Source organism: Bacillus sp. N6 (assembly GCF_052805735.1).
Map to the genome: position 1 here is coordinate 4704629 of NZ_CM127843.1, position 57671 is coordinate 4762299.

Annotated in this window: 42 protein-coding genes, 22 tRNA genes and 3 rRNA genes (2 of these 67 running past the window's edge); 16 read left to right on the forward strand and 51 right to left on the reverse strand. The window is 38.5% G+C overall.

Annotated features, from left to right (window positions below; translation table 11 throughout):
* The 5 genes from ACUXVC_RS24315 to ACUXVC_RS24335 form a co-directional block, all read left to right on the forward strand.
* Positions 1-858, forward strand: the 3' portion of a protein-coding gene (locus ACUXVC_RS24315; protein WP_000765342.1) for a sensor histidine kinase. Its footprint begins 165 nt before the window's first position; 858 of the gene's 1023 nt are visible here — the last part of the coding sequence; the start codon falls outside the window, past its left edge; it ends in the stop codon at positions 856-858.
* A 94-nt stretch (positions 859-952) separates the two neighbouring features.
* On the forward strand, positions 953-2932 hold the full coding sequence (locus tag ACUXVC_RS24320) for an FtsX-like permease family protein (RefSeq protein WP_446025858.1): 1980 nt from the start codon (positions 953-955) through the stop codon (positions 2930-2932).
* 68 nt (positions 2933-3000) lie between these two features.
* Positions 3001-4956 (forward strand): ABC transporter permease, encoded by a 1956-nt coding sequence (locus ACUXVC_RS24325; RefSeq protein WP_144465152.1) that lies wholly within the window; start codon positions 3001-3003, stop codon positions 4954-4956.
* A 19-nt stretch (positions 4957-4975) separates the two neighbouring features.
* Positions 4976-5728 carry an ABC transporter ATP-binding protein gene (locus tag ACUXVC_RS24330; protein WP_000393250.1) on the forward strand — a complete coding sequence of 251 codons (753 nt, stop codon included), beginning with the start codon at positions 4976-4978 and terminating at the stop codon, positions 5726-5728.
* Positions 5725-7701 carry an FtsX-like permease family protein gene (locus tag ACUXVC_RS24335; protein ID WP_098125844.1) on the forward strand — a complete coding sequence of 659 codons (1977 nt, stop codon included), beginning with the start codon at positions 5725-5727 and terminating at the stop codon, positions 7699-7701. The genes ACUXVC_RS24330 and ACUXVC_RS24335 overlap by 4 nt, the downstream gene beginning before the upstream one ends.
* A gap of 53 nt (positions 7702-7754) precedes the next feature.
* Here ACUXVC_RS24335 and ACUXVC_RS24340 read toward each other — a convergent pair whose 3' ends face one another.
* On the reverse strand, positions 7755-7937 hold the full coding sequence (locus tag ACUXVC_RS24340) for a YjcZ family sporulation protein (RefSeq protein WP_446025859.1): 183 nt from the start codon (positions 7935-7937) through the stop codon (positions 7755-7757).
* A 277-nt stretch (positions 7938-8214) separates the two neighbouring features.
* Between ACUXVC_RS24340 and ACUXVC_RS24345 the strand changes: the two genes are divergently transcribed.
* Both ACUXVC_RS24345 and ACUXVC_RS24350 read left to right on the forward strand, forming a co-directional pair.
* Positions 8215-8808: a TetR/AcrR family transcriptional regulator gene (locus tag ACUXVC_RS24345; RefSeq protein WP_000132257.1), complete on the forward strand. Its 594-nt coding sequence runs from the start codon at positions 8215-8217 to the stop codon at positions 8806-8808.
* Between the two features lie 44 nt (positions 8809-8852).
* Entirely contained in the window at positions 8853-9524 is a 672-nt protein-coding gene (locus tag ACUXVC_RS24350) for a YqeB family protein (RefSeq protein ID WP_098125845.1), read from the forward strand.
* 84 nt (positions 9525-9608) lie between these two features.
* Here ACUXVC_RS24350 and ACUXVC_RS24355 read toward each other — a convergent pair whose 3' ends face one another.
* The 16 genes from ACUXVC_RS24355 to ACUXVC_RS24430 form a co-directional block, all read right to left on the reverse strand.
* Positions 9609-10361 carry a GntT/GntP/DsdX family permease gene (locus ACUXVC_RS24355; RefSeq protein ID WP_276568060.1) on the reverse strand — a complete coding sequence of 251 codons (753 nt, stop codon included), beginning with the start codon at positions 10359-10361 and terminating at the stop codon, positions 9609-9611.
* A 106-nt stretch (positions 10362-10467) separates the two neighbouring features.
* Positions 10468-11598, reverse strand: a complete 1131-nt coding sequence (locus tag ACUXVC_RS24360) for an RNA-guided endonuclease InsQ/TnpB family protein (protein WP_000599321.1) — start codon at positions 11596-11598, stop codon at positions 10468-10470.
* A 672-nt stretch (positions 11599-12270) separates the two neighbouring features.
* The gene (locus tag ACUXVC_RS24365; RefSeq protein WP_000539259.1) at positions 12271-12996 is read right to left on the reverse strand and encodes a GntR family transcriptional regulator; all 726 of its coding nucleotides are present in this window, start codon (positions 12994-12996) and stop codon (positions 12271-12273) included.
* Positions 12996-14012 (reverse strand): sugar kinase, encoded by a 1017-nt coding sequence (locus ACUXVC_RS24370; RefSeq protein ID WP_098127548.1) that lies wholly within the window; start codon positions 14010-14012, stop codon positions 12996-12998. Before ACUXVC_RS24370 ends, ACUXVC_RS24365 begins: the two co-directional genes overlap by 1 nt.
* Positions 14005-14760: a 2-dehydro-3-deoxy-phosphogluconate aldolase gene (gene dagF / locus ACUXVC_RS24375; protein ID WP_098127549.1), complete on the reverse strand. Its 756-nt coding sequence runs from the start codon at positions 14758-14760 to the stop codon at positions 14005-14007. The genes ACUXVC_RS24370 and dagF overlap by 8 nt, the downstream gene beginning before the upstream one ends.
* A gap of 1 nt (position 14761) precedes the next feature.
* Entirely contained in the window at positions 14762-15865 is a 1104-nt protein-coding gene (locus ACUXVC_RS24380) for a DgaE family pyridoxal phosphate-dependent ammonia lyase (RefSeq protein ID WP_060632690.1), read from the reverse strand.
* Entirely contained in the window at positions 15843-16943 is a 1101-nt protein-coding gene (locus tag ACUXVC_RS24385; protein ID WP_095690077.1) for an amidohydrolase/deacetylase family metallohydrolase, read from the reverse strand. The genes ACUXVC_RS24380 and ACUXVC_RS24385 overlap by 23 nt, the downstream gene beginning before the upstream one ends.
* A 357-nt stretch (positions 16944-17300) precedes the next feature.
* On the reverse strand, positions 17301-18161 hold the full coding sequence (locus ACUXVC_RS24390; protein WP_144465153.1) for a M15 family metallopeptidase: 861 nt from the start codon (positions 18159-18161) through the stop codon (positions 17301-17303).
* 82 nt (positions 18162-18243) lie between these two features.
* On the reverse strand, positions 18244-19350 hold the full coding sequence (locus tag ACUXVC_RS24395) for a sensor histidine kinase (RefSeq protein ID WP_144465154.1): 1107 nt from the start codon (positions 19348-19350) through the stop codon (positions 18244-18246).
* Positions 19343-20041, reverse strand: coding sequence for a response regulator transcription factor (locus ACUXVC_RS24400; RefSeq protein ID WP_048564352.1), 699 nt, complete (start codon positions 20039-20041; stop codon positions 19343-19345). The genes ACUXVC_RS24395 and ACUXVC_RS24400 overlap by 8 nt, the downstream gene beginning before the upstream one ends.
* A 240-nt stretch (positions 20042-20281) precedes the next feature.
* A complete protein-coding gene (gene menC / locus ACUXVC_RS24405; RefSeq protein WP_144465155.1) occupies positions 20282-21388 on the reverse strand; it encodes an o-succinylbenzoate synthase in 1107 nt (368 codons plus the stop codon).
* On the reverse strand, positions 21389-22834 hold the full coding sequence (locus ACUXVC_RS24410) for an o-succinylbenzoate--CoA ligase (protein ID WP_141558522.1): 1446 nt from the start codon (positions 22832-22834) through the stop codon (positions 21389-21391).
* 199 nt (positions 22835-23033) lie between these two features.
* Positions 23034-23852: a 1,4-dihydroxy-2-naphthoyl-CoA synthase gene (menB, locus tag ACUXVC_RS24415; RefSeq protein WP_000963881.1), complete on the reverse strand. Its 819-nt coding sequence runs from the start codon at positions 23850-23852 to the stop codon at positions 23034-23036.
* A 68-nt stretch (positions 23853-23920) separates the two neighbouring features.
* Positions 23921-24733 (reverse strand): 2-succinyl-6-hydroxy-2,4-cyclohexadiene-1-carboxylate synthase, encoded by an 813-nt coding sequence (gene menH / locus ACUXVC_RS24420; protein WP_144465156.1) that lies wholly within the window; start codon positions 24731-24733, stop codon positions 23921-23923.
* On the reverse strand, positions 24730-26484 hold the full coding sequence (gene menD / locus ACUXVC_RS24425; RefSeq protein WP_144465157.1) for a 2-succinyl-5-enolpyruvyl-6-hydroxy-3-cyclohexene-1-carboxylic-acid synthase: 1755 nt from the start codon (positions 26482-26484) through the stop codon (positions 24730-24732). The genes menH and menD overlap by 4 nt, the downstream gene beginning before the upstream one ends.
* Positions 26481-27875 (reverse strand): isochorismate synthase, encoded by a 1395-nt coding sequence (locus tag ACUXVC_RS24430; RefSeq protein ID WP_446025860.1) that lies wholly within the window; start codon positions 27873-27875, stop codon positions 26481-26483. Before ACUXVC_RS24430 ends, menD begins: the two co-directional genes overlap by 4 nt.
* A 194-nt stretch (positions 27876-28069) precedes the next feature.
* Between ACUXVC_RS24430 and ACUXVC_RS24435 the strand changes: the two genes are divergently transcribed.
* Positions 28070-29023, forward strand: coding sequence for a 1,4-dihydroxy-2-naphthoate polyprenyltransferase (locus ACUXVC_RS24435; RefSeq protein ID WP_446025861.1), 954 nt, complete (start codon positions 28070-28072; stop codon positions 29021-29023).
* 109 nt (positions 29024-29132) lie between these two features.
* Positions 29133-29864, forward strand: a complete 732-nt coding sequence (locus tag ACUXVC_RS24440) for a yteA family sporulation protein (RefSeq protein WP_000957398.1) — start codon at positions 29133-29135, stop codon at positions 29862-29864.
* A 44-nt stretch (positions 29865-29908) separates the two neighbouring features.
* Here ACUXVC_RS24440 and cspD read toward each other — a convergent pair whose 3' ends face one another.
* Complete coding sequence (gene cspD, locus ACUXVC_RS24445; RefSeq protein WP_001193052.1) at positions 29909-30109, reverse strand: cold-shock protein CspD; 201 nt, start codon at positions 30107-30109, stop codon at positions 29909-29911.
* 322 nt (positions 30110-30431) lie between these two features.
* Between cspD and ACUXVC_RS24450 the strand changes: the two genes are divergently transcribed.
* Both ACUXVC_RS24450 and ACUXVC_RS24455 read left to right on the forward strand, forming a co-directional pair.
* Complete coding sequence (locus ACUXVC_RS24450; protein ID WP_001147841.1) at positions 30432-31214, forward strand: TIGR00266 family protein; 783 nt, start codon at positions 30432-30434, stop codon at positions 31212-31214.
* A 213-nt stretch (positions 31215-31427) separates the two neighbouring features.
* Positions 31428-31577 carry a hypothetical protein gene (locus ACUXVC_RS24455; RefSeq protein ID WP_000521637.1) on the forward strand — a complete coding sequence of 50 codons (150 nt, stop codon included), beginning with the start codon at positions 31428-31430 and terminating at the stop codon, positions 31575-31577.
* A gap of 247 nt (positions 31578-31824) precedes the next feature.
* Here ACUXVC_RS24455 and ACUXVC_RS24460 read toward each other — a convergent pair whose 3' ends face one another.
* Positions 31825-32598 carry a MerR family transcriptional regulator gene (locus tag ACUXVC_RS24460; protein ID WP_446025862.1) on the reverse strand — a complete coding sequence of 258 codons (774 nt, stop codon included), beginning with the start codon at positions 32596-32598 and terminating at the stop codon, positions 31825-31827.
* Positions 32599-32739: 141 nt separating this feature from the next.
* Here ACUXVC_RS24460 and ACUXVC_RS24465 point away from each other — a divergent pair, with 141 nt between their 5' ends.
* A complete protein-coding gene (locus tag ACUXVC_RS24465; protein WP_001260112.1) occupies positions 32740-33462 on the forward strand; it encodes a lipase family protein in 723 nt (240 codons plus the stop codon).
* A 76-nt stretch (positions 33463-33538) separates the two neighbouring features.
* Positions 33539-33673, forward strand: coding sequence for a hypothetical protein (locus tag ACUXVC_RS24470; RefSeq protein WP_016079902.1), 135 nt, complete (start codon positions 33539-33541; stop codon positions 33671-33673).
* 103 nt (positions 33674-33776) lie between these two features.
* Here ACUXVC_RS24470 and glgP read toward each other — a convergent pair whose 3' ends face one another.
* The 5 genes from glgP to glgB all read right to left on the reverse strand — a co-directional run bounded on the left by glgP (position 33777) and on the right by glgB (position 41816).
* Positions 33777-36185 (reverse strand): glycogen phosphorylase, encoded by a 2409-nt coding sequence (glgP, locus tag ACUXVC_RS24475; RefSeq protein ID WP_446025863.1) that lies wholly within the window; start codon positions 36183-36185, stop codon positions 33777-33779.
* Between the two features lie 18 nt (positions 36186-36203).
* A complete protein-coding gene (gene glgA / locus ACUXVC_RS24480; protein WP_069356662.1) occupies positions 36204-37634 on the reverse strand; it encodes a glycogen synthase GlgA in 1431 nt (476 codons plus the stop codon).
* 113 nt (positions 37635-37747) lie between these two features.
* Positions 37748-38782, reverse strand: coding sequence for a glucose-1-phosphate adenylyltransferase subunit GlgD (gene glgD / locus ACUXVC_RS24485; protein WP_069356391.1), 1035 nt, complete (start codon positions 38780-38782; stop codon positions 37748-37750).
* Positions 38783-38800: 18 nt separating this feature from the next.
* Positions 38801-39931: a glucose-1-phosphate adenylyltransferase gene (glgC, locus tag ACUXVC_RS24490; RefSeq protein ID WP_000057619.1), complete on the reverse strand. Its 1131-nt coding sequence runs from the start codon at positions 39929-39931 to the stop codon at positions 38801-38803.
* Positions 39879-41816: a 1,4-alpha-glucan branching protein GlgB gene (gene glgB, locus ACUXVC_RS24495; RefSeq protein WP_098127162.1), complete on the reverse strand. Its 1938-nt coding sequence runs from the start codon at positions 41814-41816 to the stop codon at positions 39879-39881. Before glgB ends, glgC begins: the two co-directional genes overlap by 53 nt.
* A 470-nt stretch (positions 41817-42286) precedes the next feature.
* Here glgB and ACUXVC_RS24500 point away from each other — a divergent pair, with 470 nt between their 5' ends.
* Positions 42287-42892, forward strand: coding sequence for a CalY family protein (locus ACUXVC_RS24500; RefSeq protein ID WP_098975994.1), 606 nt, complete (start codon positions 42287-42289; stop codon positions 42890-42892).
* A 33-nt stretch (positions 42893-42925) separates the two neighbouring features.
* Positions 42926-47149, forward strand: coding sequence for a S8 family serine peptidase (locus tag ACUXVC_RS24505; RefSeq protein ID WP_098975995.1), 4224 nt, complete (start codon positions 42926-42928; stop codon positions 47147-47149).
* Between the two features lie 322 nt (positions 47150-47471).
* Here ACUXVC_RS24505 and ACUXVC_RS24510 read toward each other — a convergent pair whose 3' ends face one another.
* Both ACUXVC_RS24510 and ACUXVC_RS24515 read right to left on the reverse strand, forming a co-directional pair.
* Entirely contained in the window at positions 47472-48416 is a 945-nt protein-coding gene (locus tag ACUXVC_RS24510) for an L-lactate dehydrogenase (protein WP_000715346.1), read from the reverse strand.
* A 420-nt stretch (positions 48417-48836) separates the two neighbouring features.
* On the reverse strand, positions 48837-49436 hold the full coding sequence (locus tag ACUXVC_RS24515; protein ID WP_088025484.1) for a TetR/AcrR family transcriptional regulator: 600 nt from the start codon (positions 49434-49436) through the stop codon (positions 48837-48839).
* A 323-nt stretch (positions 49437-49759) separates the two neighbouring features.
* Between ACUXVC_RS24515 and ACUXVC_RS24520 the strand changes: the two genes are divergently transcribed.
* The gene (locus ACUXVC_RS24520; RefSeq protein WP_098127165.1) at positions 49760-50983 is read left to right on the forward strand and encodes an MFS transporter; all 1224 of its coding nucleotides are present in this window, start codon (positions 49760-49762) and stop codon (positions 50981-50983) included.
* A gap of 146 nt (positions 50984-51129) precedes the next feature.
* On the opposite strand, the gene ACUXVC_RS24525 is transcribed toward ACUXVC_RS24520, so the two are convergent.
* The 25 genes from ACUXVC_RS24525 to ACUXVC_RS24645 form a co-directional block, all read right to left on the reverse strand.
* Positions 51130-51201 (reverse strand) — tRNA-Glu (locus ACUXVC_RS24525).
* A 6-nt stretch (positions 51202-51207) separates the two neighbouring features.
* Positions 51208-51298 (reverse strand) — tRNA-Ser (locus ACUXVC_RS24530).
* Positions 51299-51305: 7 nt separating this feature from the next.
* A tRNA-Asn gene (locus ACUXVC_RS24535) sits at positions 51306-51380 on the reverse strand.
* Positions 51381-51387: 7 nt separating this feature from the next.
* Positions 51388-51464, reverse strand: a tRNA-Ile gene (locus ACUXVC_RS24540).
* A 10-nt stretch (positions 51465-51474) separates the two neighbouring features.
* Positions 51475-51545, reverse strand: a tRNA-Gly gene (locus ACUXVC_RS24545).
* Between the two features lie 13 nt (positions 51546-51558).
* Positions 51559-51634: transfer RNA gene (locus tag ACUXVC_RS24550), tRNA-Lys, on the reverse strand.
* Positions 51635-51644: 10 nt separating this feature from the next.
* A tRNA-Thr gene (locus ACUXVC_RS24555) sits at positions 51645-51720 on the reverse strand.
* Positions 51721-51734: 14 nt separating this feature from the next.
* Positions 51735-51810: transfer RNA gene (locus ACUXVC_RS24560), tRNA-Phe, on the reverse strand.
* A 9-nt stretch (positions 51811-51819) separates the two neighbouring features.
* Positions 51820-51895: transfer RNA gene (locus tag ACUXVC_RS24565), tRNA-Asp, on the reverse strand.
* A gap of 3 nt (positions 51896-51898) precedes the next feature.
* Positions 51899-51975: transfer RNA gene (locus ACUXVC_RS24570), tRNA-Met, on the reverse strand.
* Positions 51976-52003: 28 nt separating this feature from the next.
* Positions 52004-52096, reverse strand: a tRNA-Ser gene (locus ACUXVC_RS24575).
* A 17-nt stretch (positions 52097-52113) separates the two neighbouring features.
* Positions 52114-52190 (reverse strand) — tRNA-Ile (locus tag ACUXVC_RS24580).
* Between the two features lie 4 nt (positions 52191-52194).
* A tRNA-Met gene (locus ACUXVC_RS24585) sits at positions 52195-52271 on the reverse strand.
* A 20-nt stretch (positions 52272-52291) separates the two neighbouring features.
* Positions 52292-52364, reverse strand: a tRNA-Ala gene (locus ACUXVC_RS24590).
* 15 nt (positions 52365-52379) lie between these two features.
* Positions 52380-52453 (reverse strand) — tRNA-Pro (locus tag ACUXVC_RS24595).
* Between the two features lie 10 nt (positions 52454-52463).
* A tRNA-Arg gene (locus tag ACUXVC_RS24600) sits at positions 52464-52537 on the reverse strand.
* A 3-nt stretch (positions 52538-52540) separates the two neighbouring features.
* Positions 52541-52629, reverse strand: a tRNA-Leu gene (locus ACUXVC_RS24605).
* A gap of 16 nt (positions 52630-52645) precedes the next feature.
* A tRNA-Gly gene (locus ACUXVC_RS24610) sits at positions 52646-52720 on the reverse strand.
* 29 nt (positions 52721-52749) lie between these two features.
* Positions 52750-52830 (reverse strand) — tRNA-Leu (locus ACUXVC_RS24615).
* A 14-nt stretch (positions 52831-52844) separates the two neighbouring features.
* A tRNA-Lys gene (locus ACUXVC_RS24620) sits at positions 52845-52920 on the reverse strand.
* 13 nt (positions 52921-52933) lie between these two features.
* Positions 52934-53009 (reverse strand) — tRNA-Thr (locus tag ACUXVC_RS24625).
* A gap of 4 nt (positions 53010-53013) precedes the next feature.
* Positions 53014-53089: transfer RNA gene (locus ACUXVC_RS24630), tRNA-Val, on the reverse strand.
* A 4-nt stretch (positions 53090-53093) separates the two neighbouring features.
* Positions 53094-53209, reverse strand: a 5S ribosomal RNA gene (rrf, locus tag ACUXVC_RS24635).
* Between the two features lie 101 nt (positions 53210-53310).
* Positions 53311-56232: ribosomal RNA gene (locus ACUXVC_RS24640) — 23S ribosomal RNA — on the reverse strand.
* A 146-nt stretch (positions 56233-56378) separates the two neighbouring features.
* A 16S ribosomal RNA gene (locus ACUXVC_RS24645) occupies positions 56379-57671 on the reverse strand; it runs 259 nt beyond the window's last position.
* The 16S, 23S and 5S rRNA genes sit together here with 22 tRNA genes alongside, the layout of an rRNA operon.

Here is a 57671-nt window from a genome sequence, read left to right on the forward strand (position 1 = left end):
GTTCGCAATCGTAGAATGTACCATAGATTAAGTGAGCAACCAGAAAAAATGGAAGATGCGTTTATTGAAAGAGCGACTGCTCCGATGCCTCACGGTGTCAATGAACTCGTGCGTACGCAGTACCGCCTCTTCCAAAAAGAACTGCAATCGTATGAAGTAAAACAACAAGAACATCAATTATTCATTAACCATTGGGTACATCAAATGAAAACACCTGTTTCTGTTATGCAGCTTATGGTGCTAGAAATGGAAGACGAGCATTTAATTCCAAAGTTTAAAAAAGAATTAGAGCGTCTAAACCAAGGACTTGATATGGCTTTATACATGGCTAGGTTAAATAACTTCCATGAAGATTTCCATGTCGAGACGATTTCATTAAAAGATACGGTAACAAAAAATATTAACGGATTAAAAGAATTATTCATTCGTAATGGTGTCTTCCCTGTTTTAGAAGTCCATTCTGATTTAAAAGTTGCTTCTGATGCGAAATGGCTAAAATTTATCATCTATCAGTTAATGACAAATGCTGTTCGTTACTCTGGTGAGCGCGGAAAGAAAGTTTTCTTATCTGCTTACCGAAACGGAAAAGATATTATTTTAGAAGTTCGTGATGAAGGTGTTGGTATTCCGCAAGAAGATATTCGAAGAGTATTTGAACCGTTTTACACTGGGAAAAACGGTCGCGCATTCGGAGAATCTACTGGTATGGGCCTTTATATTGTAAGTAAAATTTGTGATTATTTAGGTCACTCGGTCAAACTAGATTCTGAAGTTGGTAAAGGAACGACGATTAAAATCATCTTCCACAACGCTGCAAATAATCAGGCAGAACATACGGAGAAGGTGACCGAAGTATGATCGTAACATATGCAAGCAAAATGTATGAGAACTCACTCTCATACATTTTTTGCAATACAACTACTTCTATATCTTCTAGCCGGAGGTATAATCTATGAAATTTTGGCAATTTGCATTTAAAAACGTCACGCGCAACTCGAGAGCTTATTTTGCTTACTTTGTAAGTAGTTCCTTTTCCATTGCTGTGTTCTTTTCGTTTGCTGTTTACTTATTCCATCCGAAATTACAAAACTTTGACATGACCTCTGAAATTTCAGGATTAATGATATTTTCAGAAGTAGTAATTGTATTTTTCTCTTTCTTCTTTTTACTATATTCCATTGGTACTTTTTTAAAAGTTAGAAAAAAACAATTTGGTATTTTGACCATTTTAGGAATATCGAGAAAACAATTACATCGTCTTGTTTTTATGGAGAATATGTTAATCGGGATTTTATCTATCTTTTTCGGCATGCAGTTTGGAGTTGTTTTTTCTCAATTTTTCTTATTAGTAACAGCCAAACTTACGCATGTTCCAGGAATATATTTATACGGTCCGACTAACGCGTTTATTTTAACAACCATTGTTTTCCTTAGTCTTTTTATCATTGTATCCGCATTCACACCAATGCTTATTCGTACAAAAAAAGCAGTACACCTTTTAAAAACAAATGGTGGAAAACAAAAAGAAAGAAAACCATCCATACTTGTTTCATTATTTGGTGCGATTTGTTTATTTGGTGGTTATGCGTTAGCTGGAAATCCTAAATATTTCGTATCAGTAAGCCCGCAAATCGGTGTTATATATATGGTCTCAAGTATTTTCGTTATCCCAACGCTTGTTACAATCGGAACATATTTTTTCTTTTCTCAAATTAGCTTCTTACTCATTTATATTCTAAAGAAAAGAAGAAAATTTTATATGAAACGGATTAATATGCTTTGGGTTTCGGATTTAGCAAGCCGTATTCGAACGAATATTAATATGCTTTTTATTGTAGCGATGCTATCTACTATCGCTTTCACAATGATTACGTTTCTATATGGATTCGGGAAATTTATTAAGCTAGAAGTTAATAGAACTTCTCCTTTCCCAATTTCTTATTTTTCTTATGATGCGAACCCTTTTGTTACAGAGCATTTAAATTGGCTTGAGCAACAATTACAAAAAGAGCATTTCTCTTATCAAAAAATAAAAGCTGATATATATGAAACACCACTAAAAGAAGATAAAGATGTAGCCATTTTTAATGATGTCTACGCAATTAAGCAAAGTGACTATAACAAACTTGCAGATTCTTTACGAATGAAACAACTATTTATGGATGATAACGAAGCATATGTGCTAACAGGGACATCTTATATCACCATATTCAACGAATTTGAGCAAAGCTACAAAAGAGATTACATTACACTCTCTAGTACAAATACGAAATTACGAGTAAAAGGCTATGAGTATGTGAATGCAATTCCAGCTGGCTTTTCATATCAAACGATAGTTTTGCCTGATGTTATCGTAAATAACTTACCTAGCACCGTAAAGCATATATCAGCATACAATTACAAAATTCAAAACTGGGAACAGACATATGAAATTGCTGATAATTTTATAGAAAAAGTGCAAAAAGATCGAAATAAATCCCAGTATGAAGGACCTCTTATTCGCTCCTTTGAATCAGCAGGATCGTTATACAAAATAACATCAGGCAGTGCTGCATTTTTCCTAATTGGGACATTTTTAGGAGTTATTTTCTTCATTGGAGCTGGTAGCGTTCTTTACTTTAGAATGTATACGGATTTGACGAACGAACAAGAGAAATATATAACGATTTCTAAAATCGGTGTAACAGATACAGAGATGAAACGATCTGCAACCATTCAACTTAGTATTTTATTTTTCATTCCGTACATTATGGCATCCATTCATACAATGTTTGCAACAAAAATGTTACAAGATGTAATTGGTTTATCTCTGTTCAAAGAGGTTTCAGCCGTTCTTATTATTTTTGGATTCGTTGAAATCGTATTTTTCGTATTCATTCGTTCACTTTATATGCAAAAATTATCACAATACACGAGTGGACAAAATATTTAAAACAAACTTGATGAAAAGAGTATTTCCTATGCTCTTCTCATCTTCACCCTATCAGGAGGTTCAGGTGAATGACATTTTGGCAGTTTGCATTTAAAAACGTGACGCGGAACGCCAGAGCTTATTTCGCCTATTTTGTAAGCAGTGCGTTCTCCATCGCAATCTTTTTCTCATTTGCAGTTTATTTATTTCATCCTAAATTGCATATGACAGACGTGAATTATTCTCTGAACATATTAATGACAATTTCAGAAGTTGTCATTGTGTTCTTTTCATTTTTCTTTTTACTGTATTCAATCGGGACGTTTTTAAAAGTACGAAAAAAACAGTTCGGGATTTTAACAGTACTTGGCATATCTCAAAAACAATTAAAGCGACTCATATTTATAGAAAATATGTTAATTGGTGCTCTTTCTATATTTTTTGGCATTCAACTTGGAGTTGTCTTTTCACAGTTCTTTTTATTAGTTACCGCCAAAATTACACACGTACCTGGTTTATATTTATATCCGCCTACAAGTGCTATCGTTTTAACTATCATCATCTTTCTTGGGCTCTTCATTCTCGTATCATCTTTTACACCGATGCTCATTCGTACGAGAAAAGCCGTACGTCTTTTAAAAGAAGGAACACAACAAAAAGAAAGAAAAGCATCCGTGCTCATCTCTCTATTTGGTGCGGCATGTTTAATAACTGGATATGTATTAGAATCCAATCCATTATATTTTATGTCGTTAGGCGATACCATTGGGCTTTTATATGCCGTCTCTAGTATATTTGTTATTCCATCGCTTATTGCAGCTGGAACATACTTTTTCTTTTCACAAATTAGTTTTTTACTTATTCGTATTTTAAAAATGCGAAGAACGTTTTATATGAAACGAATTAATATGCTTTGGATTTCGGATTTAGCAGCGCGCATTCGGACAAACATTAACATGCTCTTTATTGTAGCGATGCTATCAACACTCGCTTTTACAATGATTACATTCTTATACGGTTTTGGGAAATTTACAAAGTTTGATGCAATTAGACAAAACCCTTTCCCGTTTACGTATTTATCACATACTGAAAATACATTAGCTGATGAACATTTAAACTGGTTAGAGCAGAAATTTAATGAAGAGCATTTTACTTATACGAAATTTAAAACGGATATATATGAAGTATCTTCAGCTGAAGATAACACGCAGCTCTATTACGCAATTAAACAAAGTGACTATAATGTACTTGCTAAAGCATTAAATTGGGAAAAACTCACGGTAAATAAGAATGAATCTTATATTCTTATGAAAGACTTAGATGATCAAGTTATTGGAACACTTCACAATGAAGAAAAGAAAAATACTCTTACACTTACTCAAAACAATTTACAACTACAAGTGAAAGAATATAAAAGTTATAGCCCATTCCCAAACAGCTTAATATACCAATTACTCATACTATCTGATGAAACTGTAGAATCCTTATCCACAGTTTCCAAACAAATGAGTGTATATAACTTCAAAGTTACAGATTGGGAAAAAGCACATAATATCGGTTCATCGTTTATCACAAAAATCAATAACGACAATGCAGCAATTCAAGCAGAGCATCCACCGTTCCATGCAAGTGAAGCGAGCGATTCTCTATACACAACAAAACTAAATGTCGCTTCGTTCTTCTTAATTGGTACTTTCTTAGGTGTTATTTTCTTTATCGGTGCTGGTAGTGTTCTTTACTTCCGAATGTATACAGATTTAACAAATGAGCAAGAAAAATATATAACGATTACGAAAATTGGCTTAACTGAAACTGAAATGAAACGTTCATCGACAATTCAGCTTGCGATTCTTTTCTTCGTGCCTTACATTATGGCATCAATCCATACGATGTTTGCGACAAAGATGCTACAAGAAGTTTTACATCTCTCGTTCTTCGCTGAGATTACAGTCGTACTGTTGATTTTTGGAACAGTTGAAATTTTATTTTTCCTTTTAATTCGTTCCTTTTATATGCAAAAATTATCACAACATATTAAGTTTTAAAAGTAGAAAGGTGATTACTATGGAAGAAGTATTACACATAAAAAACGTCTCAAAAGTATATGAGGGAAAAGTCCCTCATACTGCTTTAAAAAATATAAATTTACACGTAGATAAAGGGGAATTCGTTGCCATTATGGGGCCATCTGGTAGCGGGAAATCTACATTTTTAAACGTTATTTCTACAATTGATTCTCCTACTTCTGGTGACGTCGTTATTAACGGAAAAAAACCACACACATTTCGTAGAGAGAAGTTAGCTATTTTCCGCCGCCAAGAGTTAGGATTTGTTTTCCAAAACTTTAACCTACTAGATACACTAACAATCGGTGAAAATATCGTACTACCTTTAACATTAGATAATGTTCCATTAAAAGAAATGGATGAAAAGCTTGATAACATTTCAAAAAAGCTTGGGATTGATCATATTTTAGACAAACGTATTTTTGAAGTTTCTGGAGGACAAGCACAGCGTACTGCAGTAGCACGTGCTGTTATTCATCACCCTTCTCTCTTACTAGCTGATGAACCGACAGGGAACTTAGATTCGAAAGCCGCTATTGATGTAATGGAGTTATTTACGAAATTAAACAAAGAAGAAGATGCAACGATTTTAATGGTTACGCACGATCCGTTTGCAGCAAGTTATTGTAACCGTGTTATTTTCATTAAAGATGGAGAGCTTTACAATGAACTGCACCGCGGATTATATCGCGAGAAGTTTTATCAAGAAATATTAGATGTTCTAGCCTTATTAGGAGGAAGACGTGGATGACGTTTTGGCAATTCGCATTTAAAAATGTCTCACGTAATTCAAAAGCATATTTCGCCTACTTTGTAAGTAGTGCGTTTTCTATCATGGTTTTCTTTTCATTTACTGTATACGCGTATCATCCACGCTTACAGAGTGTACAAAGCTTTCAAGAACGTGATCCTCTAATGAATTTAGCTAGTACAGCACAGCTTGTGATTGTTATGTTCTCGTTCTTCTTTCTCTTATATTCAATTGGAACATTTTTAAATGTGCGGAAGCAGCAATTCGGGATACTCACTATTCTTGGTATCTCACAGAGACAATTAAAAAGATTGTTATTTACCGAAAACATGATAATTGGGATATTATCCATCTTTATCGGCATTCAAGGTGGACTTGTATTTTCTAACTTTTTCTTATTAGTCACTTCGAAATTAACAAACGCGAAAGGTCTCTATTTATATTGGCCAACAGAAGCGATTATCGTTACAACCGTAACGTTTATCATCTTATTTTTAATCGTTTCTACATTTACACCAATGTTTATTCGTACTCGAAAAACAACGAAGCTTATTAAGGGCGTTAACAAAGAGAAGAGCGAAAAAAAACCATCTATACTGATTTCACTATTTGCTTTAACTTGTTTAGGACTATGCTATTATATTGCTGGTTATCCGCAAGGCTACATAACGGAAAAAAATGCACAAAATGGATCTGTATTCTTAATTATGCTATCTATTTTACCGCTTGTAGTAGTTGGGACGTATTTATTTTTTTCACAAACATTTCTTCTCTTTATCTATATTTTAAAGAAACGAAGAAAGTTTTATTTAAAACAAATAAATATGTTATGGATTTCAGATTTAGTTTCTCGTACACGCAGTAATATTAATGTACTCTTTATTGTTTCTATGCTATCTGCACTTGCATTTACAATTATTATCGGGTTATTTGCTGCAAACAATAATACGAAAGCACCCATACTAGAACGATATCCAATACCATTCACCTATACATCAGAAGGTGTTAATGCATTTGAACAAAAGCATATTACTACGATTGAAACTGAACTTACAAATGCTAATTTTCAATATGACAAATATAAATTTACCGTTTTAAAAGATACAGCTTCAAAAGAATCAATTGCCATTATGAAAATGAGTGATTATAACGCAATAGCACAGCAATTAAACAGACCAAAAATCACTCTCGATTCTTCACAAGTTTATAATATTTCTCGCTATTCACCAGTGTTATTAAATCTCGTGTCTAACCCATTTGCGAAGCAGAACACGATTACACTTGGCTCTAATAAAAAGGAATTTCAAATTAAAGGTTTTATTAATAGAGGAATTGAGCCTCCCTTTGCATTACCTCACTTAATTGTGATGCAAGATGAAGTAATTGAAAATATGATTCCTCATATTGAAACAATTACAGTCTATAACTACTTCGTGGAAAATTGGGAAAATGCAATTGTCCCAACAAAAAATATATTAAAAAGCTTAAATCATGATGCAGAAACCTTGTATGAAGCACATAAAAATGAAGAAGATTTCATTAAACCATTTTATATTTATACAGCTACGGATGAACTCGTTCATAGTAAAGGAAATGCAGTCGCTCAATTCTTTATTTGGGCATTTCTCGGCTTTATTTTCTTTATCGGAGCAGCTAGTGTTTTATATTTCCGTATGTATAATGACTTAACAACTGAAAGACAAAAGTATATTACGATTACAAAGCTTGGCTTAACTGAATCAGAAATGTTTCGCTCTGCAACGATTCAATTAGGAATTTTATTTTTCGTTCCTTACATCGTTGCTGGTGTTCACACATTATTTGCGGTTAAGTTTTTACAAAGTATGTTTTCTTTCTCCTTACTAAAAGAGACATGTATCGTACTCACCTTTTTCGGGATTATCGAGATTATTTTCTTCTTCTTAATCCGTTCTCTGTACATTAATAAATTATCACAGCATATAAAAATATGAATAAAATGGCCTTGTGCAATACGCACAAGGCCATTTTCAATAGTTTTTAATAATTAGCAGCAATATCCACCATAGCCCCCTGCGTAACCGCCGTAACCACCATAGCCACAACCGCCGAAGCAGCTAGCACCGATGATAATTAATAAAATAAACAATACGATTAGAAGCGCAAAACCGCCTCCGCATCCACGTCTACGATCGCAATCATCATGTCTGTGTTCACACTTTTCGCTCATTACCCTATTCCTCCTTTAGTATCATTCATAACAAGTTCCTCTTGTTCTAAATGAGGGGATTCCATTTATATTATGTTTTCAGGGCGAATAGGAAGCTTGGCTTACCTAAAAACGGGCTTGTTTTAGGAATTGGGCTTTATTAAAAAGCGAATGAGCCTTATCCAGATGTAAGCATAAAACATTTGACATGCTCTTAATTTCTTACTAATATTTAATTGAACGACCAATCAATTTTTTGATTATACATTTAAATCATATAAATTAGGAGTTGAATAGCGTGACTGATTCTTTTATTGCAGAGGCTAGGCGTGAACAAATTATTCTTGCATGTATTGATACATTAGAAGAGGTTGGATATAACAACTTAAGCTTAACGAAGGTAGCAAAAAAAGCTAAGATTAGCACCGGACTTATTTCTTATCATTTTAACGATAAGCTTTACCTTATGAATCGCACATTACAATTTTTAGTTACCAAACAACATGAATTTATTAGTAATCGAGTACTATTAGCTCAATCTGAAATAAATAAACTAGAGGCTTTTATTGAAGCACACTTGGCTTATCAAGAAACTCATTACAAAAATAATATTGCCTTAATTGAGATTGTCTTTAATGCAAGAAATGAAGAGAACGTTCCTTATTACAGAATCGAAGACGACGAAGAGGAGGATGCTCTTAGAACGATGTTATTAGATATTTTGAAGACTGGTCAACAAAATGGCGTGTTTTCCGATTCTTTCCAAACCGACACATTAGCTTCATTTATTTTAGGAGCAATCGAAGAAAGAATGCTGAAGGCAAATTCATCTATATCCATAGAAAATTACTCAGATGAGCTCATAAAAATGGTGAAGAAACTCACTGTTTAAATATGCCTTGATTAAAAAAATATATATGAAAGGATGAACTACACATGAAAAAGGCATCTGTCATTGGATTAGGTTTTTTAGAAAAATTACTTGCTATAGTAAGCCCAATCCTTTTAGGCATTATTGGATATTTTTCACCTAAATTAATAGAGATTATAAAAAGGATTCCTCTCTTTTCTGATTCAAAAATTATAGAACTTTTAAATTTTATTAACCCCTTCTGGCTTCCTATTATCCTCATGCTAATTGGTGTTTTTGCAGGAATTTTATTTTCTTTAATTATTTATAGTGACGCTTTAAAGATGAACATTACTTCTGAAAGCATTCACGTGAATAAGGACGATCAAAAGAAACAAATCACTAGATCAAATGTAAAAGCCGTTTTTGTAGATAAGCGTCAAGTGGTTATCATTGATCAAGAAGACCGAGAATGGTTACGTGAAACATCTGACATTAACCCAAGCAAAATTAAAGATACTTTCTTAATGCAAGACTTCCCCTGGGTGGAACAAGATCCTTATAAACATGAGTATAGCTTATGGAAATTAGAGGATGAGCGATTTAATAAAAGCATAAATACTATTTTATATGAAAGACGAAATGCCCTTCGAGAAGGAAACTCGAAAAAAAAGAAGCATTTACGCAAAGATTTGAATGAGCTAGGAGTCTTTGTCAAAGACGATGGAGAAGATCAGTATGTCCGTTCCATTAAGTAATAGAAAGCACAAAAAACGAATAAAACCTACAGAGAAATTACATTTCCTCTGTAGGTTTTATTCGTTTAAATCTGATCTCCTCTCCTAAAGAAACATATTCAACAAAAGAGCAAAACCAAATGCAATAAATGATAACAATGTCTCGAGTACCGTCCACGTTTTAAATGTTTCCTTCACCGTCAAACCTAAATACTCTTTTACAAGCCAGAACCCTGCATCATTTACGTGAGAAAACATTAATGATCCTGCACCGGTCGCAATAACGAGAAGCTCTAAATTCACACCAGACATGTGCTGAATAACTGGTGAAACAATCCCTGCTGCTGTCGTTAATGCTACTGTAGCTGAACCTGTTGCAATTCGAATTAAACCAGCTACCATGAAAGCTAATACGATTGGTGATAACGAAATATGTTCTGCCATTTGTGCAATAGCTGTTCCAACGCCGCTTTCAATTAATATTTGTTTAAATCCACCGCCTGCACCGATAATTAAAATAATGGAACCGACCGGTAATAAACTTTCGTCTGTTAATTTTTTAATCATCTTTTTATTAATACCTTGTTTGATACCAAGTAAATAAAATGCTGCGAAACATGAAATAAGTAAGGCGATTACTGGACTTCCTATAAAAACGAAAAATTCAGTCAATTTTTTCGGTAATGAAATATATGGTGCAACTACTGATAAAATCATCAATACAACTGGTAATAAAATAATAAAGAATGAAACTTTACGACTTGGCAAATCAGTTGATACTGTCGTAACTCGAACAAGCTCTGGTTCATTTTCAGGTATAACCGATACGATAAACTTAACTAAATCTATACAATTCAATCAAATTTACACAAGTTAGTGCTTCATCGTGTTCTCGCAGCCCCAAAGGGACGAGGGGTATAACACTCCACACGAGGCAGTATCGTTACCTCCTATTATCAAGCATTTATTTTACCCATCTTGATAAATTTATCGACGCATTTACATCCCTATCGTGATGGCTATTGCATGAAGCACAACGCCACTCACGAATTTTTAAACTCCACTGTCCTTCTGGTTGAACTGAATGGTCGTATTTTACTCCGCAACATGAACAAATCTTGCTTGAAGCGAACCATTTATCAGCTTTTACATACGCAATGCCATACTTCTCGCACTTGTATGATAAACATTGAAAGAAGAAGTGTAATTTTTGAAATGAAAATGCTTTCGATAGTTTTTTGTTTTTTAACAGGTTTGAGATAGGTAAGTCTTCCACAACAATCCTCATTGGTTTGGTTTTCACCAATTTAGCTGTTGCTTGATGGATATGGTTATTTCGGATATTCGTAATTTTCCTAGATAACCGCAGGTGCTCAGCTTTCGCTTTTTCATACCCGGCAGATTGAATTTTCACACCTTTTTTAAATCTCCTAGACATATCTCTTTGCGCTGACTTTTTCCTTTTCAAAAGTTTTTTAACCTTGGCATCTTTGTTTATATTTCGTTCTTTCATACCATTAGAAGCTACAAAAAGTTCTTTTAAACCAACATCCACACCAATCGATTCATTCGTTAGTTCTTGTGATTCAAAGTCTTCTTGGAATCCTGCACTCATCCACCAGTGACGACCATCAAAGGTAACTCTTGGATTGGATGGTTTTTTGTTTCTTGGTAGTTGTTGGCTTGTTTTCACTTCTCCAATAGACTGAATATGAACGACTTTTTTTCCTATAATCAGTCTTTCATAATTGGCATAAAATCCTTGGATTACATCTTTTTTAGATTTATAAGAAGTGTGATAACCATTTTTGTACTTTTTGAACGAATGCTTCCTTGCCTTATCAAAATCTTTTGAAGCCTGTTTGGGAACTTGTGCGTTGATGTCTTTTAACCACTCATACCTCTTTCGCTTCTTGATCTTTGTAAATCGTTTCTGTAAAGCTAACTGTGAAACAGATTTTCCAAATAGCTTATAGTATCTATCACTCATTCTTTTACAATAGTTATAAGCGAATCTTGCAGCACCAGCATGGTTTCTAAGTACTTTTTCTTGTTCAGGCGTTGGAATCAGTCTAACTTTCTTCGCCAATATCATCAGAATGTAACTCCTTTAATGAAAGATTTGTTCTTCTGAATCGTAGCGTGTTCCACCAGCATTCTCCTGAGACTACTCGGATGCAAACCTGTTAATTCTGATACTTAACTAACTCGTAAAAATCCCATTATTATTCTTACCTCATTGAATCTAACATAGCACGTATGTTCTGCATTTTCAAGGAAGTTTGATAGATTTAATTAAGTTTATCTCGTTCAACTAAGGGCTCAATTCCTTAGCCAGTTCTCTTATGAACTTCTCATATTTTCACATGAGCGCAGACTATATGTTTATCTCTTTAATTTTTCCAGCACCATAGGCTTGTGATGTACTCTCGTCAGTTATACGAGATAGTCGTTGAACGTTCATCTTATCTATTTTGACTTAGATGATTCGAGGCGGAAGACCCATTGTTCTAGTGTTTAGGATTTAACCTTGCACAATCTGATTGATTTTTTCTGCTTTCGCAACATTCACGCTCGCCATTTCTAGCCACGTTGTAGTTCAATCAGCTTTAGGGATTGCCCGCAGTTAAACCCTCACTACTAGCCAATCACTTGACTAGCAGGGCTTACTGATATATTTAATTAACTTTCGTTATAATTGGTTAAATAAATCGTAACAGTTAGTTACCCCTTACTTTATAAAAAAAGAGGGAACATCCCCTCTTTTTTATACGTCATAATTCACTACATAATGCTGCATTTCTGTATTGTAGTAGCCTTCGCTATATTCAATTACTTCGCCAACTTCATCATAAGAATAGCGCATACGTTTTAATAGCGCTGTTCCCTCTTTTTCACCTAGCGCTTCTGCAACGAAATTAGGTGCAAGCCCAACCGCGAATTCATCTCTGAAGTTTTCTAAATGTATACCTCGGTCTTCAACTAAATCATAAAGCGATTGTAAATCAAAGTCCGATAAATCTGTACTTGCCATTCGAGCTGAGAAATAGTGCGTATAATGAATGTACGGCGTATCATTTAACATATATAGGCGCTCGATACGAAAACTCTCTTTACCGAATAATCGAAACGGCACTGTTCCTTCTTCATTATGAACGATTTCTGCTTTTAATAATTTCTTCTGTACTTTATATCCTTCTTCCACTAACACTTCTGTAAATTTCTTACCCTTTGACAGTTTTGTCGCAGAAGTATTACGAATCACTTTCGTTCCTTTGCCGCTCTTCTTTTCCAAATATCCTTCTTGAGCGAGTTCTTTAATCGCATTACGCACTGTAATCTTACTAACTTTGAACTCTTCTTCTAATTGCGGTTCTGAAGGAATATTCGTATGAATCGCATATACGCCATGCAATATTCGATCACGAATAATATTTTTTATTTGTAAATATAATGGTCCTTTTTTCCTCGTTACGTTCACTGTTACACCCACTACCTTTCTACATCACCTACTGATGCCGTCATCGCCCGAAGTATATCTTTCTCTGATGACATTGGCGTATCACCGACGATTGTATGTGCTAGCATTCCAGCTGCTGACGCAAATGAAACAGCTTTCTCTGGTGCAAACTCTTTTATCTCGCCATGAATAATTCCGCTCGTATAAGCATCTCCAGCACCTATTCTATCATATACAGAAAACGTAAGTGTTTTTGCAAAAGTTAACGAACCATCTTTACATATAAACCCGCGAAGCGAATGTGTATTATCACTGTTAATAGAGCGATGAGTACCAGCGATTGTAGCGATATGATACGTTTCAGCTACCTTTGGAATGAGATCCAGCAGCTGCGCCTCACGCTCCGTCTCTTCTGTTTTCATCCCAAGAACGAACATCGCATCTTTTTCATTCATCATAACGATATTAGCAAGTCCTAGCATTTCTTCATAATGCGGTTTTGCCTGTTCATATCCGTCTTCTCCCCAAAGTGAGGGACGATAATTACAATCAAAAACGACGGTTCCTCCGTTTTCTTTAACTGCTCTCGCTAAAGATTTCATATGATGACGCACTGTATCATTCATCGCAAGTGTAATACCGCAAAAATGAACGATATCAATTTCCTTTGCGATTTCTTCAAATTTATACATTTCTTCACATGCCGTATTGAAGCTACTTTCTAATCGATTCGAATATGTAACGCGGCTTGCACGTGCTCCAAATCCATTTTCTAAAAAATACATACCGACATATTTACCGCCTCTTGAAACACGCGAGGTTTGCACACCTAACTTTTGAAGGTAAGATAAAGCTGCATCTCCAACCGAATTTTCCGGTAAAGTTGAAATAAGAAGCCCTTCATGCCCTAAGTGAGAAAGTGCCGCTGCAACGTTCACACCTGTACCTGAAAATGAGTAATTTAACGTGTTAGCTTGCGACAACAATTCATATCCAGGTACTTGCAGGCGCATCATTACTTCGCCGAACGCTGCAATTTTCTTACGCATATTGATCAACTAACTTCTTCACTACCGCTAATAATTCACGAACATCTTCTACTTTCGTATTACCAGTTTCTTTATCAATAATAGAAGAGTATACGTGCGGGATAACTTGCTCTACATTTGCCTCAAGCGCAATACGTACAATTGTTTCGAAGTTTTCTTTATCAATTCCGCCTGTTGGCTCTAATGCGAATCCTTCTTCCGCACAAGCTTTCGCAACTGCGCGATATTCTTCTTCATGAGCTAGCCCTTTCATCGGGAAGTACTTCAATGAATTTCCCCCCATATCACGTACAAGTGCGATTGCTGTTTTAATTGGAACGATTGCTTTTTCTTCTCCAGCCGCACTAATTGGGCCAGTAGAAATATTTACGTAACCTTCTTTTCCTGTTGGTGATACTAAACTATTAATCCAGCTATCTTTTTCGCCAAGATTTGCACGCGTTGCTCCAACTGAAGGGAACACTTGGTTAATATGGCTACCAGGATAATGCTTCGCAATTTCAGCCACTACTGCCGCTTGGCGATTATCTCCTGCGCCTAGTCCGATTGATACAGCGTCATCAATTTCTTTTCCGTATGCTTTCATCGCTGTAACAGCTTCTTCTACTGTTGAATAGTCTTTTGATAACACTCCCACTACTACATAACCTTCTGCTGCTTCAAAAATATCTTTCGCATTTTCTATATTGTTTGCTAATACATTTAATGCTACGCGGCCTTTATAAAAACGTTTTTGAATGTTTGTCATTTTAGTTTCCCCCTACAATTTCTCTCATTTTTTCTTCAATCACATGTATATCATCACCTTGAAGTGGACGTGGATCGATATCAAAGAATCCTTGTCTTACTCCATAATCACGTGTATAAATTGCGATTTCCCCTTCGCGTAATGCAGTCACAACATCTCTTGCTGATTTGTTTAACTCTTTCTCGTTAATATGAATACGAGCTCTAAAGATTGCTCTTCCAGCTTCATCTTGAACGATCGTTACATTTACACCATTTAATTCTTTTAGCGGCATAAGTACTTGTAGCAATTCTTTTTCTTGCTCGCTCTTATCTTCTTTTACTCCGTACTCATCAAGCGCTTGAAGTAAGCCAAATGTTGTTTCTTTCCCAACCTTCATACTTCTTCCAATGCAATGTAATTGCACTTTCAGCCACTCAATATATTTTCGTTTCCCGCCAACAATACCAGAAGTAGGTCCTTCAATTGCCTTTGAACCGCTATAAATGGCAAGGTCTGAATACTTCACATATTTTTGAATGTCTTCTTCAGCTGCCGCATCAACGATAAGTGGTACGTTATTTCGCTGCGCTACTTCCCATGCTTCTTCAACAGAAATCATATTTTTTTGCACTGCATGATGTGATTTCACATAAAGAATTGCTGCTGTATTTTCGCCAATCGCATCTTCAATATGTTCTGCTTTCCCTTCATTTGCGTAGCCAACTTCAACGAGTTTTCCTCCACCTAAGTAAATCATCGTTTCAACAGGAGCACCGTATTGAACGTTATGGCCTTTTAACATAATCACTTCGTTTTTCGCGATTACTTCTTGATGAAGTCTTTCACTTTTACGGCGATTTCCTTCTGTAACGATACCAGCGATAGAAAGCGCAATTCCGCTCGATGCTGAATTCACAACGACCGCTGCCTCTGAATCTAGAATTCTCGCAATATGGTCTCCTGCTTTATCTACTAAATCAGCAATTTCTACATAATTTTGTCCACCATGTTTCATCGCATCCATTACCGTATCTGTAGGAGCAGATACACCTAAAATACTCATTCTACCGCTCGCATTAATTACTCTTTTTAATCCGTACTTAGCATTCAATGAATGACCCATTAATTACAACCCCTTTCGTATCAATTCTTTTTTCAGCAATGCGCTGATCCCCTTCTGAATCAATTAACGTAACCTTCTCATCTTTAACCGTAAATAAAGTTAAGTTTGCAATATCTCCTTCTTGAATGCGGCCAAGCTCTGGTTTCTTAAGCCACTCTGCCGCATTTTTCGTAACCGCATCAATCACTTCTTCTAGCGGATAACCTAAGTAAAGGAATTTCGAAAGAACGTGAGCCATACTATACACTGGACCATGTATACGATTCTTCCGGTAAATATCCGTACTAATTGTATTAAAGGCAATATCGTGACGCTTCGCCGCTTCTGCTACTTTAAAAGAAAAGCTAGCATTACCGTGACCAACATCTAAATGCACGCCGCGATTCACCGCATCTAGTAACACAGGTAGCGGTTTTCCTTCTTCATCAAATAAATTATTTTCTTTCCCGTTTAAATAATGTGTAATGACATCATCTTTTTCTAAAAGAGGTACAACTTCCTCTATACGAGGAGGCGCTGAACCGATATGTACCATAATCGGTAATGATGTTTCATGGGATAAAGCGCGCGCTACATGCAGCGGTTCAATTCCACTATCACAAACGACACTTTTACTCATTCTCGCCTTTAACCCAACGATTACATCTTTATACTTTTCTACTGCTTCTATCGCTTCCTCTTTATCTATCCATTCCATATTGGATAATTCATCAATTCGTTTCAAACCGATGCGAGAAATATTTAAAAAGGCAAATAAATTTGTCTTTGCCTGCTCTCTACTTTTTACTAAATCTGCAATGCGATCAGCACCGCAACTACCCGCATCAACAATTGTCGTTACCCCTTGCTTAACGCCAATTTCATCTACCTCATCGCCATACGGATCAAACTCTGGAAAAGCGTGAACGTGCAAATCAATCCAGCCACTCGATACGTAAGTACCAGAGTAATCAAGAACCTTTCCACCCTCGCCAGCACCAGCTTTCGTCACCTGTGCGATTTTGTTATTTTCAATTACAATGTCAATCTCTTCCCCGTTCACACGTTTCACATTACGTAGTACGAATCGTTCTGTCATTGTATTTCCACCCTTTTCTATAAGAAGCCGTAAGAATACGCTTACATTAAAGTTTCATTTTATATCTCTTTCACACGTTTAGCGTAACACAAAAAAAGGGAGAAGTAAATATAACGTTATAATGTTTAAAAATACATAAAAAGATGTTCCTCCAAAATGCTAATAGTATAGGAAATTATATCAACGATTTTTTGAATATATCTATCATAACTTACAATATATCAACGATTTTTCAATTATATCTATCATAACTTATAATATATTAACGATTCGACAAAGAATATCGATTTACCGACAAAAAACGTCACTTCCTTTCTATATAAGAAAAGGCTGTCCCAAATGGCACAGCCTTTTTCTCTATTCCTGAACCGTCACAATAACCCCATCCATATTGTTCCCGGAAATTTCATACTGCTTGTTTGCTGGAACGTTCACTTTCGTATTCTCAGAAACTTTATAATAAGAAACAGTATATTTCTTACCTTCTACTTCAGTTGAAACCTCTTTTTCCTCTTTTAAAAACTCTAAATATTCCTCTAGTGTAAAATTCTTTTTTTGCATAATTGCACTATGAGGTAGGCCGACATAACGGATATGCCATGGCTCATATTGAATTCCAGTAATGTTACTTTTATTTTTCGGATAACGTAATACAAAGCCATGCTTCCATACGTTCTCTTCAATCCATTTTCCTTCAGGCGCTTTCTCCATTTTCTTTTGAGTAGACCCAATGTCCAGTGATAATCCTAAATTATGTTCACTGTATCCTGCTGGAAGTGCATAATCAGATCCCATTTTTTCATATAGCTGTTTTTGCTCTTGGAAATCTCTATAACCACTACTAATCAAAAAATGGTTAACACTTTCTTTTCCAGCCGCATCGACAACGTTCAAAAACTTTTTCACAACATCCTTTGATAAACGAAGATTTCTATCAAATATTACATAACCTCTTACTAATTCACTATTATGATTTACATTTATAATATCAGACCTAATACTATCTTTTTTTACTGGATAATCCCTGTTAACTAATAATAAATCGCCCTTATAAATTTGTTCCTTCGTAATCTCTTTCCCCTCGGCGTTTGCCGCCTTTACTAGCTCATCTTTCCCGACAATTTTAACATCGATTTCCTTTTGAAGTAACGGTGATATATAAACGCCTACACATACTGTGCATGCTATAAAAAAAGAAATAAATACCCACTTTTTCATTTTTAGTTCCTCCTTAACGTAACTTACGTATAGAATAGAAAAAACTATTAAAATAAAAAGTGGGGTAAAGTTTAAATTTTTATTAAATTATTACGTTCTCGTCTTTTGGCAATCGCACTTCAAACATTGTTCTAACTACATTGCTCTCAGCAGAAATCGTACCGTTATGTTGCTCGACAATATTTTTCGCAATGAATAGTCCTAGGCCAGTCCCGCCACGGTTCTCAGTTCTCGCTTTATCACCTGTATAGAACATATCAAAAAGATACGGTAAATCTTCTTCCGGAATGCTATCTCCGTAATTCATAATTTGTACGACAACTTCTCCATTATCAACATATCCATTCATATCAACAAATTGCCCATCATACCCGTAACGAACGGCATTTGTTAACAAGTTTTCAAATACTCTAGCTAACAATTTTCCATCACCGTGCATCGGTAAATGAGGAGCCACGTTCAATCTAGCTTCTAAATGATGTTTTTCTAATAACGGATACAATTCCTCCTCTAACTGTATAAGCAACTCACTTATATCAATCGGCTTTTTATCCAGCTTTAGCATGCCATAATTCATACGTGTAATTTCAAATAGCTCATCAATTAAACTTTCCAGTCTTTGCGATTTTGTATATGCAATTGTGGAGAAATGTTTAATTTGTTCTTTTGTTAAATTTTCATCTTTAAGAATTAAATCTAAATATCCTAACACGGATGTTAACGGTGTTCTTAAATCATGTGCTAAATTCACAACGAGCTGATCTTTACTACTTTCTGCAAAATCTCCTCTTTCAACAGCTTCTTTTAACTTTTCACTTGCAACATTTATTTCACGCGCGATATTTCCAAACTCATCATTTGATGAAACTTGAACTTTATTCGTAAAGTTACCGTTCGCAAGATGATGAATCCCATTAGAAATTTCATCAAAGTATTTTAAATACGGTTTTGTCAAAAAGAAGAAAAAGATTATAGATAACGGAATAAAGAAAATTAAAAAGAAGTTAATGTCTCCAAATTCCCTTACGATTGACCTAAATTGTGCTAAAGGCTCTTCGTAGCGAACCATTGTTTTATAATACAGCTGCAATCCTTTATAAATTATATAAGTTACAGTTGCTGCAAGCACCATACTTAACGCAAATAAGGCAATCATTTTAAATCGAAAGCTTTTCATCATATTAGCCATTGAAAGTATAACCTACTCCCCACACTGTTTTTATTAATTTATCCTTTCTTTTATCTTCTCCAAGTTTCTTCCGCAAAGTACGAATATGTACCATTACTGTATTTCCACCTTCATAATAATCATCTGCCCATACGTGCTGAAAAATATTTTCCACATTGTATACTTTCTTCGGATGACTTGCTAATAAATATAAAATATCGAACTCTTTCGGCGTTAATTCAATTTGCTCACCATACACATCAACCGTCCTGCGCTCAGGATTAATTACGACTCCGCCTATTTCTAAAGCAGATTTACTCTCCGCTACTTTCGGGTGATTTAACGTAAAAAACCTACGCAGTTGTGCATTTACACGTGCAACTAATTCTATTGGTGTGAAAGGCTTCGTCATATAATCATCCGCACCTAGTACAAGACCTGTCACCTTATCAAAGTCCGAAGTTTTCGCGCTTAAAAAAATAATCGGCATATGATGTTTCGCGCGAATTTGACGCGTCACCTCATAACCATCCATTTTCGGCATCATAATATCTAAAACTACCAAGTCGATTGGCTTCGTTTCAATAATATGAACTGCCTCTTCCCCATCCGCTGCTTTCACAACATGGTACCCTTCTTTTTCTAAATGTATCTCAATTAAGTCAGCAATTTCTGCCTCATCATCAGCTATTAAAATTGAAATGCGCTTCATTTTACTCCCCCTTTTTCATTCCATTTTTATACGCTCGATTGTAAACTAGTCTATCCAATTTGTACAATACGAAAAGGCTACTCGTTAAAGTAACCTTTGTAAATAAAATTATATCAGCGATTTTCCAATTATATCGAACACAACTTGAATTATATCAGCGATTATTGAAATATATCGACTTACCGACAATGAACGATAAAATCCTCTCGCTATTTGCGGGCATCCTAACGCAACTTCCATTTACCGTTCAAAAACAATCCGCTGCTTCGTGATTTCCGCCAGCCTTCCGCGATCTACTTCATACTCAGCATCAACGCTTTGTGGTACAATCACTTTCCCGCTCTCAAGCATCACTTCCGGCGAAATAATATCCTTCTCCCAATGTCTGCTAGAAGCGGATATATCGCCTGGAATCGTAAAGTTCGGCAATGAAGCAAGAGCAACATTTTGCGCTCGTGAAATCCCCATCTCCACCATACCACCGCACCAAACGGGTATGTTATGTTCCATACAATAATTATGAATTTGAACCGACTCTGTTAATCCGCCCACTCGCCCTGGCTTAATGTTAACGATGCGGCAACTACCAAGCGTAATCGCAATGCGTGCGTCTTCTAAACCATGAATACTTTCATCTAAACAAATCGGCGTTTCAATTTTCTTTTGCAAATCCGCGTGATCAAGAAAATCGTAATCCGCTAACGGTTGTTCAATCATCATTAATTGGAATTCATCTAGTCGTTTCAGCCTCTCCGTATCCGCTAATGTATATGCTGAATTTGCATCAGCCATTAACGGGATATGCGGAAACTCTTTTCGAATTTCTTTTAATAACTCATAATCATGTTCTGGCTTTATTTTCACTTTAAAACGCTCGTATCCTTCTTCGGCGTACTTCTCGATTTGTTTTAACATAACCGGAATTGTATTGATCCCAATTACAACGCCGACTTCAATTTCATGACTAGTTCCGCCAAGTACTGTCGCTAGCGATTTCTTTTGACGCTTCGCATATAAATCCCAAACAGCCCCCTCTATTCCGGCTTTTGCCATTCGGTTTCTTTTTATATGCTGGAACAAACTCGGCACTTCATTCGGATGAGAAATTTCAGCCTTTAATAAATCAGGTATTAAAAAGTCTTGCAGTACATGCAGCGCTGTCTTCACCGTTTCTTCCGTATACCACGGTTCAGAGAATGCAACGACTTCCCCAAATCCGATGTACCCGTCCGTATCCTCTAATTCAATAACGATACTCTCACGCTTTTCGTAAGTCCCGTAGCTTGCAGCAAACGGGATTACGAGTGGCATTTCCGTTATATACAGTGTCGCTTTTTTTATTTCCACCTACATCTCCTCCACTAATTGTCTTAACTCTCGTCTTAACAATTTTTTCGAAGCGTTACGTGGTAATTCCTCTAAGAAACATGCTTTCTTCGGCACTTTATATTTCGCTAATTTCTCCTCGCAAAAATGAAGAATTTCTTCTTCTGTTACCGCCCCGCTTTTCACAACAAAAGCAGCTGGTACTTGTCCCCATTTATCGTCAGCCATGCCGACAACACCAGCTTCCGCTACTGCCGGATGAGAAAGCAACACTTCTTCAATTTGAGCTGGATATATATTCTCTCCGCCAGAAATAATTAAATCACTGCGGCGATCTAATACGTATAAAAACCCTTCTTCGTCTAAATAACCGAGGTCGCCAGTATGAAGCCATCCGTTTTGAATAGTCTCTCGCGTCGCATCTTCACGGTTAAAGTAACCACCTGTTACGTTCGGTCCTTTTACTACAATCTCACCTTCCGCAAATGGTGGCACTACTACGCCCTCTTTTTCAATACGAAGTTGGCACTGAAATAGTGGTTTTCCAGCTGATCCTACTTTCGTTAACATGTAATCTGCGGATAACGTACAAATTTGCGAAGATGTTTCTGTCATACCGTACGTTTGATACACTGGGATTCCTTTTTCCACACATGTTTCTAATAACGGTTTCGGCGCTGGTCCTCCGCCAAGTAACATACATCGTAAAGAAGCAGGGTATGTCCCTTCTCCAAGTCTCTCTAATAAATCTGTTAACATTTTGGATACGACAGAAATGATCGTTACGCCTCTCGTTTGAAGTGCTTTATGAATAAAATCAGCATCATATTTCGGAACAAGTAAAATACGCATGCCGTACATAATGTTTTTCATTAAAAGAGATAGCCCGCCAACATGGAACATCGGCATGCAGGCTAACCAACAATCATCATCACGAAGTCCTAAATTAAGCGACGAACCGACTGCGCTTGCCCAATGATTGCCGTACGTTAAAATAACGCCTTTCGGTTTGCCTGTCGTCCCAGACGTATAAATAATTGTCATCGCTTCTTCTAAAGAAAATTCCTCTTGTATAAATGCTTCCGCCCTCGGTCCATTCATCACTTCAGCAAATGAATAGACAGGAACATTATTCGCATCAAACTGTTGATCCGTCACTAAACAAATAACTTCAGCATCATCCATTTGCCAAAGTAGCTCTTCTCTTGAAAGACGCGTATTTAAAAGCACAGCTACTGCACCTACATAAGATAGGGCGTGAATAACTGTAATCATCTCCATACCATTTTTCATCAGAACAGCCACCTTTTGCCCTCGCTCCACTCCAACATACGTGAGGTGTTCACAAACAGATACTACTTTTTCATGTAGCTCCATAAAAGTAACTTTCTCTTCCTCTATTTCAATTGCAGTGCGATCTGGTGTTAAAAATGCACGTTGCATTAACCAATTTGGCATCGTCTCCATCATTCATTCTCCTTTCATGAAAGAAAGAGACTTGATATGATATCAAGTCTCTTAGTTGTTTTGTTTCCGGTTTAATCTCATCTAGCTACGCCTCCTAGACCCTTCCGTCTAAGAACCTTCCGCACGAGGAGAACGTAAAAAACACTTTCTGTGCGAAAGAACCTTAGCCAACGGGGCTAAACAGTCGGCTCCGCTTTCATCACGGGAAACGAGGGAATTGACCGAAGTCCGGACTGCGTTTTTCTTTGAATGCGTCGCGACCTTCTTTTGCTTCGTCAGTTGTGTAGTACAATAACGTTGCATCTCCAGCTAGTTGTTGAATACCAGCTAGACCGTCTGTGTCTGCGTTGAATGCAGCTTTTAGGAAACGAAGTGCCATTGGGCTGTTTGCTAAAATTTCTTGTGCCCATTGTACTGTTTCTGCTTCAAGCTCTTCTAATGGTACTACTGTGTTTACTAAGCCCATATCAAGCGCTTCTTGTGCATTGTATTGACGGCATAGGTACCAAATTTCACGAGCTTTCTTGTGGCCTACCATACGAGCTAAGTAACCAGCTCCGTATCCACCGTCAAAGCTTCCTACTTTAGGACCTGTTTGTCCGAATACAGCGTTGTCTGCAGCGATTGTTAAGTCACATACGATATGAAGTACGTGTCCACCACCGATTGCATAACCTGCTACCATTGCGATAACTGGTTTAGGAATTGCGCGAATTAGACGTTGTAAGTCTAATACGTTTAAACGAGGGATTTGGTCGTCACCTACATATCCACCATGACCGCGAACTTTTTGGTCGCCGCCAGAACAGAATGCACGTCCACCTTCACCTGTTAAAATGATAACGCCAACATTTGCATCATCACGAGCTTGTGCAAAAGCATCGATTAACTCCATTACCGTTTTTGGACGGAATGCGTTATGTACTTCAGGACGGTTAATCGAAATCTTTGCGATACCATTGTATGTTGAATAAATAATATCTTCGTAATTGCCTTCTTTTACCCATTCAATAGCCATTACAACTACCTCCTTGTATATTTCTGATTTCACCTATAAGTGTGGCTTCCTTCTTGCTGAAAAAAGTATCACTGCATAGTTTTTAGAAATCCCTTTACTATTGTATCAAACTTTTCCGGTTGTTCCACATGAATTGCATGGCCAGCGCCATGAATTTTGACAAATTTCGCATCAGACACGCATTTTTCGATGTTTTTTAATATGCGGAAGAACTTTTCATCATATTCTCCGTTCATTAAAAGAACAGGTATTTTTAAGTTTTTCAGCTCATCCCACCATGAAGGCTGAGCCCCAGTTCCCATGCCGCGCAAGCTATTTGCGAGCCCTTTTGGGTTGTTAGCAAGCCTCTCTTTTTGTACCGCTTCTTGTACGTTTTTTGCTAAACGTTTTTGCGTTTCAAAAAGTGGAATATCTTCCCATATGGATACAAAACTTTCTATGCCTTCTCGCTCAATTTTATCGGCAAGTCGATCATCTTTTTCACGACGTTCTTTTCTATCCTCTTCGTTTTCGAGCCCAGCTGTACAGTTTTCTAATAAAAGAGAGTGTACATAATCTGGATATAGACATGCCATCGTAATCGCCAATCTACCGCCCATTGAATAGCCAAGTATATGTACTTTTGCAATATGAAGGTAATCTAATAGTTCTTTCATTTGCAATGCCACATTTCGGATGTCATAATGCGTCACATCTTCAGGGCTTTCCGTTTTTCCGTGCCCAACAATATCTACTAAAATGACTTGAAACTGCTCGCTCCAAGAAGGAACGAAGGAACGCCACGTTTCCATGCTTCCCGTAAAACCATGAAGAAGTAGAAGTGGTTCCCCGCTTCCAACTACTTCATATTCATACGATACACCTTGCAGTGTTACGTTCATTTTGATTCACCTTGCAACGATGTAGTAATTACGTCCTGTGTTTTTGCCCATAACGTACGGTGCAATGTTAAGTTTTCATCCCGGTTCGTACAAATTTCCACAACGTGTAAACCTTTTGTCGTTGCTCCCTTTTGTACTTCTTCACGGAATTGCTCCCAACCATTTACACGGCTAAATGAACCACCGTACATTTTGACAACGTGCTCATAATCAAGTCCAATTGGTGTTCCAAATAATGATTCAAAATGTTCCTTTTTCTCATATTGTGGTAAGAATGAGAAAATACCCCCGCCATCATTATTTACAACGACAATTGTTATATTTAATTCATGTAATTTCGCTGCTAATAGCCCATTTAAATCGTGATAAAATGATAAATCACCAATCACTAATACAAGTGGATCGCAAATAATGCTCGCTCCTAAAGCTGTCGAAATGATTCCATCAATACCATTTACGCCACGGTTTGCCATCACATGGATGTTTTTATCCGATGTGAAGAAGAATGAGTCTGTATCACGAATTGGCATACTATTGCTCGCAAATAACGTTGCGTCTTCTGGTAATACGCGCACAATATCTGTAATAACCTTTCCTTCAAATGCAGTTTCATATGTTTCCATTTCACGAAGCGTTTCCTTCGTTTTTTCGTTTATATGTTGCCACATTACGAACCAATCATTCTTCTTCATAACTGGCATTTTTTCTATTACTGCCTTGCAGAATTCAATGTCACTTGCTTGCACAACTTCTGTCGCAACAAGAGCTGGATCTCTCCATTGTCCTGATTCATCGACAACGATATGAACTGCTTTCGTTTGTTTTTTTATGAACTGCGTTAATGATTTAGAAACAGGCATACCACCAAAGCGAATTAACACGTCCGGTTTCCATTTTTCTTTTAACTGCTCATTTCGTAAAAATGTATCATAACAGTCAATTACCATCGTTTTATCGTGGTGTCCGCTACGAATATTAGAAAGTGGGTCTGCTAATATAGGATAGCCAGTTTTTTCAGCTAGTTGCGTTGCAAACATTGCAATTTCTGAATGACTATCATCTCCACAAATAATAAGCCCCTTTTCCATATGTGAAAGGCGCCCTACAAGAGAATCTACATATTCACTCGGCATCGTCACGTTTCCTTGCTGAACTACTCCTGTATATTCACTACGTCCTTTATCCCATAAGCTTTCTAGTGAGAAATCAGGGATAAGTGGCTCGCGAACTGGAAAATTAAGATGAACAGGACCCTGCGGCGCTAAACAAGCATTTGCTACTATGCGCTGCGTCGTCATACGAGCGTAATGATACATCGCTTCACTCGCTTCTGGCAGTGCCATCTCTGTAAATTGTTTCACAAAAGTACCGTATAAATTAAATTGATTCATTGCTTGTGGTGCACCCACATCTCTTAATTCATGCGGTCTATCCGCTGTTAAGACGATAAGCGGGACCCTTGAATGAAAAGCTTCACATACAGCTGGATAGTAATTAGCTGCTGCTGTTCCTGACGTACATAATAATGCTACTGGGCGTTTTTTCGCTTTCGCAATACCGAGCGCGAAAAATCCAGCTGATCTTTCATCTACATGTAAATATGTGTTCATTCCTTCGTGTTGTTCCATTAGTAAAGCAATCGGCGTTGACCGTGAGCCTGGACTAATGACAACATCACATACATCTAGACGCGTCAGTTCATCCACGAACGCGCCTAAATAATATGATAATGCTTCTATATGATTGTTCATTTCATTAATTCCTCCAAAGCACCAAGCATCGGTCTAAACTTCAAACTTGTTTCTTCATATTCAAGCTGCGGGATTGAATCAATTACAATACCACAACCGGCAAATAAGGATGCTTTCTCGCCGTTTAATAATCCGCAGCGCAGCGCAACCGCAAATTCACCATTTCCTTCATCATCTATCCAGCCAATCGGTGCACCATACAACCCTCTGTCTAACAATTCAACATCACGGATCAGTTTCATCGCTTCCAAACGAGGTGTCCCGCCAAGAGCTGGTGTTGGATGTAATTCTTCTACCATTGTTAAAAGACTCGCATCGCCTTTTGCTTCTACAGGCGTATATAAGTGAATTAAGTTTTTCGTTGTTAATAAACCTGGGCTTTCCGGAATATTAACGTATTCGCAATGTTCATTTAGTACCGAGCGGATCATGTTAACAACATAACCATGTTCAGCTAAATTCTTTTCATCATGAAGAAGCGCATTACTATTTCGTTCACTTTCTTCTATAGAATGACCATGACCGATTGAACCAGCAAGACACATCGATGTAAATTTCTCATCTTCTTTGCGAATTAATCTCTCAGGCGTCGCTCCTAAGAAGCATGCTCCTTTATAATCAAAAGAAAATACGTAACAATCCGGTTGACCAATGCGAAGTGCTTCTAAAACAAGAGCAGAATCAATCGAATGGTTCATCTCTACTTTTAGTTCCCTCGCCAATACAACCTTCTGCACGTTACCCTGCTTCATCTCATCTTGTACTTTTTCAATTGCTTTCATCCAGCCTTTCGGATCCACTTCTACTTTAGAAATAACAGTTAATTTCGATCCGTTTAGCGCACATTTACTCTCCTCAAAAATTTTCTCTTCTAAAGAAATCATTTCATTATAAAGAGTTTCTGCACAATCTGTTGCTGCAACAAATGTATTCATCGTTAACCATGCTTTTTCATTTTTTACAGTTAATAAAAATGCTGGTAGTGAAAATGTCGTATCTTTAAATTCTTTCCATAGGTCCGTTTTCTCTTTTTCTGGATCAAATGAAAAACCACCAAATAAAAGCGGACCCGTTCCAAATTCATATTCATCTCTTTGGACAAATGCATTCTCTTTTACTTTCTCCCACTCGTCACGAGCGGTTTGAAAGCGCTTATGAGAAGAATTTGCTATAGTGAAAACAGAGCCAATTCCTGCAAATATTACATGCTGAGCCGGGTCTGCAAAATAACATCTATTTTCGAATGAAATCCTTTTTCCTGCTGCATAGAACAGAAGCGGATCCACCCAGTCTATTTGTTTTACAAAACTAACCAATATTTTTTCGTTAGTTGCACGCTTGATAGCTGCAATAAGAACTTCTTGCAAGCCTTTTTGTTTCGTTTGAATCACAATTGTCTCCCCCCTATGGGCGAAAAATAGTCATAATTACGCTTGATTTTAAGATACACCTCAAACGAAAGGCCTGTCAACGTTTAGCATTTCTGAGAAATTCACCTTCTCTTCCTAGAAAATAAACGTTGACACTAAATGATGCTTTTTCTACACTTAGTTGTGTACAATATGTGACTAAAGGAGGATTCAACATGGAAATGAACGTCAAAACGAATTCCTCTCCTACGGCGCCAAAGCCAAGTAAGCAAACAGGCTGGCGCATCTGGTGGAGTTTACTACGTCCCCATACATTAACAGCCGCTTTCGTACCTGTTTTCATCGGAACAGCATATTCGATGCAGGTCGGAGGTATAAATCAAATACATCTTCCTCTTTTCCTTATGATGCTTCTTGCTTGTCTTCTCATTCAAGCAGCAACAAACATGTTTAATGAATACTTTGATTATAAAAGAGGACTTGATCACGAAGGTTCAGTTGGTATCGGCGGCGCTATCGTTCGCGATGGCATTCAGCCAAAAACAGTGCTTAACTTAGCATTTGGATTTTTCGGCATCGCAATACTATTAGGTGTTTATATTTGTATGAATTCTAGCTGGTGGCTTGCTGCAATCGGTCTTGTTTGTATGGCCGTTGCTTACCTTTATACAGGTGGCCCACTTCCAATTGCATATACACCATTTGGAGAGTTGACAGCCGGATTATTTATGGGTGTCATTATTATTGGGATTTCATTCTTTATTCAAACTGGCACTGTAACATCAGAAGTCATTTTACTATCTATTCCAAGCTCCATTTTAATTGGTGCCATTTTACTAGCTAATAATATTCGCGACTTGGATGGCGATAAAGAAAACGGTCGTAAAACGTTAGCAATTCTCGTTGGACGTGAAAGAGCTGTTGGTGTACTTGCTTCGATGTTCATCGTTTCCTACATTTGGACAATTGCTTTAATTATCGTGGGCATCGTATCACCATGGATGCTTATCGTATTTTTAAGTGCACCGCAAGCATTTAAAGCGACGAAAGGCTTTATCGGCAAAAGCATTCCAATGGAAATGGTACCTGCGATGATTGCAACAGCAAAAACAAATACAATCTTCGGTTTCCTAATGGGAATCGGATTATTACTTGGATACTTTCTATAAAAGGAGCTGCTTATGCGGCTCCTTTTTCATATCTGAAATTCATCTCATAATTCCTACTCTCAACGCTCATACTATGTAAAGAAACTGAATTGTAGGAAGGTGGACGACTATGTTAACTCCACAACAAGTAGGTCAATTTAAATCCATTTTAGAAAAACAAAAACAAGAACTGGAACAAACGATACAAACTCATGAAAATACAGATCGTGCTTCTGAACGCGATTCAGTAGGAGAACTGTCTAGCTATGACAACCATCCAGGTGATATGGCTACAGAGCTATATGAACGGGAAAAAGACTTCGGGCTTATTGAACTTTGGCATAAACAGCTTGAGGAGACGAAACATGCCCTACAAAAAATAGAAGCAGGTACGTACGGCATTTGCGAAGTGTCTGGCGAAGAAATTCCATTTGAAAGATTGGAAGCAATGCCGACTGCTACAACATGCATACAGCACGCGACAAATAAGTTAAATATGAATACACGACCAGTTGAAGAAGAAGTGTTGTCTCCTTCTTTCCACAAGCATGATGAGGACCATTCTGTTGAGTACGATGCGGAAGATGCGTGGCAAGATGTCGCAAATTACGGAACATCTGAAACGCCGTCTGATTTAGAAAGACAAGATTCAAAAAACTATAATGGCATGTATGTAAATAGTGAAGAAAACGTAGGCTACGTGGAGGATTTTGAAAACTTTATCGGTACGGATATGTACGGGAAAAACCCACAAGTTTTCGCTACAGAAGAGCATGAAGAATATGAACAAATGCTTGATGACTTTGAAGAGCGTACCTTTAAGGGCGAATTATCTTCAAATGAATCTAGTTCCAAAGAATAAAAAAAAGCATTCCGAAAATCGGAATGCTTTTTATCGCTAGCTAATTAGTTTTTTGTAACGTTAGCTGCTTGTGGTCCGCGGTTTCCTTCAACGATTTCGAAAGAAACTTCTTGACCTTCTTCTAAAGTTTTGAAGCCGTCGCCTTGGATAGCTGAGAAATGTACGAATACGTCTTCTCCGCCTTCAACTTCGATGAAGCCAAAACCTTTTTCGCCGTTAAACCATTTAACTTTACCTGTTTGCATGTCATGTACCTCCTAAATAAAAATGAAACTATGAATCCACATGAAAAGGTGGATATAAAGGACATGAATGTATAACAAGCTTACAGCCTTTAATACAACGTGCTTTATTTCCGTACCACATTATGTAGCTCAATAGTGCTTTCACTATATCATGCTATATCGAAAACGTCAAATGAGAACACTTTCATTCCATCATTTTTTATAATCCTAGTATAACCTTAAATTTTCATTCTATTTTTATTCAAAAATTAACAAAAATACAGTACTCTAATTCTTTTAACTTCTGTACAATATAATTACTACATATTTATGAGGTGAAAAAATGCAAGCACATGAAATCGAGTATAAGCTATATGGCGATGATATGCAGTTTGTTGAAATTGAATTAGATCCAAAAGAAAGCGTTATCGCAGAAGCTGGCGCAATGATGATGATGGAAGATTACATTGAAATGGAAACAATCTTTGGTGACGGTTCTGGCCCATCTAACGGTTTATTCGGCAAATTAATGGGCGCTGGTAAACGTCTCGTTACAGGCGAAAGTATGTTTATGACTGTATTTACAAATACAGGTCACGGCAAACGCCACGTCTCATTTGCTGCTCCTTATCCTGGTAAAATTATTCCTGTAGATTTAACAGAATATCAAGGAAAAGTAGTTTGTCAAAAAGATGCCTTTCTTTGTGCCGCAAAAGGTGTTTCTATCGGAATTGAATTTACGAAAAAAATAGGAACTGGTTTCTTCGGTGGTGAAGGGTTTATCATGCAGAAACTTGAAGGTGACGGCCTTGCTTTCATGCACGCAGGTGGAACTGTATATAAACGTGAATTAAAACCTGGTGAGAAACTTCGCATTGATACAGGTTGTCTCGTTGCCATGACAAAAGATATTAACTATGATATCGAATTCGTTGGTAAAGTAAAAACAGCTCTATTTGGCGGCGAGGGTTTATTCTTCGCAACATTAGAAGGTCCTGGAACAGTTTGGATTCAGTCCTTAACACTTAGCCGATTAGCAGCACGCCTTACAAGCCCAGCAGCGCAAAGTACTGGCGAAGGTAGTGTATTAGGTGGCCTTGGTCGTTTATTGGATGGGAAAGAGTAAAAAGGGCCCTTATGCAGGCTTGTCCATCGACTAATATAATACTAAAATTAAACACCCTTGCTTGCAGTAATGCAGTGAAAGGGTGTTTTAATTTACGTCTACAAACGAGAAAAAGCAGATGAAATAAAGTAATAAGGTTTACTTCAGTAAAATAAGGTATATTATATTTGTTGAATAGATTCTCTTTCAAGACAAGAAAAGTAGGTGAACAAAGTGGGAAAATATCAATTGGATTCCAAAAGTCAGGTAGCTGTGGCAAAGTTTCATGAAAAACAGAAGCCTGCCAAATTTGATAAAAAGCAAAAACTTGAACAATTACGTGCGGAGTATTTGAAAAAAAAGCAAAAACAAACAGATAAATAATATGTTTTGTTTCCCGAAATTTTCGGTATATAGTGCGAACAGACACAAGTAAATAGGTAATCATCGTTCAAATATATACAGGCTATTTTTTCAAACCTCTTACAAGACCAGCATTATAAAGTACTGGTGAAAGTAGTATATTAGGTGGCCTTGTTCACCTTTTAGATGGAAAAGAGTAAAAAATGCCTCCAATGCGAAAAAACATCGGAGGCATTTCTCTAAAGTTTATGACTATGGCACTTTATTTTTACTGCGGAGGGCTATACATACCATTTCGAATCATATAATACTCCATCGCTTCATTAAGCCATGCCTCTTCTTCTTCTTCCGTGTAAGGAGATGGCATCATATTATTATATTGTTCTTCTACATTCTCTAATTTACCTAAAGAATACATTGTCTCTTCACCAACATACTTAAGAGTCGCCTTCATATGTTCATCAGCCAATTTTTGCACTTCTGAATCCTCAATTTGTCTTCCAAATAACCTTTTCACTTCTTTTGCTAAACGCACAAACTCTTTATCAAGTGCTATGCCCTCTTCTTCCGACTTATTATATAACCCATCAGCAAAGTCTTTTGATACATATCCTTCAAGCCATAAACGTTGTTCGTTTTCTTTTTGAATGCTGTTAATTAGACTCATTAATATGTCACTATCCAACTCTTCATCTTCCTCAAGACATACCATTGTTCGTTCAAGCGCCTTTATCGAAACTTCAATGTGTCTTCTCTTTTCTTCAAAGGCTTTTCTTTGTTGTTCCAACGTTTCTTTTAAATTTACATTTAAACTTGGCATTTTCAGCATAACGCGTATTTCTTCTAAACTATATCCTAATACTTTAAGACTCACTATTTTCTGTAGTTCTAATATATCTTTTCCTTTGTACAAACGGTGACCAGAGCTAACATTCTTTCCAGGTTTAAGTAGTCCAATTTCATCGTAATATTGTAGTGTCCGTATTGATGTGCCTGTCCTCTTTGCAAACTCACCAATTGAACAGCCTTCCCTTTTGCTCATCTTACACTCCTCCTAACAATATGTTTACAAAAATCATACTCCCTCACGTAACTGTAGGTTCAAGTCTTTTTTCCAAAAGCATGAATCAAGTTCCTCACCGCATATATTAAACTATACCTTTTCTTAAGGAGGGCTTCCTTAATGCGTACTCCTTTATCCTTTGATAAAGACACTGCCATACTGTTAGCTTCTTGTTGTGAGTTAACGTATGAACAATATAAACAAAATGGTATTTTCGAAATACCAGATGGTTTTCAATATGTACAAGGGTTTCAAGGAAAAGCCATTCAAACAACAGAATGGTTCGGGTTTATATTAGAATCTGAGGATACAATTATCGTTGCCTTCAGGGGCACTCAAACAGACCCTGATTGGATTATTGACTCTCTCGTCAATCAAAAACCTTATCCTTATGCTTTAAATAGCGGAAATGTCCATAACGGCTTTCTCTCTATTTATGAGTCTTGTCGTGATTCTATTATGGATATGCTCGTATCATTGCCAGCACATAAAAAACTGCTAGCCACTGGGCATAGTCTAGGTGGTGCGCTTGCCACATTACACATATTAGATGCACGTATAAATACTGCCTTCGCACAGTATGGACTTTATACATTCGCTTCTCCAAAAGTAGGAGATATCGCTTTTCGAAATTATTATAAACTACAAGTAGCTAGTAGCTTTCGTTTCGTCAACTTGTTCGATGTCGTTCCACTTCTCCCTCCCCGAAACATAAATTTTAATGATCATGATTGGGAGTATGCACACGTCCATCACAATATGACATTTACAAAAAATACAAAATCCATTACAAATAATCATTCCATTACAACATACAAAACATGTCTGACTTCTCATTTTTAACCAGTAAACAATTGGAAATAAAATATTCGTATACTATAATACTCTATGAAGTTATTTTTGGATGAGGGGACCTTACATGTTAAAATTTATCTTCACACTTTTTCTTATTGTAATTTTTACGGTCACAGGTTTCTTTACATTTTCATACTTTGCGACAGGAGAGTATGATGGGGCAGGTATCATATATACCACTGTTCCATTTCTTTCTTAAGCAAAATAAATAAAACGAGCTTAATTTTATTAAGCCCGTTTTATTTATTAATATCCATTTTTATTGGTAAATCGATAATATATCTCCCAATATAGCAACTTCTTTAAAACTGTTTAACTGCATTACCAATACCCCAAATTTCATTGCTGTACTGCAAAATCGTTCGATCACTCGCAAAATGACCAGACTGTGCAATATTTAAAATCGACATTTCTAGCCACTTTGTTCGGTTCTCATAAGCTCTACCGACAGCTTCTTGTTTTTCAGCATATGGGCCAAAATCTCGCAGAACGAAATATTCATCATTTTGAATAACGAGAGAATCATAAATCGCTTCAAATTCTGCTCCCGATTGTGCAAAGAAACCATTTGTTAATTGATCAACTACTTTTTTAATGTGCCTATTGTGGTGATAATAATCACTTGCACGATATCCACCATTTTGATAGTAATGAAGAACCTCTTCCGCTGTTAAGCCGAAAATGAAACAGTTATCATCACCGACCCGGTCTTTTATTTCAATGTTAGCTCCGTCTAACGTTCCGAGTGTAATCGCACCATTCATCATAAATTTCATATTACCTGTTCCCGATGCTTCTTTACTCGCCGTTGAAATTTGTTCACTTACATCCGCCGCTGGGAATATATCTTCCGCTAAAGAAACTCGATAGTTTTCTAGAAAGATAACTTTCATATATTGACTGACATACGGGTCATTATTTACTTTTCTTGCGAGTTCATTTATTAATTTAATAATTTTTTTCGCATAATAATATCCAGGTGATGCTTTCGCTCCAAAAATAAAAGTACGCGGATAAAATGTAAAACTAGCATCCTCTTTCAAACGGTTATACAAATATAAAATATGAAGAACATTTAATAATTGTCGTTTGTAAGCATGTAATCTTTTCACTTGCACATCAAAAATAGAATTTGGATCAATCGTAATCCCCATTGTATTATGAATGCGCTCTGCTAAAATCTCTTTACGTTCTTGTTTTACTTCTGCAAATTTCTCTTGGAAACTAGCATCATATTGAACTGTTTGCAACGATTGAAGCTTAATCGGTTCTTTCTTCCACTCTGTTCCAATCTCCTCTGAAATGAGATTTGTTAACTGTGGATTTGCTTTCATAAGCCAACGCCTATGAGCAATTCCATTCGTCTTATTATTAAACTTATCTGGATAAAATTCATAAAACAATCGCATTTCCCGCTGCTTTAATATTTCCGTATGAATTTTTGCTACACCGTTTACGCTATGGCTACCGACAATTGCTAAATGAGCCATTTTCACAAGATCATGCGCAATAATTGCCATGTCTTCAATGCGATGCCATTCATAAGGATAACGTTCCCAAAGTTCATGACAGAAACGTTCATTAATCTCTTCAATAATCATATAAATTCTCGGTAATAACGGTTTAAAAATGTGAATTGGCCACTTTTCGAGCGCTTCTGATAACGTCGTATGATTCGTATAAGAAATCGTCTGCGTCGTTATGTGCCAAGCTTCTTCCCATGTTAACTTTTCTTCGTCTAGTAAAATACGCATCAGTTCTGGAATTGCTAAAACCGGATGTGTATCGTTAATATGAATCGCAATTTTTTCATGTAGTTGACGAAGGTCACCATATCTTTCTCTATGCATTCGAACGATATTTTGTAAACTTGCTGATACGAGGAAATACTGTTGTTTTAAACGAAGTATTTTCCCCTCATCATGCGTATCATCTGGATATAAAAACTCCGATACAGCCTCTGTTTCGCGCTTATATTTCAAAATATCTTTGCAGTTTTGCGGGAACGGAACTGGTTCAGCATTCCAAAGTCTAAGTGTGTTTACAGTACTCGTCTCATAGCCTACTACCGGCACATCATATGGGACTGCCATAATGACTTCTGCATTTGTATGCCTAAACTCTAAACGCCCGTCAATTTCTAGCGGTTCAACACTGCCGAAATAACTTACTTCTACAGCTTGATCATGCCTTCTTACTTCCCATACATTTTCATGAAGAAGCCATTGTTCTGGAAACTCAACTTGATAACCATCAACAATTTTCTGATCAAACAAGCCATGTTTGTAACGAATCCCACAGCCGTGTCCTGGCAAGTTTAAAGATGCAAGTGAATCGAGAAAACAGGCTGCTAAGCGTCCAAGCCCACCATTACCAAGGCCTGCATCTGCTTCCACTTCTTCTAACTCTTGCAACGAAATCCCTAGTTCAGATAACCCCTGCTCGCATACATCTCTAATACCTAAATTCAAGATGTTACTTCCAAGCAAACGTCCAAGCAAAAACTCAATAGACAAGTAATACATTTGCTTTTGCTCTCCGGATCGATAACTCTCATTCGTTGCAATCCATTGACTATTCATATACTCACGTACCATATGGCCGAGCGTATTATATTGATCACGAGTTGTAGAATCTTTGAAACTTTTCCCATACATCGTCTCTAACTTTTCTAGAAAAGTTGATTTAAAACTTTCAACATGAGTAAACATTTTTTCACCACCTACATGTTATTCCATGAGACTTTTATACAATTCCTTATAAGCAAGAGCCGATTGCTCCCAGCTATAATCTTCAGTCATCGCTTGTTTTACAAGCTGCTCCCACACTGGTTTATCGTGATAAAATTCAATTGCACGATGAATCGTATGCAGCATGTCATGTGCATTAAAATTCGTGAAACTGAAACCATTTCCTTCTCCAGTTTCTTCATCATAAGAATGTACCGTATCGTTTAATCCACCTGTTTCTCTTACAATTGGAATCGTACCGTACGCTAATGCGATAAGTTGTCCAAGTCCACACGGTTCAAACAGCGATGGCATTAAAAACAAATCGCTTCCCGCATACACTTGGTGCGCTAATTCTTCATTAAATCCGATATAAACTTTTACCTTCTCCGGATACTCATATGCCATCCACTCAAAGAATTGCTCATATTCCGAATCACCTGAACCTAAAATAATACATTGTACATCTTCTTCCATTATTTCGCGGAATACAGTGCGTACTAAATCAAGACCTTTTTGCTTCGTTAATCTCGTTACCATTGAAATAATTGGTGTATCCTCTTTTTCTGGCAAACCAAAATAACGCTGCAAGGCGCGTTTATTTTCACTCTTTTCATATAATGACTCTGCATCATACTGAGCCTTAATATACGAATCCGTTTCTGGATTATATACGCTCGTATCAATACCATTTACAATGCCGCTAAGCTTATCATTATATTTTCGCAGTAATCCATCTAGCTTCTCACCGAAAAATTCATATTGAATTTCTTCTTTATACGTCGGGCTCACCGCTGTAATTTGATCCGAAGCGATAATACCGCCTTTCATAAAGTTTATGTTTCCATAAAACTCTAGCTGCTCACTATGAAAATATTCATCACCAAGCTCTAACAAGTCGTACATCACTTCAGGAGGAAATACTCCTTGGAACTGCAAGTTATGAATCGTATATACCGTTTTAATACGCTCATATAACGGGTTATCTTGATACTTTTCACGAAGTAAGAAATTAACCATAGCCGTATGCCAATCGTGGCTATGAAGAACATCCACTTCAAAATCAAGGTGCGGAATACACTCTAACACTGCTTTTGAGAAATAAGAAAAACGCTCCCCGTCATCATAATGACCATACAGAGAATCTCTCTTAAAATAATATTCATTATCTATTAAGTAATACGTAATTCCGTCTTGCTCACCTTTTAAAATTCCACAATATTGATTTCTCCACCCGAGCGGGACGTTAATTACTTTATGTAACGTACACCCATCTCTTAACTTTTTCGGAATGAGGCTATAATTCGGAAGTATAATACGAACGTCCACTCCTAATTTTTTCAGCTCTTTTGGGAGCGCACCCGCTACATCAGCTAATCCTCCCGATTTCACAAACGGTACACATTCTGATACTGCAAATAAAATATTCACTTGTTGTCCCACTGCGCGAAAAGTTTTTATTACTCCTCTTGCAGCTTCCTCCCTTCGAGTTTTCATTTAAATTAAAACTTTAATCAGTGGAGGAAAAAGCCCCCACTGATTCTTTAGGAATAACTATTAATCGTACTGTTTTGTACGCTTCCTTTTTCTACAACATACGGCTCATCGATATTTCCTTTTAATACGACACCGTCGCCAATTTTCACGTCTTTATCAATAATAACACCGTCTATTATACAGTTATCTCCAATTTGGCTCTTTTGCATAATAATACTGTTACGAATAATTGATCCTTTTCCAATTTTAACTGAACGGGAAACAACACTGTTTTCTACTTCCCCTTCAATAATACTGCCATTTGCAATCATTGTATTTTTCACAACTGCACCCTTTAGATAACGAGTTGGTGGCTCATCTTTTACTTTCGTAAAAATCGGTGCTTCTTTCTTAAATAATTGCTTCCAAATAGCTGGTTGCAAAATTTCTAAGCTATGTTTATAGTAACTTTCGATCGAGTCAATAATTGCTACATATCCAGTATGTTCATATGTAGCAATGTGTAATGATTTCCCGCGTTTCTCTCTCACTACATCAAATAAACTGTATTGCTCCACATCTTTATATGTCTCAAATAAATCTAATAATAATTGTTTCTTTAACACGTATGTTTGAAGCGAAACCCCTTCATGGCAAACTTCCGTAATATCAGCTGCCGTATGTATATGTCGCTCTAACACCGCTTGAAAATTTAATGCTGTTACGAGATGGCTATTCGTAATAACAACGTACTCTTCTCTGCTTCTTAGAAAATAATCAATATGTCTTCTAAAGTGTGCAAAAGACCCAAATTCATCTTGGTCACATTGGCAGTTTGGCGGGAATAAAAATAGTCCGTCTCGTTTTCTATCTAAATCCCACTGTTTTCCTGAACCAACATGGTCCATTAACGAACGATTTTTATGGCTTGTAAAAACTGCCACACTATGAATACTAGAATTCACCATATTTGAAAGCATGAAATCAATGAGTCGATAACGGCCCCCAAACGGTAACGCCGCTAGTGAACGATGCCCTGTTACTTTCTTTAAGGAAGGAAAACTTCCCGTTGCATTAATAATTCCTAACATTTTTTCTCCCATTCATTTCATCCCCCTTTTCTATTTCCCTTCAGCAATTAATACTACATCGTCAACATTCTTTTCTGGACGAATGATTGTTCCATCTTCGATAACCATTTCTGATCCAACAATCGCTCTTTCAATCACAACATTTTTACCAATCTTAGCCCCTGGCATAACAACAGAATCAATCACCATACTTCCTTCTTCCACCGTCACTCCTTGGAATAACACAGAATGCTTCACGTCCCCTTCAATGACGCATCCTTCGTTAATAAGCGATTCTTCTACTTTCGCCTTTTCAGCAATATATTGAGGCGGTTCGTTTGGATTGACAGAGTAAATACGCCAATTACGATCGTTTAAATTCAGTGATGTTTCATCGCGAAGCAAATCCATATTCGCTTCCCATAAGCTCTTCACCGTTCCAACATCTTTCCAATATCCTTCAAACGGATACGCCATTAACTTCTTCCCTTCATCCAATAAAAGCGGAAGTACGTCTTTTCCGAAATCGTTACTAGATTCAGGGTTTCTTGCATCCATCTCTAAATACTCTTTCAAAATTGACCAATTAAAAATATAGATTCCCATTGATGCAAGATTACTTCTTGGAAATTGTGGTTTCTCTTCAAACTCAACAATCTCCATTTCTTCATTTGTATTCATAATGCCAAAGCGACTCGCTTCATCCCAAGGTACTTCAATAACAGAAATGGATACGTCCGATTCTTTCTCAATATGGTAATCTAGCATCTTACTGTAATCCATTTTATAAATATGGTCGCCTGATAAAATAAGAACATACTCTGGTTCATATTGACTTAAATAGTTTAAGTTTTGATAAATGGCACTTGCCGTACCTGTGTACCACTTCACACCTGAAGACTCCGCATAAGGAGGTAATACTGTGACTCCACCGCTTACTCGGTCTAAATCCCATGCATTGCCGATTCCGATATAATTATGAAGTTCTAGTGGTTGATATTGTGTTAAAATCCCAACCGTTTCAATACCAGAATTTGCGCAGTTACTTAGCGTAAAATCAATAATGCGATATTTACCACCAAATGGAACAGCTGGCTTGGCTAAATTTTTTGTTAATGCACTTAAACGACTACCTTTTCCCCCTGCTAGTAACATTGCTACGCACTTTTGTTTTTGAGCCATCTTGTTTTTTGCTCCCCTTTCTCGTCTTCACTGGTCGTAATATGGATACGCCGAATGGTGGAATTGTAATCTCTACATGTGCCGCTTGATTATGGTACGGTTCTAGAATTGTCTTAAGACGTTTCTTATTCACTTGCCCCGAACCGCCATATTGCTGTGCATCACTGTTTAAAATCTCGTTATAATACTCGAAATCTGGTACACCTACTTTATAGTTATCATATGTAGCTTTCGTAAAATTACATACGACAACTAACGCATCTTCTTGTTTATCCCCTTGGCGAATAAAAGAGAAAATACTTTGCTCATTATTATTAGCATCAATCCACTGAAAACCTTCAGGTGAATGGTCAAGTTGCCAAAGTGGTTTTGAGCGCTTATACAATGCTATGAGCTCATTAAAGTAATCATGCATATAACGATGCATTTCAAAATCATGTAAATTCCAATCTAAATCTTCAAGGTCTTTCCACTCATCAAACTGTCCGAATTCTCCTCCCATGAAAAGTAACTTCTTTCCTGGGTGAGTAAAGAAATATCCATATAATAAACGAAGTTGAGCAAACTTATCCCAGTAATCACCTGGCATTTTATTTAATAACGACTTTTTCCCATGAACGACTTCATCATGAGAAAGCGGTAATATGAAGTTTTCAGAGTACGCATATAGTAAAGAAAACGTCATTTTCTCATGAATGTGTTTCCTATATTCAGGCGCACACTCCATATATTTCAGCACGTCATTCATCCAGCCCATGTTCCATTTGTAATTGAATCCAAGCCCACCTTCATACGTTGGAGTTGTTACAAGTGGCCAAGCTGTTGAATCTTCTGCCGTCATAAGAAAATCTTCATCCTCTGCAAACACTGCTTCATTTAACTCCCTTAAAAATGAAACAGCATGCTCATTACTTTGCTCTTGTCCTTCTTTATTCCAGTACAACATGTTCGCAACTGCATCAACTCTGAAACCATCAATATGGAAATATCTCATCCAAAATAACGCATTTGAAATTAAGAAATTACGTACCTCTCTCTTTCCTAAATCAAAATTGACAGTTCCCCATACTGGATTTTCTTGTACATCTTTATCTTTATATTCATAGGTCGGTGTACCATCAAACAAATATAAACCGTGAGCATCTTTACAAAAATGCCCCGGCACCCAATCTAAAATGACACCGATTCCATATTTATGACATTCGTCGACAAAATGCATTAAATCATGCGGCGTACCAAATCTACTCGTCGCTGCATAATATCCCGTTCCTTGGTATCCCCAAGAACGATCATATGGATGCTCAACAAGCGGCATAATTTCAATATGTGTAAATTGATGTTCCACCACATACGGGATGAGCTCTTCAACCATTTCCCTGTAAGAGTACAGCGTTCCATCTTCTTTCTTTTTCCAAGAACCAAAATGTAATTCATAAACTGTCATCGCTTCTTTATAAATCAATTTTTTCTTTTTCTTACGATTCCAGTTTTTATCATTCCATTCATATCCTTTTATATCAAAAACTACAGATGCCGTATTCGGTCTTACTTCTGCATATACAGCATACGGATCTGCCTTTAAAATGACGTCACCAGCCAACGTTTCGATCGCATATTTATATATTTCTCCTTCTTCAATATGCGGTATAAATAAGGACCAAATGCCTTCTTCTGTCACTTGTAGCATCTTATGTTGCTCATAATCCCACTCATTAAAATCCCCAACAACACTCATTGCTTTCGCATGAGGAGCCCACACTGTAAATCGTACCCCTTGAATCTCATCTTCCGTCACAACATGCGCGCCAAAGATGTTATAACTTTCATAGTACTTTTCTGTATGAAACTCATCTCGTTTCACTTCTTCACAATTTATTACATTCAATATGCTCACCTCACTTAGATGACAGAATTTTTTATACTTTAACTATTTCTGCGAAAAACTGCAATATCCTTGTTAATTTATAAAAAACATTCGTTTTTTTCTTAAAAATGTTAGTTTTTCTTCACATTTCCGTGTAAAATATCGAATTTTGACGAATATTCATTGTAAACGCTTCATTCTACTTCTATATTTCCTCCTATTATTTTTTTCTCAACCTTTATTTTATTAGGTTTATACTATTTTTCATGCTATTTTCCACTCAAAATCAAAACAAAATAATCTGTAATAAAAAAATGTTTCTCAACATTTTTTGTCATATTTTTATTGAAACGCGAAATTCATAAGCATATACTTGTTCTCAATAAAGAACTATGATCTTTCGTAACTATAATTCATAGCGGACTACTATGTTTACTTATTTATCCTTGTTGCGAACGGTTGCTATACAAATTTAACTAGGAGGCTTTCTTATGTCATTAAAACAAAAAGTAGGAATGGGAATTATCACCGCTTCACTTGGCTTATCCCTTACATTCGGCGGTGTATTCGCCTATTTCAGTGATTCAGAAACATCAAGTAACTCATTTCAAGCTGGAACACTAGATCTTTCTATTAATCCAAGTGTAATCGTTAATGTGAAAGATTTAAAACCAGGTGATTTTATTGAAAGGAACTTCAAGCTTGAAAATAAAGGTACATTGGATATCGCAAAAGTAGCACTTGAAACATCATATGAAGTTACAGATGCAAAGCAAAATAATGACGGTGAAGATTTAGGTGATCACATTATCGTCAAGTTTCTAGTAAATGATGGACAGCCATCTAATCCAAACGATGATCATGAGATTGTGTGGGAAACAAAACTATCACAATTAAAAACTATGAAACCTGAAGATGTCGCTACGTCTCTAGAACGTCATAACTTAATAGATGGTATTAAATCTGGTGAAACAGATTACTTACACGTCCTCTTCTCATTTGAAGATAACGACCAAGATCAAAATAAATTTCAAGGTGATTCCCTGCAGCTAAACTGGACATTCCATGCTGAGCAAACAGCTGGCGTGGAGAAATAATTTTTAAAAATATAAATTACCGGAGGCCTATAAATGAAAAAGAAAAATCGTTTTGTTACCGGAATTGTAACAGCTGGCGTTTTGTTTTCAACTGCTATTCCGTTCAATGTACTTGCTGAAAGTCCTATTAACCAAATTGAAGCTTCAAATGCTCATTCTATATTATCTAAGCTTTCTAAAGAACAACGCCTAGCATTACAAACGGTAGATGCCAATCCTGGTTTTACAATTTCACCAGATATTAATACGAGTAGTTCTGAGCCTGTAAATATCATCGTAGAATTTCAAACTGCTCCAGTAAAGATTAATGAATTAAAACAAAAAGAAAAAGGATTACAGTCTGCTCCTGAAAATATAAAAGCACGTATTGATCAAGAACATGAAGAATTCGAAAAAGGACTAAAACGTCTTTATCAATTCAGCCCATCAGTAAAATCAGGAAACTTCCAGTCTGTACAAATTAAACGTTCTTATAAGCATGCGATAAATGGTGTTGCGATGACATTACCAGCAAATACAGTTGAAGAGTTGTTACGAATTGGTGTTGTAAAACGCATTTGGAAAGATTACGAAGTGAAATTAAATTTACCAAAACAAGCTGAGCAAAAAGCACCCCAAAAACTAACAGACAGCATCCCTCAAATCGGGGTAGATAAGTTACATAGTGAGGGTATTACCGGAAAAGGAATTAAAGTTGGTGTATTAGATACAGGTATTGATTACAATCACCCTGACTTAAAAGACGTATATAAAGGCTATCGCGCAAAACCTGGTGAGGACTCTAGCAAAGTAGATCCAAATTCAGTAAAGGGTTGGGACTTTATTAATAATGATGCAGATCCAATGGAAACTACTTATTCAGAATGGCAACAATCTGGTGCTCCTGAATTTGATAACCGTGGTTCTTCCTTCTACACAGCCCACGGCACTCACGTAGCAGGTATCGTTTCTGCTCAAAAGAAGAACCAATCTGATTCAGCAGTAAAAGGTGTTGCACCTGACATTGAACTGTATAACTATCGTGTACTCGGTCCATACGGAAGTGGAGATAGTTCAGGTATTATCGCTGCAATTGATAAATCTATTTCTGACGGTATGAACGTTATTAACTTATCGTTAGGTGATGATAGCAACAATCCTCTTGATCCAACATCTATCGCTGTTAATAACGCGATGCTTTCAGGCGTTGTTACAGTCGTTGCTGCTGGTAACTCTGGACCGAATCCATCAACACTCGGATCACCAGGTGCTTCGCCATTTGCTATTACGGTTGGAGCCAGTGATAGCTCTATTTCCTTACCGAAACTATCAGGTCATGCTGGACAATTACAATTCCCTAACCTAATTTTGTTCGGCAAAAACTTCACTGATAAAATAGAAGATTTCAAGGGACAAATTTTACCTATTGAATCTGTAGGAATCGGTACGCCTGACGAGTTTAGTAAAAAAGATGTGAAAGGAAAAATCGCTCTCGTTGCACGTGGTACAACCTCATTTGATGAAAAAATTGCTAACGCAAAACAAGCAGGTGCAAAGGCCGTTATTATTTATAACAACGTGGATGGAGAAATTCCTTTCTACGTTGGTGAAAGCACAAAATACATTCCAGCATTCCGCCTAACGAAAGAAGACGGTGAAAAACTAAAAGCTCAAATTGAACAAGGTAGCACATCCTTAACTTTCGATGAAATTAATTACATTCAAACAGAAGGCGATCATCTTGCAGACTTTAGCTCACGCGGTCCTGTTACAGCAAATGATGATATTAAGCCTGATATTACAGCGCCTGGTGTCGCTGTCCTTTCAACAGTTCCTGAATATATTAACGACCCGCAAGAGGGTGAAAACTACGCTGTTTCCTATGAGCGTATGCAAGGAACATCTATGGCTTCCCCTCATATTGCTGGCGTTGCTGCTCTAATTTTACAAGAACACCCAGACTACTCTCCGTTCGATGTAAAAGCGTCTCTTATGAACACAGCTGATGATTTAAAAGAAAAATATTCGGTGTATGAAGTTGGAGCTGGGCGAGTAGATGCTTACAACGCCGTTCGTACAGAAACAAGCTTTAAAGTATTAGATACGACACAAACTGTTGTAAATGATGAAGTAATTGAAGTGCCCGAAGAAACTGGATCTATTGCATTCGGTAAGTTTTATCAAAAAGACGGTGAAGCTCTTGAACAAAAACGAAATATAAAAGTAACTAATCATAATAAACAAGAGAAAAAAGAATTTAAAACAGAAATTTCTTATACACCAGCTTCGTCTACTATTAACGATGCTGTCGCAAACGGTGTAAAAATCTCTGCTCCAGAAACAATTACTCTTGATGCTGGCAAAGCAGGTGAAATTGAAGCAAAAATTAATGTTCCAGCCGGTGTAAAACAAGGCCGATATGAAGGATATATTCATATTACGAACACGAAAAATAAAGAAGAAACATATCAAATCCCATTCTCTATTCGTGTATCAGAGCCTGGTATTGAAAATGCAATACTATCAAGAAAAGCAATTTCAACTGATACATCTAAATTTAATCCATACGGTGAATCGTATGTTCACGGGGCATTCCAATTAAACAGCGAACTTGAAACGTTAGATCTTATCGTAAAAGATTCCAAAACAGATAAAGCTCTGGGCTTCATTGGGACATTAAACACAAGTGGACTAAAAACTGATGTGTATTACTACTTAGACTCATTCTTTAATGGAAAAGTGTATCCTTTTACAAATGATCCTGCAAAACCAATTGGTGATGAGAAAATCAACTTACCAGAAGGAGACTACACAATTGAGTTTGTCGGTTATGATAAGGCTGGGAAAGCACGTGTAAAAGGTGATTATGTTGTAATTGATAATACCCCACCAGAAGTGAAACTAACTGGATTAAAACCTGGTATTTACGAGTTAAATGAAGAAAATTATACAGTAGAAGATGGCAAAAAAGCACTATGGATTAAAGGAAATGTATACGATTCAAACGTTGACTACTTAAAAGGAAAAGGATTAAACATTACGCAAGAAGCGAATGGCGTTATGTACTATGACTATTCTCCATACTTGCATAAGTTTTTACCGATTAATGCAAATGGCGACTTTAAAGTTGGCATTACACCTGACTCCTTCAGAACGGAAGGTCCAATGAACACAGGCGTATATATTTTCGATTATGCAACTGCAGGAGCTGACTATCCAAGCGGTGTAAATAACTACTGGTTTATCCCACATGGTGCTCAATATGCGAAAGCTAGTTACGATAAAAAAGAATTATATAAAAATGACGAGTTCACAGTAACACTAAACGCAAAACACGTAAAACAATTTGTTGCTGGGCAATTTAATGTAAACTTCCTAGAGAAGAACTTCAAATTTGCAAATGCAAAATTTAATCCTGCTTTTGAAAAGCTACTTTCCGAAAAAGGAGTAACCGCAAAAGTAAATGAACCGAAACTAGAGGCAGGTTCGGTTACAGTTGGCGGCACTATCGATGACAAAAACTTTGCTGGATTAGATGGTGATTTCCCGTTCATTGATGTAACTTTCAAAGTAGAAAATGATGAATTTTATGAAGCAAACGCTCAATTAGAGTCACCAATTTTTGTTTACTGGAAACAAGGTGAATCAGAACCAAATAGAATGCGTGTACTTCAAGATCAAACATTCTCAGTTATGTCCTTAAATTCACTAGTAGAAGGAAATATTAAACCTGGTGCATTCTTAAATGAACGTGGATATTTAGATGAAAAGTTTGATTATGCAAAGCTTGGCGTAAAAGTATACGCAACTGATTCTTACCGTCATAAGTTTGAAGGTTCACTAGATAAATATGGGTACTTCAAACTAAATGGACTTCCAGTTAATAAACGCGACTATAACCTATATGTAGAAGTGCCAGGACATTTAACAAGCCGCCTAACAACGAAACTTGGTACTGAAAAAGACGGTAAGCTGCTTGGCCAATATTATTATGCAAGACCTGACGAAAACCTTGCCGGCGATGTAAATGCTGATAAAGTAATCGATATTAAAGATGCTGAAATTATCGCTAGCAACTATGGTAAAAAAGGACTAACTGTAAAAGACGGAGACCTTAATAAAGATGGGATTGTCGACGAAAAAGATATTCGCTTCGTTGAAAAGAACTTCTTGAAAAAAGGGCCAGATGCATCTAAATCACAAACACCTGTAGAAAAATCAAAAAGCGGTACACTGACAGATATTTTAAAGAAATTGGGATTAACGCCTAAAAAATGATAAAGTGAAACTTTAATCAGTGGGGGGTGTTCATCCCTCACTGATTATCAGCCCTCACCAATCGGGCTTTTACGGGCAGTTGATCACCAAACTAACTTCTTTGCTTTCGCTGCATTTTGAGGTGGGGATCTTACTGCCCGTTAATGCGGGATAATAAAGAGCACTCTACGTAAAGTAGAGTGCTCTTTTCTATAAACGACCCTTATCCAGCAAAAGGGGTATATTGGGGATATACAAGGGAAACCGGAAAAGGAATTTATATTAAATTATATAAGTTCAGAGGTAAGAAGCAGTTTCCCACCTCTGAATTATTTAGCAATTATTATAGTACTGGTGCCATTGTTTCTTTTAATACTTTTACAGAATGAGCGAATTTCGCTTTTTCATCTTCATTTAGCTCAAGTTCTACGATTTCACGTACACCTTCGCGGTTAATTACAGCTGGAACACCTACGTAAGCATCTTTCTCTCCGTATTGACCTTCAAGGTATGCAGATACAGTTAATACGCTGTTCTCGTTGTTTAAGATTGCTTTAGTTACACGAAGTAGTGACATACCGATTCCGTAGTAAGTTGCACCTTTACGCTCGATAATATGGTAAGCTGCATCACGTACGTTTTCGAAGATTTTATCTAAGTCTTCTTGATTGTACTGTTCGTTGTTAGCTAAGATTGTTTCTAGTTTTTGTACACCGATAGTAGCGTGGCTCCATACTGGAAGTTCAGTGTCACCGTGTTCACCAACGATGTAAGCATGAACGTTACGTGGATCTACATCTAAGTAGTCACCTAACATGTAACGGAAACGAGCAGAGTCTAAAGTAGTACCAGAACCGATTACGCGCTCTTTTGGTAAGCCAGATTCTTTCCAAGTTACGTAAGTTAAAATGTCAACTGGGTTAGTTGCGATTAAGAAGATTCCATCGAATCCACTATCCATAATACCGCGAACGATTTGTTTAAAGATCTTTGTATTTTTCTCAACTAAGTCTAAACGAGTTTCACCTGGCTTTTGTGGTAATCCAGCAGTGATAACTACTAAATCTGCATCTTTACAATCTGCATAGCTACCGCTCCAAACTTTTGTTGGTGATGGAGAGAATGGTACCGCATGGCTTAAGTCCATTGCTTCCCCTTCTGCTTTTGCTTCATTAACATCTACTAATACGAACTCTTCAGCTACACCTTGGTTGATCATTGAGTAAGCGTAACTACAACCTACAGCTCCTGTTCCTACTAATACTACACGATTGATACCTTTTTTCATGGTAATTTCCCCTCTCTATTGTTCACATCTATTTTTTATGATTGTTTAAGTAATTAATTAAAATACTAATTTAATGTTGTTTAACTTCTTTACATTCATATTGTAGCACGTATTATTGTGAATTACTTCACAAATTATGACCTATTTGTGAACTTTTTCACATAGAGTGTAAAGTTATTAGAATAGGTGTGGAATCAATTTCAATGGAGGCGTTTTCTTTAGATTGTGAATAAAAAGAATGTGATTTGATTATTCCCTATAACTAAATTCAATTTCTATAATCAAACTAACACATTATCTCCTTATACGCTGGACGTCAGTTGGCCTATATAGACTACGGTGACATAAATGAATTAGCATATACTTTACCACCTCCCTTTTAACTATTACCGTATATTAATAAAAAGATATTATTCAAAATCATGCATTCTTTTCTAATAATAAACCATTCAATATAAGTGATAGGCTATGCAAAGCTTTAGACAAATGTGCTTCTGCATCTTCAGAATTCGCAATCCAACAAGCAAGGTCCACTAGTCCACCATTTATGAATCTTGCTAAAGCTTCGCAGTCCGTCTTTTCAATAATACAGTCTTTCATTAATTGCTGAAGCATCTCCGCCATCGTCGTTAAACATTGCGAATGCGATGATTGATAATAACTATTTCCTAATACTGCTGGTGCATCACGAAGTACAATTCGCTGAATTTCTGGATTAAGTGCCATCGTTAAATACGCACGACAACGTCCAACAAACCCTTCCCATTTTCCTTCCGCTTCATCTGATACTTTCCCTAATTTATTATCCATTTCGATATCAATTTCTTTTACAACTGCTTCTAACAATCCTTTTTTATCACCAAAATGATGATAAATTGCACCACGTGTTAAACCGACAGATGCTGTAAAATCATCCATAGACGTATTTACATATCCAACTGTACCAAAGGCCTCTCTTGCTGCACTCAGCAATTTAGCACGTGTTTCAGTAATCATTTCTGCTCTCGTTTTTTTAATCATCTTTTCCTCCTACTTCTATTCATTCTCTTTATTCAAAATGAATTGCACTATAGTATCGTTCTCTATATAAAAGAATAACTCCTTTAAACATCGGCTCTCTATCCAGAGATAAAACATTTCAATTGACATACGCACCGTATGTTAATATGATATTGACATACGGTGCGTATGTCAATTATTTCTAGCTTACAAGATAATATAACTTCTTACCTATATCCTACATTGACTCACTGTCCCTTTTTATAGAAGGTATTAATGAAACAGAGGAGGATTTAAAAGAATGAAGAATGTATATGCAAACGTCAAATACTTTGGTGATTATTATGTTTAATTCCTACCGTGAGATTTTCAGTGCTCCTGGTACAAAAGGATTCTCTTTAGCAGGGTTTATAGCTCGGATGCCCATATCAATGATGGGCATTGGTATTGTTACAATGTTATCTCAGTTACGTGGTGACTATTGGCTTGCTGGAGCTGTTGCAGCCACCTTTACATTATCATCTGCTTTACTAGCTCCTCATATTTCTCGGATGGCCGATCAATTAGGGCAATCTCGCATACTTCTTCCGACTACAGGTATCAGTGTTTTCTTTACGATCCTCTTACTTCTATGTACGAAATATGAAGCTCCTTATTGGACGCTATTTCTATCCGCCTTATGTGCAGGTTGTATGCCAAATATGTCAGCTATGGTACGTGCACGTTGGACTAAACTATACCGTGGATCCCATAAATTGCATACAGCATTTTCCTTTGAATCGGTCGTCGACGAAATTTGCTTCATAATTGGTCCTGTATTATCTGTCAGTTTAAGTGTTATGTTCTTCCCAGAAGCAGGGCCACTTTTATCATCTGTTTTTCTTACAATTGGGGTATGCCTATTCATCCTACAAAAAAGCACAGAACCACCTGTACACCCTGGCGACATTACAAACAAAGGAACAGTATTTAAAATTGGTTCTTTGCGAGTACTAGTATTCACACTCATTGCTATAGGTACTATCTTTGGCACAATAGATGTCGTTAGTGTAGCTTTTGCTGAACATCAAGGAAACGCAGTAACTGCTAGCTTTGTACTTTCTGTCTATGCAATCGGTTCATGCCTGGCAGGCCTTATTTTCGGTACTCTTAAACTCAATGCTCCACCCTATAATCAATTTTTAATAGCAGTCACACTTTCCATGATAACAATGCTGCCACTATTTTTCGTAAATACTATTGCTTGGCTAATAGTTATTGTCTTCTTTGCAGGACTATCTGTCGCTCCTACTATGATTATTACTATGGGGCTTGTGGAAAGAATCGTACCTGAATCAAAAATAACAGAAGGAATGACTTGGGCAATTACAGGACTTGGAATTGGAGTCTCCCTAGGATCAGCGATAGCTGGTTTAGTTATTGATAATTTTGGAGCTCGAGCAGGATTTAGTGTGGCTATTATAGCAGGAGGCCTTGCCTTCACTATTGCACTTTTAGGATACAAAACTCTTCACTTCGCATATAATCATGCTGTTATTAAACAAGATGGACATTCAATAGAGAGTTAAAACATGTTCAAAAAATAGGATTATCTCTTCTTATGCATGAGAAAAGGTAATCCTATTTTAAACTTATTATTTATAATCTGTCATAGCTTCTTCTATATCTATACACAACAAAAAAGAGATAGCAGTTTATGCTATCTCTTTTAGTATGACCCGTACGGGATTCGAACCCGTGTTACCGCCGTGAAAGGGCGGTGTCTTAACCACTTGACCAACGGGCCAATTACTGGCAGAGAAGAAGGGATTCGAACCCTCGCACCGCGTTCGCGATCTACTCCCTTAGCAGGGGAGCCCCTTGAGCCACTTGGGTACTTCTCTATAAATATGGCTCCGCAGGTAGGACTCGAACCTACGACCGATCGGTTAACAGCCGATAGCTCTACCACTGAGCTACTGCGGAACAATTATGGTGGGCCTAAATGGACTCGAACCATCGACCTCACGCTTATCAGGCGTGCGCTCTAACCAGCTGAGCTATAGGCCCATAATTGAAAAGCGGGTGAAGAGAATCGAACTCTCGACCAGAGCTTGGAAGGCTCTTGTTTTACCACTAAACTACACCCGCATTAAATTGAAAATGGTGAGCCATGAAGGATTCGAACCTTCGACCCTCTGATTAAAAGTCAGATGCTCTACCAACTGAGCTAATGGCTCATTTTGAAAGTGGTGCCGGCTAGAGGACTTGAACCCCCAACCTACTGATTACAAGTCAGTTGCTCTACCAATTGAGCTAAGCCGGCTTGCGACTTCAAAATGGTGGCTCGGGACGGAATCGAACCGCCGACACGAGGATTTTCAGTCCTCTGCTCTACCGACTGAGCTACCGAGCCTTATTAAAATGGCGGTCCCGACCGGGGTCGAACCGGCGATCTCCTGCGTGACAGGCAGGCATGTTAACCACTACACCACGGGACCATTTGGTTGCGGGGACAGGATTTGAACCTGCGACCTTCGGGTTATGAGCCCGACGAGCTACCGTACTGCTCCACCCCGCGATGATATAATATGTAATTTAAGAAAAAATGGAGGAGGTAGAGGGATTCGAACCCCCGCGCGACTCTCGCCGCCTGTCGGTTTTCAAGACCGATCCCTTCAGCCGAACTTGGGTATACCTCCGAGATATAAACCTTTAGTGGTGGACCTTGTAGGACTCGAACCTACGACCGGACGGTTATGAGCCGTCTGCTCTAACCAGCTGAGCTAAAGGTCCTTTATGGTAGCGGCGGAGGGGATCGAACCCCCGACCTCACGGGTATGAACCGTACGCTCTAGCCAGCTGAGCTACACCGCCATAAATGATATTAAAATAAGTGGAGCCTAGCGGGATCGAACCGCTGACCTCCTGCGTGCAAGGCAGGCGCTCTCCCAGCTGAGCTAAGGCCCCATGTTTTTGGGAATATCGGGAAGACAGGATTTGAACCTGCGACCCCCTGGTCCCAAACCAGGTGCTCTACCAAGCTGAGCCACTTCCCGTTAATAAAAGCGCGCCCGAGAGGAGTCGAACCCCTAACCTCTTGATCCGTAGTCAAACGCTCTATCCAATTGAGCTACGGGCGCATATGGTGCCGAGGGCGGGGGTCGAACCCGCACGGTGGTCACCCACCGCAGGATTTTAAGTCCTGTGCGTCTGCCTGTTCCGCCACCCCGGCATGTCATATTGAAAATTGGAGCGGAAGACGGGATTCGAACCCGCGACCCCAACCTTGGCAAGGTTGTATTCTACCACTGAACTACTTCCGCAAGACATGTTTGAGATATTTTATTAAAAGTGCGGGTGAAGGGAGTCGAACCCCCACGCCAAAGGCGCTAGATCCTAAGTCTAGTGCGTCTGCCAATTCCGCCACACCCGCATATTTCATTAAAATGGTGAGCCATGAAGGATTCGAACCTTCGACCCTCTGATTAAAAGTCAGATGCTCTACCAACTGAGCTAATGGCTCTCAAAATTAAAACTGGTGCCGACTAGAGGACTTGAACCCCCAACCTACTGATTACAAGTCAGTTGCTCTACCAATTGAGCTAAGTCGGCTAAATGGTGGAGGATGACGGGATCGAACCGCCGACCCCCTGCTTGTAAGGCAGGTGCTCTCCCAGCTGAGCTAATCCTCCGTTTGCCTGGCAACGTCCTACTCTCACAGGGACAAGGTCCCAACTACCATCGGCGCTAGAGAGCTTAACTTCCGTGTTCGGTATGGGAACGGGTGTGACCTCTCTGCCATCATTACCAGACTGTATTCATTTAAGACAAGAATTATTGTAACTCATTTAACTTCTAAAGTCAACAAGTTTTTTATATTCTTTCAAAACTAGATAACATTGCTTCATATTATATGGTTAAGTCCTCGATCTATTAGTATTCGTCAGCTCCACATGTCACCATGCTTCCACCTCGAACCTATCAACCTGATCATCTTTCAGGGATCTTACTAGCTTACGCTATGGGAAATCTCATCTTGAGGGGGGCTTCATGCTTAGATGCTTTCAGCACTTATCCCTTCCGCACATAGCTACCCAGCTATGCCCTTGGCAGAACAACTGGTACACCAGCGGTGCGTCCATCCCGGTCCTCTCGTACTAAGGACAGCTCCTCTCAAATTTCCTACGCCCACGACGGATAGGGACCGAACTGTCTCACGACGTTCTGAACCCAGCTCGCGTACCGCTTTAATGGGCGAACAGCCCAACCCTTGGGACCGACTACAGCCCCAGGATGCGATGAGCCGACATCGAGGTGCCAAACCTCCCCGTCGATGTGGACTCTTGGGGGAGATAAGCCTGTTATCCCCGGGGTAGCTTTTATCCGTTGAGCGATGGCCCTTCCATGCGGAACCACCGGATCACTAAGCCCGACTTTCGTCCCTGCTCGACTTGTAGGTCTCGCAGTCAAGCTCCCTTATGCCTTTGCACTCTACGAATGATTTCCAACCATTCTGAGGGAACCTTTGGGCGCCTCCGTTACACTTTAGGAGGCGACCGCCCCAGTCAAACTGCCCACCTGACACTGTCTCCCGGGTCGATAAGACCCGTAGGTTAGAATTTCAATACAGTCAGGGCGGTATCCCACCAGCGCCTCCACCGAAGCTAGCGCTCCGGTTTCAATGGCTCCCGCCTATCCTGTACAAACTGTACCAAAATTCAATATCAGGCTACAGTAAAGCTCCACGGGGTCTTTCCGTCCTGTCGCGGGTAACCTGCATCTTCACAGGTACTATAATTTCACCGAGTCTCTGGTTGAGACAGTGCCCAAATCGTTACACCTTTCGTGCGGGTCGGAACTTACCCGACAAGGAATTTCGCTACCTTAGGACCGTTATAGTTACGGCCGCCGTTTACTGGGGCTTCAGTTCAGAGCTTCGCTTACGCTAACCCCTCTCCTTAACCTTCCAGCACCGGGCAGGTGTCACCCCCTATACTTCGCCTTACGGCTTCGCAGAGAGCTGTGTTTTTGCTAAACAGTCGCTTGGGCCTATTCACTGCGGCTTTCCGTTAAGAAAGCACCCCTTCTCCCGAAGTTACGGGGTCATTTTGCCGAGTTCCTTAACCAGAGTTCTCTCGCACACCTTAGGATTCTCTCCTCGCCTACCTGTGTCGGTTTGCGGTACAGGCACCTTTTATCTCGCTAGAAGCTTTTCTTGGCAGCGGGGAATCAAAGACTTCGCTCCATAAGGAGCTTCCCCATCACAGCTCAGCCTTCACGATAAGCGGATTTGCCTACTTATCAGCCTAACTGCTTGGACGTGCACAACCAATCGCACGCTTCTTCTATCCTTCTGCGTCCCTCCATTGCTCAAACGATAAAGAGGTGGTACAGGAATATCAACCTGTTGTCCATCGCCTACGCCTGTCGGCCTCGGCTTAGGTCCTGACTAACCCTGAGCGGACGAGCCTTCCTCAGGAAACCTTAGGCATTCGGTGGACGGGATTCTCACCCGTCTTTCGCTACTCATACCGGCATTCTCACTTCTAAGCGCTCCACCAGTCCTTCCGGTCTGACTTCACTGCACTTAGAACGCTCCCCTACCACTGATACCATTGGTATCAATTCGCAGCTTCGGTGGTGTATTTAGCCCCGGTACATTTTCGGCGCAGAGTCACTCGACTAGTGAGCTATTACGCACTCTTTAAATGGTGGCTGCTTCTAAGCCAACATCCTAGTTGTCTAAGCAACTCCACATCCTTTTCCACTTAATACACACTTTGGGACCTTAGCTGGCGATCTGGGCTGTTTCCCTCTTGACTACGGATCTTATCACTCGCAGTCTGACTCCTAAGGATAAGTCATTGGCATTCGGAGTTTGACTGAATTCGGTAATCCGATGAGGACCCCTAGTTCAATCAGTGCTCTACCTCCAAGACTCTTACACTTAAGGCTAGCCCTAAAGCTATTTCGGGGAGAACCAGCTATCTCCAGGTTCGATTGGAATTTCTCCGCTACCCACACCTCATCCCCGCACTTTTCAACGTGCGTGGGTTCGGGCCTCCATTCAGTGTTACCTGAACTTCACCCTGGACATGGGTAGATCACCTGGTTTCGGGTCTACGACCACGTACTAAACGCCCTATTCAGACTCGCTTTCGCTGCGGCTCCGCCTCTTCAGCTTAACCTTGCACGGGATCGTAACTCGCCGGTTCATTCTACAAAAGGCACGCCATCACCCATTAACGGGCTCTGACTATTTGTAGGCACACGGTTTCAGGATCTCTTTCACTCCCCTTCCGGGGTGCTTTTCACCTTTCCCTCACGGTACTGGTTCACTATCGATCACTAGGGAGTATTTAGCCTTGGGAGATGGTCCTCCCAGATTCCGACGGAATTTCACGTGTTCCGCCGTACTCAGGATACATTCAAGAGAGAACGAAGTTTCGACTACGGGGTTGTTACCCTCTACGACGGACCTTTCCAGGTCGCTTCGTCTACCTCGTTCCTTTGTAACTCCGTATAGAATGTCCTACAACCCCAAGAGGCAAGCCTCTTGGTTTGGGCTATGTTCCGTTTCGCTCGCCGCTACTCAGGAAATCGCATTTGCTTTCTCTTCCTCCAGGTACTTAGATGTTTCAGTTCCCTGGGTCTGTCTTCCATACCCTATGTATTCAGGTAAGGATACCATACCATTACGTATAGTGGGTTTCCCCATTCGGAAATCTTCGGATCAAAGCTTACTTACAGCTCCCCGAAGCATATCGGCGTTAGTCCCGTCCTTCATCGACTCCTAGTGTCAAGGCATCCACCGTGCGCCCTTTCTAACTTAACCAAACTAAAAATTAAAAAATATGAGCTACACTGTTATCTAGTTTTCAAAGAACATACATTTATATATGAGAGATAGTTCTCTCAAAACTGAACAAAACGAAACACGGAAACTTATATTGATGAACAGCGTTCATCAATTCTCCATAGAAAGGAGGTGATCCAGCCGCACCTTCCGATACGGCTACCTTGTTACGACTTCACCCCAATCATCTGTCCCACCTTAGGCGGCTGGCTCCATAAAGGTTACCCCACCGACTTCGGGTGTTACAAACTCTCGTGGTGTGACGGGCGGTGTGTACAAGGCCCGGGAACGTATTCACCGCGGCATGCTGATCCGCGATTACTAGCGATTCCAGCTTCATGTAGGCGAGTTGCAGCCTACAATCCGAACTGAGAACGGTTTTATGAGATTAGCTCCACCTCGCGGTCTTGCAGCTCTTTGTACCGTCCATTGTAGCACGTGTGTAGCCCAGGTCATAAGGGGCATGATGATTTGACGTCATCCCCACCTTCCTCCGGTTTGTCACCGGCAGTCACCTTAGAGTGCCCAACTTAATGATGGCAACTAAGATCAAGGGTTGCGCTCGTTGCGGGACTTAACCCAACATCTCACGACACGAGCTGACGACAACCATGCACCACCTGTCACTCTGCTCCCGAAGGAGAAGCCCTATCTCTAGGGTTTTCAGAGGATGTCAAGACCTGGTAAGGTTCTTCGCGTTGCTTCGAATTAAACCACATGCTCCACCGCTTGTGCGGGCCCCCGTCAATTCCTTTGAGTTTCAGCCTTGCGGCCGTACTCCCCAGGCGGAGTGCTTAATGCGTTAACTTCAGCACTAAAGGGCGGAAACCCTCTAACACTTAGCACTCATCGTTTACGGCGTGGACTACCAGGGTATCTAATCCTGTTTGCTCCCCACGCTTTCGCGCCTCAGTGTCAGTTACAGACCAGAAAGTCGCCTTCGCCACTGGTGTTCCTCCATATCTCTACGCATTTCACCGCTACACATGGAATTCCACTTTCCTCTTCTGCACTCAAGTCTCCCAGTTTCCAATGACCCTCCACGGTTGAGCCGTGGGCTTTCACATCAGACTTAAGAAACCACCTGCGCGCGCTTTACGCCCAATAATTCCGGATAACGCTTGCCACCTACGTATTACCGCGGCTGCTGGCACGTAGTTAGCCGTGGCTTTCTGGTTAGGTACCGTCAAGGTGCCAGCTTATTCAACTAGCACTTGTTCTTCCCTAACAACAGAGTTTTACGACCCGAAAGCCTTCATCACTCACGCGGCGTTGCTCCGTCAGACTTTCGTCCATTGCGGAAGATTCCCTACTGCTGCCTCCCGTAGGAGTCTGGGCCGTGTCTCAGTCCCAGTGTGGCCGATCACCCTCTCAGGTCGGCTACGCATCGTTGCCTTGGTGAGCCGTTACCTCACCAA

What these genes read in the sequence shown, in the direction of transcription:
- ACUXVC_RS24385 (WP_095690077.1), bottom strand. Translation starts at nt 16,943, where the DNA reads ATGACAGAACGATTCGTACTACGTAATGTGAAACGTGTGAACGGGGAA.
- cspD (WP_001193052.1), bottom strand. Translation starts at nt 30,109, where the DNA reads ATGCAAACAGGTAAAGTTAAATGGTTTAACGGCGAAAAAGGTTTTGGC.
- ACUXVC_RS24520 (WP_098127165.1), top strand. Translation starts at nt 49,760, where the DNA reads ATGTTTAATTCCTACCGTGAGATTTTCAGTGCTCCTGGTACAAAAGGA.
- ACUXVC_RS24320 (WP_446025858.1), top strand. Translation starts at nt 953, where the DNA reads ATGAAATTTTGGCAATTTGCATTTAAAAACGTCACGCGCAACTCGAGA.
- ACUXVC_RS24515 (WP_088025484.1), bottom strand. Translation starts at nt 49,436, where the DNA reads ATGATTAAAAAAACGAGAGCAGAAATGATTACTGAAACACGTGCTAAA.
- ACUXVC_RS24460 (WP_446025862.1), bottom strand. Translation starts at nt 32,598, where the DNA reads ATGAGCAAAAGGGAAGGCTGTTCAATTGGTGAGTTTGCAAAGAGGACA.
- menD (WP_144465157.1), bottom strand. Translation starts at nt 26,484, where the DNA reads ATGAACAATCATATAGAAGCATTATCATATTATTTAGGCGCGTTCGTG.
- ACUXVC_RS24465 (WP_001260112.1), top strand. Translation starts at nt 32,740, where the DNA reads ATGCGTACTCCTTTATCCTTTGATAAAGACACTGCCATACTGTTAGCT.
- ACUXVC_RS24410 (WP_141558522.1), bottom strand. Translation starts at nt 22,834, where the DNA reads ATGGAGACGATGCCAAATTGGTTAATGCAACGTGCATTTTTAACACCA.
- ACUXVC_RS24390 (WP_144465153.1), bottom strand. Translation starts at nt 18,161, where the DNA reads ATGAAAAAGTGGGTATTTATTTCTTTTTTTATAGCATGCACAGTATGT.
- glgP (WP_446025863.1), bottom strand. Translation starts at nt 36,185, where the DNA reads ATGTTTACTCATGTTGAAAGTTTTAAATCAACTTTTCTAGAAAAGTTA.
- ACUXVC_RS24340 (WP_446025859.1), bottom strand. Translation starts at nt 7,937, where the DNA reads ATGAGCGAAAAGTGTGAACACAGACATGATGATTGCGATCGTAGACGT.
- ACUXVC_RS24330 (WP_000393250.1), top strand. Translation starts at nt 4,976, where the DNA reads ATGGAAGAAGTATTACACATAAAAAACGTCTCAAAAGTATATGAGGGA.
- ACUXVC_RS24395 (WP_144465154.1), bottom strand. Translation starts at nt 19,350, where the DNA reads ATGGCTAATATGATGAAAAGCTTTCGATTTAAAATGATTGCCTTATTT.
- glgD (WP_069356391.1), bottom strand. Translation starts at nt 38,782, where the DNA reads ATGGGAGAAAAAATGTTAGGAATTATTAATGCAACGGGAAGTTTTCCT.
- ACUXVC_RS24360 (WP_000599321.1), bottom strand. Translation starts at nt 11,598, where the DNA reads ATGATATTGGCGAAGAAAGTTAGACTGATTCCAACGCCTGAACAAGAA.
- menH (WP_144465156.1), bottom strand. Translation starts at nt 24,733, where the DNA reads ATGAACGTAACACTGCAAGGTGTATCGTATGAATATGAAGTAGTTGGA.
- ACUXVC_RS24335 (WP_098125844.1), top strand. Translation starts at nt 5,725, where the DNA reads ATGACGTTTTGGCAATTCGCATTTAAAAATGTCTCACGTAATTCAAAA.
- ACUXVC_RS24440 (WP_000957398.1), top strand. Translation starts at nt 29,133, where the DNA reads ATGTTAACTCCACAACAAGTAGGTCAATTTAAATCCATTTTAGAAAAA.
- ACUXVC_RS24510 (WP_000715346.1), bottom strand. Translation starts at nt 48,416, where the DNA reads ATGAAAAAAGGTATCAATCGTGTAGTATTAGTAGGAACAGGAGCTGTA.
- ACUXVC_RS24500 (WP_098975994.1), top strand. Translation starts at nt 42,287, where the DNA reads ATGTCATTAAAACAAAAAGTAGGAATGGGAATTATCACCGCTTCACTT.
- menB (WP_000963881.1), bottom strand. Translation starts at nt 23,852, where the DNA reads ATGGCTATTGAATGGGTAAAAGAAGGCAATTACGAAGATATTATTTAT.
- ACUXVC_RS24380 (WP_060632690.1), bottom strand. Translation starts at nt 15,865, where the DNA reads ATGGGTCATTCATTGAATGCTAAGTACGGATTAAAAAGAGTAATTAAT.
- glgC (WP_000057619.1), bottom strand. Translation starts at nt 39,931, where the DNA reads ATGGCTCAAAAACAAAAGTGCGTAGCAATGTTACTAGCAGGGGGAAAA.
- ACUXVC_RS24505 (WP_098975995.1), top strand. Translation starts at nt 42,926, where the DNA reads ATGAAAAAGAAAAATCGTTTTGTTACCGGAATTGTAACAGCTGGCGTT.
- ACUXVC_RS24450 (WP_001147841.1), top strand. Translation starts at nt 30,432, where the DNA reads ATGCAAGCACATGAAATCGAGTATAAGCTATATGGCGATGATATGCAG.
- ACUXVC_RS24470 (WP_016079902.1), top strand. Translation starts at nt 33,539, where the DNA reads ATGTTAAAATTTATCTTCACACTTTTTCTTATTGTAATTTTTACGGTC.
- ACUXVC_RS24435 (WP_446025861.1), top strand. Translation starts at nt 28,070, where the DNA reads ATGGAAATGAACGTCAAAACGAATTCCTCTCCTACGGCGCCAAAGCCA.
- dagF (WP_098127549.1), bottom strand. Translation starts at nt 14,760, where the DNA reads ATGACAAACATTCAAAAACGTTTTTATAAAGGCCGCGTAGCATTAAAT.
- ACUXVC_RS24325 (WP_144465152.1), top strand. Translation starts at nt 3,001, where the DNA reads ATGACATTTTGGCAGTTTGCATTTAAAAACGTGACGCGGAACGCCAGA.
- ACUXVC_RS24400 (WP_048564352.1), bottom strand. Translation starts at nt 20,041, where the DNA reads ATGAAGCGCATTTCAATTTTAATAGCTGATGATGAGGCAGAAATTGCT.
- ACUXVC_RS24350 (WP_098125845.1), top strand. Translation starts at nt 8,853, where the DNA reads ATGAAAAAGGCATCTGTCATTGGATTAGGTTTTTTAGAAAAATTACTT.
- ACUXVC_RS24370 (WP_098127548.1), bottom strand. Translation starts at nt 14,012, where the DNA reads ATGCGTAAGAAAATTGCAGCGTTCGGCGAAGTAATGATGCGCCTGCAA.